Origin of the sequence: Streptomyces sp. NPDC059010, assembly GCF_042740355.1 — a bacterium.
Classification (GTDB): domain Bacteria; phylum Actinomycetota; class Actinomycetes; order Streptomycetales; family Streptomycetaceae; genus Streptomyces.
The window spans coordinates 128,494-182,866 of the sequence record NZ_JBHYJA010000020.1; the positions used below are offsets into that span (position 1 = coordinate 128,494).

Annotated in this window: 44 protein-coding genes (1 of these 44 cut by a window edge); 11 read left to right on the top strand and 33 right to left on the bottom strand. The window is 71.0% G+C overall.

Features of this window, described 5'->3' with window-relative positions:
* From ACFWYS_RS23015 to ACFWYS_RS23105, 19 genes are all read right to left on the bottom strand, one after another.
* Positions 1–1,022, bottom strand: partial view of a hypothetical protein gene (locus tag ACFWYS_RS23015; RefSeq protein WP_384771953.1) — the 5' portion only. Its footprint begins 628 nt before the window's first position; the window shows 1,022 of its 1,650 coding nt (coding positions 1–1,022); its start codon is at positions 1,020–1,022; the stop codon falls past the left edge of the window.
* Between the two features lie 55 nt (positions 1,023–1,077).
* Positions 1,078–3,999 (bottom strand): GTPase-associated protein 1-related protein, encoded by a 2,922-nt coding sequence (locus ACFWYS_RS23020; RefSeq protein WP_384771955.1) that lies wholly within the window; start codon positions 3,997–3,999, stop codon positions 1,078–1,080.
* Positions 3,996–5,258 (bottom strand): hypothetical protein, encoded by a 1,263-nt coding sequence (locus ACFWYS_RS23025; RefSeq protein WP_384771959.1) that lies wholly within the window; start codon positions 5,256–5,258, stop codon positions 3,996–3,998. Before ACFWYS_RS23025 ends, ACFWYS_RS23020 begins: the two co-directional genes overlap by 4 nt.
* Positions 5,259–5,260: 2 nt before the next feature.
* Positions 5,261–7,519, bottom strand: coding sequence for a hypothetical protein (locus ACFWYS_RS23030; RefSeq protein ID WP_384771962.1), 2,259 nt, complete (start codon positions 7,517–7,519; stop codon positions 5,261–5,263).
* Positions 7,520–7,673: 154 nt separating this feature from the next.
* On the bottom strand, positions 7,674–8,414 hold the full coding sequence (locus ACFWYS_RS23035) for a sirohydrochlorin chelatase (protein ID WP_384771964.1): 741 nt from the start codon (positions 8,412–8,414) through the stop codon (positions 7,674–7,676).
* A 6-nt stretch (positions 8,415–8,420) separates the two neighbouring features.
* Positions 8,421–9,314: an ABC transporter permease gene (locus ACFWYS_RS23040; RefSeq protein ID WP_384771967.1), complete on the bottom strand. Its 894-nt coding sequence runs from the start codon at positions 9,312–9,314 to the stop codon at positions 8,421–8,423.
* Positions 9,301–10,089 carry an ABC transporter ATP-binding protein gene (locus tag ACFWYS_RS23045; RefSeq protein WP_384771970.1) on the bottom strand — a complete coding sequence of 263 codons (789 nt, stop codon included), beginning with the start codon at positions 10,087–10,089 and terminating at the stop codon, positions 9,301–9,303. Before ACFWYS_RS23045 ends, ACFWYS_RS23040 begins: the two co-directional genes overlap by 14 nt.
* Before the next feature lie 60 nt (positions 10,090–10,149).
* Positions 10,150–11,250, bottom strand: a complete 1,101-nt coding sequence (locus ACFWYS_RS23050; RefSeq protein ID WP_384771973.1) for an aliphatic sulfonate ABC transporter substrate-binding protein — start codon at positions 11,248–11,250, stop codon at positions 10,150–10,152.
* A 215-nt stretch (positions 11,251–11,465) separates the two neighbouring features.
* Positions 11,466–12,794 carry a sulfate adenylyltransferase subunit 1 gene (locus ACFWYS_RS23055; protein ID WP_384771975.1) on the bottom strand — a complete coding sequence of 443 codons (1,329 nt, stop codon included), beginning with the start codon at positions 12,792–12,794 and terminating at the stop codon, positions 11,466–11,468.
* 2 nt (positions 12,795–12,796) lie between these two features.
* Complete coding sequence (cysD, locus tag ACFWYS_RS23060; protein ID WP_384771978.1) at positions 12,797–13,735, bottom strand: sulfate adenylyltransferase subunit CysD; 939 nt, start codon at positions 13,733–13,735, stop codon at positions 12,797–12,799.
* Positions 13,732–14,268 carry an adenylyl-sulfate kinase gene (gene cysC, locus ACFWYS_RS23065; RefSeq protein ID WP_384771981.1) on the bottom strand — a complete coding sequence of 179 codons (537 nt, stop codon included), beginning with the start codon at positions 14,266–14,268 and terminating at the stop codon, positions 13,732–13,734. Before cysC ends, cysD begins: the two co-directional genes overlap by 4 nt.
* Positions 14,269–14,322: 54 nt before the next feature.
* A complete protein-coding gene (locus ACFWYS_RS23070) occupies positions 14,323–15,033 on the bottom strand; it encodes a phosphoadenylyl-sulfate reductase (RefSeq protein WP_384771983.1) in 711 nt (236 codons plus the stop codon).
* A complete protein-coding gene (locus ACFWYS_RS23075; RefSeq protein WP_384771986.1) occupies positions 15,030–15,209 on the bottom strand; it encodes a hypothetical protein in 180 nt (59 codons plus the stop codon). The genes ACFWYS_RS23070 and ACFWYS_RS23075 overlap by 4 nt, the downstream gene beginning before the upstream one ends.
* Complete coding sequence (locus tag ACFWYS_RS23080; protein ID WP_384771988.1) at positions 15,206–16,903, bottom strand: nitrite/sulfite reductase; 1,698 nt, start codon at positions 16,901–16,903, stop codon at positions 15,206–15,208. The genes ACFWYS_RS23075 and ACFWYS_RS23080 overlap by 4 nt, the downstream gene beginning before the upstream one ends.
* A gap of 127 nt (positions 16,904–17,030) precedes the next feature.
* Complete coding sequence (locus tag ACFWYS_RS23085) at positions 17,031–17,114, bottom strand: putative leader peptide (protein WP_349817346.1); 84 nt, start codon at positions 17,112–17,114, stop codon at positions 17,031–17,033.
* 126 nt (positions 17,115–17,240) lie between these two features.
* Entirely contained in the window at positions 17,241–17,813 is a 573-nt protein-coding gene (locus tag ACFWYS_RS23090; RefSeq protein WP_384771991.1) for a GNAT family N-acetyltransferase, read from the bottom strand.
* Between the two features lie 100 nt (positions 17,814–17,913).
* Positions 17,914–19,203: a hypothetical protein gene (locus ACFWYS_RS23095; protein ID WP_384771993.1), complete on the bottom strand. Its 1,290-nt coding sequence runs from the start codon at positions 19,201–19,203 to the stop codon at positions 17,914–17,916.
* Positions 19,204–19,383: 180 nt separating this feature from the next.
* Complete coding sequence (locus tag ACFWYS_RS23100; RefSeq protein WP_384771996.1) at positions 19,384–20,673, bottom strand: GAF domain-containing protein; 1,290 nt, start codon at positions 20,671–20,673, stop codon at positions 19,384–19,386.
* A gap of 361 nt (positions 20,674–21,034) precedes the next feature.
* A complete protein-coding gene (locus tag ACFWYS_RS23105; protein ID WP_384771999.1) occupies positions 21,035–22,669 on the bottom strand; it encodes an acyl-CoA dehydrogenase family protein in 1,635 nt (544 codons plus the stop codon).
* A 138-nt stretch (positions 22,670–22,807) separates the two neighbouring features.
* On the opposite strand from ACFWYS_RS23105, the gene ACFWYS_RS23110 reads away from it, so the two are divergent.
* Positions 22,808–23,971: a YihY/virulence factor BrkB family protein gene (locus ACFWYS_RS23110; protein ID WP_384772002.1), complete on the top strand. Its 1,164-nt coding sequence runs from the start codon at positions 22,808–22,810 to the stop codon at positions 23,969–23,971.
* Between the two features lie 19 nt (positions 23,972–23,990).
* On the opposite strand, the gene ACFWYS_RS23115 is transcribed toward ACFWYS_RS23110, so the two are convergent.
* Positions 23,991–24,842 carry an NAD(P)H-binding protein gene (locus ACFWYS_RS23115; protein WP_384772005.1) on the bottom strand — a complete coding sequence of 284 codons (852 nt, stop codon included), beginning with the start codon at positions 24,840–24,842 and terminating at the stop codon, positions 23,991–23,993.
* A gap of 80 nt (positions 24,843–24,922) precedes the next feature.
* Between ACFWYS_RS23115 and ACFWYS_RS23120 the strand changes: the two genes are divergently transcribed.
* On the top strand, positions 24,923–25,864 hold the full coding sequence (locus tag ACFWYS_RS23120; protein ID WP_384772008.1) for an AraC family transcriptional regulator: 942 nt from the start codon (positions 24,923–24,925) through the stop codon (positions 25,862–25,864).
* A 31-nt stretch (positions 25,865–25,895) separates the two neighbouring features.
* Positions 25,896–26,573, top strand: a complete 678-nt coding sequence (locus ACFWYS_RS23125) for a helix-turn-helix domain-containing protein (protein WP_384772011.1) — start codon at positions 25,896–25,898, stop codon at positions 26,571–26,573.
* On the opposite strand, the gene ACFWYS_RS23130 is transcribed toward ACFWYS_RS23125, so the two are convergent.
* The 3 genes from ACFWYS_RS23130 to ACFWYS_RS23140 form a co-directional block, all read right to left on the bottom strand.
* Entirely contained in the window at positions 26,550–26,957 is a 408-nt protein-coding gene (locus ACFWYS_RS23130) for a VOC family protein (protein ID WP_384772014.1), read from the bottom strand. The two genes, ACFWYS_RS23125 and ACFWYS_RS23130, sit on opposite strands and share 24 nt — an antisense overlap.
* Before the next feature lie 118 nt (positions 26,958–27,075).
* Complete coding sequence (locus ACFWYS_RS23135) at positions 27,076–27,708, bottom strand: VOC family protein (protein ID WP_384772016.1); 633 nt, start codon at positions 27,706–27,708, stop codon at positions 27,076–27,078.
* 86 nt (positions 27,709–27,794) lie between these two features.
* Entirely contained in the window at positions 27,795–28,820 is a 1,026-nt protein-coding gene (locus tag ACFWYS_RS23140; protein ID WP_384772019.1) for a DUF5954 family protein, read from the bottom strand.
* 165 nt (positions 28,821–28,985) lie between these two features.
* Between ACFWYS_RS23140 and ACFWYS_RS23145 the strand changes: the two genes are divergently transcribed.
* The gene (locus ACFWYS_RS23145; protein ID WP_384772022.1) at positions 28,986–29,633 is read left to right on the top strand and encodes a ThuA domain-containing protein; all 648 of its coding nucleotides are present in this window, start codon (positions 28,986–28,988) and stop codon (positions 29,631–29,633) included.
* Positions 29,634–29,700: 67 nt separating this feature from the next.
* Here ACFWYS_RS23145 and ACFWYS_RS23150 read toward each other — a convergent pair whose 3' ends face one another.
* From ACFWYS_RS23150 to ACFWYS_RS23185, 8 genes are all read right to left on the bottom strand, one after another.
* On the bottom strand, positions 29,701–30,912 hold the full coding sequence (locus ACFWYS_RS23150; protein ID WP_384772025.1) for a ferritin-like protein: 1,212 nt from the start codon (positions 30,910–30,912) through the stop codon (positions 29,701–29,703).
* Between the two features lie 227 nt (positions 30,913–31,139).
* Positions 31,140–32,195, bottom strand: coding sequence for a LacI family DNA-binding transcriptional regulator (locus ACFWYS_RS23155; protein WP_384772027.1), 1,056 nt, complete (start codon positions 32,193–32,195; stop codon positions 31,140–31,142).
* A 159-nt stretch (positions 32,196–32,354) separates the two neighbouring features.
* Positions 32,355–33,950 (bottom strand): family 43 glycosylhydrolase, encoded by a 1,596-nt coding sequence (locus ACFWYS_RS23160; RefSeq protein WP_384772030.1) that lies wholly within the window; start codon positions 33,948–33,950, stop codon positions 32,355–32,357.
* A gap of 22 nt (positions 33,951–33,972) precedes the next feature.
* Positions 33,973–34,911: a carbohydrate ABC transporter permease gene (locus ACFWYS_RS23165; protein WP_384772033.1), complete on the bottom strand. Its 939-nt coding sequence runs from the start codon at positions 34,909–34,911 to the stop codon at positions 33,973–33,975.
* Positions 34,911–35,795, bottom strand: a complete 885-nt coding sequence (locus tag ACFWYS_RS23170; protein ID WP_384772036.1) for a carbohydrate ABC transporter permease — start codon at positions 35,793–35,795, stop codon at positions 34,911–34,913. The genes ACFWYS_RS23165 and ACFWYS_RS23170 overlap by 1 nt, the downstream gene beginning before the upstream one ends.
* 10 nt (positions 35,796–35,805) lie before the next feature.
* Complete coding sequence (locus ACFWYS_RS23175; protein WP_384772039.1) at positions 35,806–37,149, bottom strand: ABC transporter substrate-binding protein; 1,344 nt, start codon at positions 37,147–37,149, stop codon at positions 35,806–35,808.
* Positions 37,150–37,516: 367 nt separating this feature from the next.
* Positions 37,517–38,605, bottom strand: coding sequence for a LacI family DNA-binding transcriptional regulator (locus ACFWYS_RS23180; protein WP_384772042.1), 1,089 nt, complete (start codon positions 38,603–38,605; stop codon positions 37,517–37,519).
* 143 nt (positions 38,606–38,748) lie between these two features.
* On the bottom strand, positions 38,749–39,762 hold the full coding sequence (locus ACFWYS_RS23185; protein ID WP_384772045.1) for a hydroxyacid dehydrogenase: 1,014 nt from the start codon (positions 39,760–39,762) through the stop codon (positions 38,749–38,751).
* A 402-nt stretch (positions 39,763–40,164) separates the two neighbouring features.
* Between ACFWYS_RS23185 and ACFWYS_RS23190 the strand changes: the two genes are divergently transcribed.
* The 7 genes from ACFWYS_RS23190 (at position 40,165) to ACFWYS_RS23220 (ending at position 51,342) form a co-directional block, all read left to right on the top strand.
* Entirely contained in the window at positions 40,165–41,517 is a 1,353-nt protein-coding gene (locus ACFWYS_RS23190) for an extracellular solute-binding protein (protein WP_384772048.1), read from the top strand.
* Positions 41,514–42,506, top strand: a complete 993-nt coding sequence (locus tag ACFWYS_RS23195) for a carbohydrate ABC transporter permease (RefSeq protein WP_384772051.1) — start codon at positions 41,514–41,516, stop codon at positions 42,504–42,506. The genes ACFWYS_RS23190 and ACFWYS_RS23195 overlap by 4 nt, the downstream gene beginning before the upstream one ends.
* Positions 42,503–43,360, top strand: coding sequence for a carbohydrate ABC transporter permease (locus ACFWYS_RS23200; RefSeq protein WP_384772054.1), 858 nt, complete (start codon positions 42,503–42,505; stop codon positions 43,358–43,360). Before ACFWYS_RS23195 ends, ACFWYS_RS23200 begins: the two co-directional genes overlap by 4 nt.
* A gap of 34 nt (positions 43,361–43,394) precedes the next feature.
* The gene (locus ACFWYS_RS23205; protein ID WP_384772057.1) at positions 43,395–44,921 is read left to right on the top strand and encodes a glycosyl hydrolase family 28 protein; all 1,527 of its coding nucleotides are present in this window, start codon (positions 43,395–43,397) and stop codon (positions 44,919–44,921) included.
* A complete protein-coding gene (locus ACFWYS_RS23210; protein WP_384772059.1) occupies positions 44,918–48,298 on the top strand; it encodes an alginate lyase family protein in 3,381 nt (1,126 codons plus the stop codon). The genes ACFWYS_RS23205 and ACFWYS_RS23210 overlap by 4 nt, the downstream gene beginning before the upstream one ends.
* 26 nt (positions 48,299–48,324) lie before the next feature.
* The gene (locus tag ACFWYS_RS23215; protein ID WP_384772062.1) at positions 48,325–49,581 is read left to right on the top strand and encodes an alginate lyase family protein; all 1,257 of its coding nucleotides are present in this window, start codon (positions 48,325–48,327) and stop codon (positions 49,579–49,581) included.
* 180 nt (positions 49,582–49,761) lie between these two features.
* Positions 49,762–51,342, top strand: coding sequence for a carboxylesterase/lipase family protein (locus tag ACFWYS_RS23220; protein ID WP_384772065.1), 1,581 nt, complete (start codon positions 49,762–49,764; stop codon positions 51,340–51,342).
* A 45-nt stretch (positions 51,343–51,387) separates the two neighbouring features.
* On the opposite strand, the gene ACFWYS_RS23225 is transcribed toward ACFWYS_RS23220, so the two are convergent.
* Entirely contained in the window at positions 51,388–52,446 is a 1,059-nt protein-coding gene (locus ACFWYS_RS23225) for a LacI family DNA-binding transcriptional regulator (protein ID WP_384772067.1), read from the bottom strand.
* Between the two features lie 226 nt (positions 52,447–52,672).
* Positions 52,673–54,373: penicillin-binding protein 2 (mrdA, locus tag ACFWYS_RS23230; RefSeq protein WP_384772070.1), on the bottom strand; the 1,701-nt coding region annotated here is incomplete at its 5' end.

The following is a 54,373-nucleotide window of genomic DNA, read 5'->3' on the forward strand; positions in this document are numbered from 1 at the left end:
GTCACGGTCAGCATCAGCGCACGCGGCTGGCCGCCGGTGGTGGCGTGGGCCCAACCGGTCTGCTTCAGCTCCTGGTTGAGGTCGGCGGCCGTACGCCGGTCGTCGTCGGAGGCGTACTCGACGCTCAGATCGCCGCGCCGGGCCCATGCGTGCAGGCCCTCCACCATGGCCGCCATCAGCATGGTCTTGCCGGACGACGTGCCGCCGACCAGCGGTGCGTGCACCACCCTGGTGGTACCGGCCGTCTCCGGCAGGGACCGGGCGCAGTGCGGGCACAGCGCGGCCAGTTTGCCGCGCCCCGCGAGCCGGGTCGTCGGCAGCCGGCGCCCGCACGCGCACGCGTGCCACAGCACGCCGTACCGTCCCGGCCGCAGCGCACGATGCTCGGCCGGACAGTCCGGGCACCGGTGCACGGCCAGCGGCACCGGGCGATAGCAGCCCGGGTACGGGCACTTGACGCGCACGCCCCGCACCAGCAGCCACCCGCGCTCCACGCCCCGCAGCACCGGTACGGCCGCCGCGCAGCCGAGCCAGACCAGGCCGAGCAGCAGGGCGAACACGGCATGGACGACGCCGAGGACGACGGTGGCGAGCGAGGCGCCGAGCAGGGCGCCCAGGGCGACGCCGGGCCCGACGAAGACGACCAGCAGGAAGCGGGAGCCGGGCGAGCTGCCACGGATGCCCGAGGGACGCATGCCGTGGAACAGGTTCCGTACGAACCGCCCCATCCACGGGTCGGAGAACCTCGTCCAGACGACCCGCATCCCGTATCCGGCGGCCGAGACGGCGTCGACGCGCATCTGCCGCCACCAGTACCCGAGATGAGCGGGCTCGCCCGCCCCCACGACCGGCACCCGCTGATCGGACTGTCCCGCCTGCCGGGGCCCGAGCCCCTGCCACACGGCACTCACCCCGACCCCGAGGAACTGCCACAGCAACCGGAACAGACACAGACCGACACCGAAGACGATGATCGAGCCGAGCAGGAGGAAGAGCGGGAAGGCCGCAGTGAGCGAGTTCATCGGCGATCCCCTTCACGAGCCCGCCCGGCGGCGGCCACGACGGCTATGACGTTGTTCATCGGCGCCGCCCCTCGGCAGGCGGCTCCACGTCCCCGGGCCACACCGGCGGCTGGTCCGCGCCGCGCCGGCCACGCCCGGACAGCCGGCCGGCGAGCCGGCCCAGGGCGCCCGGACGGTTCCAGGCGCGGAACGCGTCGAGCCTGCCGCGTCCCGCCCGCCCGAGGACCTCCTCGACGGCGGCGACGTCCTCGGCGGGCAGCGCCCGCACGATCGGCCGCAGTACCTTCGTCAGCAGGGCCGTCCGTGTCTCGTCCCACCCCGGCCGGGTACCGGCGAAGGCGTTCCAGGCACCGAAGCAGACGGCGACATACGACGGCACCGTCCGCAGCCGGTCACCCACCCGGTCCGAACGCCCCACCCGCTCGTACGCCGCCAGCAGCCGCGGTTCGGCCGCCCTGGCCAGGGCGTACAACTCGCTCTCGGGCTCCGGCCGCAGGACGAGCCGCCACGCGAGGGCGTCGGCGATCCGCTCCAGCACCGTCCCCGGAACGGGCTCGGCCGCACCGTCCCGCAGTGCCAACGCCCGCTCGACCCAGTCCTCGCCCTCGCCCTCGGTACCGAGCAGTCCGGCGAACTCCAGCAGCAGCAGCGCGGCACGCTGCCCGGGCCGCACTTCCGTGGGGAAGCAGCGCAGCAGATCGGCGGCGAACACCGGGACGTCGGGGTCGTCCGGGGGCGCCGCGAGCGCCGCGTCGATCAGTATGTCCCGGGTACCTGCCGCGCGGTGGATGTCCGACCCCAGCTGGTTGAGCAGCAAGCTCGCCTCCTGGCCGGTCGGCAGCACGCCGGACCACACCAGGTCGAGCGCGGTGCGCAGGACCGCCGTGTCGGCGTGCGGCGAGACACCCGCGCTGCGCAGCACTCCGTGGAACCGCCCGAGCCGGTCACCGCCGCTCCCTCCGACCGGCTCGCCCGGCATGACGCACATCTGCAGATGCGGAAACCCGGTCTGCAGATCCACGGGCAGCCCGGTCCCGGCCAGCCTCCGCGCCACACCGGGCGGGTCGGCCTGCGCCAATGCGTTCAGGGCTCCGAACAGCGCGATACGCAGGGCCGGATGCTCGCGCACGGCGTCGAGGAGGGCGGGAGGACAGGGGGACGGGGGCTCGGCGGGCGGGTCGCCGGCGAGGGAGGCGGGGCGGCCGGCCGGGGCGGGCCCCGAACCGTCGGCCGGTGTGCTGCCGAGGCCGTCGTCCGGAGTCTGACTCCACCAGGCGTCGCCCGCCCGGCGACCGCTTCCGGCGGGCCCGGGCCCCGACGCACGATCCGCGCGGCCGACGGAGTCCCGGCCCGAACCGTCGCCGGACGCCGCCCTGCCGGGACCGTCGCCCGGGGCTTGGCTCCACCACGCGTCGGCCGGGGGACGGCCCCTCCCGTCGGCCGGGGAGCGCCCCTCCCCGTACCCGGCCACATCGTTCGCCCCGTAACCCGCCGAGTCCCCGCCCGCGCGGCCGGCAGCACCCGCCGAGCGTGCCGAACCCACCGAGCCTGCCGAACCCACCGAGCCTGCCGAGCCCACAGCGCCCGCCGCTCCCGCCGGGCCCGCCGAAGGCTCCGCGACCAGCCCCCGGGCCAGCCGTCCCGCCAGTTCCGGAAGCAGGTCCTGGCAGTCGATGTCCAGCAGATCCGCGGTCCGCAGCAGCGCGAGGGGGCGGCCGGTGGCCGGCTCCAGTTCGTCGGCGATGCCCGCGCGAAGGGAAGGTGCCAGATCCCGGGCCAGCGTGGCCTGAGCCTCGGCGGTCAGCGACCCGGCCCGCAGAACGGGCATGGGCCCCCGGCCCCGTACGGCGGAGACCAGCACCCGAGCCGCGAGGGGCGCGGTCACGACGGTCGGCAACTGCCCCTCCAGCCGGGCCAGCAGAGCGGCCAGCGCGGCATGTTCACCGTCGGCGCTCCCGCCCGCACTCCTGCCTCCGCCGCTGCCTCCGCCCTCGCACAAGGCCCCCACCAGCGCGGTCAACGTGTCGTCGGCGAGCGTGCCCGCGTGCTCGACGGCCCACCCGGCAGCCGCCGTACGCCCCACCGTGCCCAGCTCGACACCCGCCACCAGCGCGGCCACCGCCAACGGCCCGGTCTCCGTGGAGGTGTCGCGGAACAGGTCGGGGCGCCCGGCGCACCAGATGTGCGCGCAGATCTGGGCCCAGGCATCGGTCACCGCGTCCGGCGCCGGCCGGGCCGTACAGTCGTGGACCCGGTAGCGGTGGTCGTGGCTGACGGACTCCGAGGACGGCAGGACGCCGACGATCTGCTGGCGGGCCTGCTGCGGGCGGCGCGTGTAGGTGGTGAACGTCAGCCGGTGGGCCTGCTCGCGGGGCAGCACCGTGCAGGCGAGCGCGATCCACTGGGCGACGTCCGCGCTGTCGTGCTCGACGAGGACGATCTGGCCGGCGGCGTCGGGATCCTCCGCCAACGCCCGCAGGTCGGCGAAGAACGCGGCGAGCCGTTCGGAACGGGACACGGCGAAGGCGACGAGGCCGTCCTTGCGGAGCAGCCCGGACGGTTCGAACCGGTCGACCGGCTGGGGCCGGCCGTCCGCAGGCGTGGTGTCGGCCCAGCGCGGCGACTCCCACGCGGTGATCGGCAGCGCGCCGTCCGGCAGCCGGATGCCCGAGGGAAGATGCAGCGCGTGCGCGTGGAAGTTGCCCCACCGGCCGCTGTAGTCCGCCCCGGTGTACACGGAACGGCTCAACAGCCGCCCACCATCGGCGAGTTCGGAGAAACTGAAGGCCTTCGGGAAGCCCTTCAGCTGCTCGGCGTCGGGCCGGGCGGGGAAGTCACGCGGGGGTTCGTAGCCGATGAGCTGCTCGGCCTCCCGCAGCAGCCCCTGCGGCACCCCGGCGCTGACCGCGGTGAACCGGAACCCCGAGCCGTCCGGCCCGGGCGGCGCCGAGGTGTAGTGCAGTTGGGCGAGGGTCACTTGACACGTCCCTTTCCTGCGCGTCCCTTCGCGGCGGACCGCACGGGCAGCAGCCCCCGCCGGGCCAGCAGCCACAGCAGCGGGTCCTCCACCCGCACCGGCTGCGGGCCCGACTTCGGTACATCCGCGGGTGCCTCGGCGGGCGGCGGCGCACCGAGGGCCGACAGTCCGAACAGCGACAACTCGGCGAAGTCCAGTTCCAGTTGACGTACGAGAGCCCCCGAGTCCCAGTCGGCCATCAGGGACCGGATCTCCTCGTGCACGGCGAGCCGGTCGTCCTGGTCGAACCGGCCCTCGGTGTGCGGCGCGTTGCGCAGCACGGGCGAATGCGGGTCGAGCAGCGACTTGAGCATGTCGGTCTTGGTGACGGCCACCGCGATCGGCGTGGACACCCGGCCGCGGGAGCCGCCCTTGCCGTGGGCGCGCAGCTGCGCCGCGAGGTCGGCGGCGATCTGCTGCGGCGGCGTCTCGACGACGGGCAGCGGAGGGCCGTCGTGCACGGGCAACCGGTCCCGCACGGAACCGAGTTGCAGCGGATCGACGAGCAGCACGATGCCGTCGGCGGCACTGAGATAGCGCGTGTAGCGGTCCATGGCCTCGGCGCCCGCGAGATCCTCGCCCGCCGCGTCGAAGAACACCAGCGTGGTGTGCCGGGTACCGGAGCCCGGCCGTCCGCGTCTGGGCACGCTGAGCCGGTACAGGAGCGGATCGTTGAAGCCGAGAGCGGCGGGCCGCGTCGCGTCCGGCAACCGCAGCCGCTCGTACAGGTCCTCGGCCATCTCCTTGTCCCGCTGCTGGGTGGTCTGCCCCATCGCGGCCAGCGAGGCGTGATAGGCCTGCCCCACACGCTGGTTCAACTCGTTGACCAGCACGGACACATAGGTGCTCTTGCCGGAGGCCTTCGCGCCGACCAGGGCGATGATCCGGCTGTCCTGGTCGCAGTAGTCGCTCGGCAGATCGTTGTGACAGGCCCGGCACACCCGCACCGGCGTGGGCACCCCGCAGTCGGGACAGGGCACGCTGCTGCCCCCGCGCAGCCCGCCGCCCACCGCGGGCAGCCTGCGGCCCGCGGCGAACACGGGACCGCGCATCCGGGCCGCCGGAGGCGCGCTCGGCCCCATGAACCCGGCCCATATGTCGTCACGTTGGGGACCGCAGGGGGTGCCGCCCCGAACACCGCTCGGGGTCATCAGACAGCGGTAGGGCAGCTTGGCCGCGGACGAGCGGTCGAAGCAGTAGGGACAGATCACGGTCGTCATGGTCAGCGCACCACCAGGGTCGCGGGGGACGGTTCTTCGAGACGTACGGCGGCCGCGTGCTCACCCAGCAGGAAGCCGCGCAGGGTGTAGGGGGCCGGACAGGGCACGGCCGGCAACTCCTGCTCGACCGTGCCGTGCCGGGTCAGGTCGGTGCCGGGGATGCGCAGCACGGTGGTGCCGTCGGTCGCGGTACGCGGCCGGAGGGTGCCACTGCGCGCGACGCACACGAACTCCGGGACGCCCGTGTGCCCGAGGGGAGCGGACAGGGTGACGCGCAACAGGGTACGGCCCCGGCCGAGCAACCGCCTTGGCCCGCGCACGAGTTGATAACCGATCGCGGTGTCCGGCGGCAGCACGGCCTCGGCGGCGACGGCGGGCACGACGACGGCCCCGGGCGCCTGAGCAACGGCAGCGGCCCGAACCACCACCCCACCCGCCCCGACGGACAACCGCAGTCCGTTACGGCGGTAGGCATGGGCGGTGACGGTACGCCGACCACGGCCACCGGACCCTCCTTCGGAGACGGAGCCGACGTCACCCACATCCGAACCGCTCAGAGCCTCGGTCAGCGGCTCCCAGTCCACGACCAGATGACCGACCCCGTCGGGCCAGTCGAGCTTGACCGCCGCCTGTCCCTCCGGAAGCCGCTGGACGACGAGCCCGGTGACCGCCCGCAGCACCTCCACATCGACCACGGGACCGGCGAGCGCGCGCTCACCGAGCACGGCGACGGCGGCGACCCGCGTGACCCCGCCCGGCGGCGGATCCAGCACCCCGGCCCGCTCGGGCCGGTCCAGCCGCGCCGGAAGCTGCTCGGTACGCAGCTCACTGCCCGGCGCCGGGGCAGCACCGGGCCACCGAACGAGCCGGACCTCGCCGTCCCGCACACCGGTCCACTCGAACCGCACGGCAGTGCCGTCGGGGCGAGCGGTGAGGGTGCGAACGGGGTCGGGCCAGGCATGGACGGTGCGGTCGGCGCGGACGCCAGGGGAGGGGACGAGAGCTCCATCGGGAGCCCGGTAATGGCAGACGACCCGGAAGGCATGCGTACCGATGGCGAGACCGGAAGCGGCGAACCCATCGTCACGGCACGGCAGTTGCCCCCCGCCCCCACCCACCCCGCTCCACTCGACCGTAACCTCCGCCGCTCCGGCCGGCCGCCGCCAGGAGCCCTCGACCCGCTCGGGCCCGTCCACCAGGGCGAGCCCCTCCACCTCGGGCGCGACAAGCACCCGGCGCGAAACCAACGGCGCCCCGGCGACGACCCCGTCGCGCAACGGAAGGGCGGCATACCGAACGCTGGAACCAAGGGCAACGACAGTGTCCCGAGCCGCACCGCCCCCCTGCACCGCCACTTCCCGCACCTTGGCCGCACCCACCGGGTCCCGATACAGGCACAGCAGCAGCCAGCCCCGCTCGTCCGTACCTGTTTCCGTTCCCGCCCAGCTCAACTCGACATGATCCGAACGGAGTTCGGCACTCAGCGGAGAGGGCTCCCCGGACCCGGGCCGATGATGACGAACCAGCGCACGCAGCGCCCGCCGATCATCGACGGCCTCACGCAGCGCCCCCAGCAACTCCTCGGTCGCCCGCTCGACGTCCCCGCGCCCCTCGGCCTCCCGGGCCGCACGCAGGGCAGCATCAACGGCACCCAACCGTAAGACCAGCGCACCCCGCAGCGCCTCCAGCGCCGGATCGGTACGGTCCTGCGGCAGCCGCTCCAACAGCGCACGCACCCGATGCAGCCGGTGCCGTTCCCAGGCATCGGCGAGAGACTCGGCGGCATCCAGCTGCTGCCGACTGAGAACGGCCCGCAGCCCCGCCGCCGCCACCACCCCGGCGACCTCGTCCGGATGCACCCCCAACTCGACGGCAAAACGCGGGCGTTCACCCCGCTCCCGCTCCTGCAGCAACCCGATCAGCTGATACAGCACGACCCTGCGCAGCGCCTGCGGATCACGCCGGTGCAGTTCGGCGAGCAGCCCCACAAGGGACGCCGTAGGAGTCGCGGTCCGCGCGAGGCCGCCCAGCAGAGCACCGTCCACCCGCTGTCGCCCACGGGGCCCGGACGCGACGTACAACCCGTCGAGCACACGTAACCCGCCACCCCCGGGCGGCAGCAGCGCCTCGCCCAGGTGCCGTAACCCCGCGGCGTGCTGCGCGGCGACAAGCTGGGCATACCCGGGCACCAGCGGACTCAACGGCAGCCCGGTCAACGCCCGTGGCAGCCCCAAGTGATGCCCGAACTCGCGTCCAGCCAAGTGCGCCGCTCTCCCCCGATAGCTCTTCGGGGAACATCCCAGCAGATCCCCGCCCCCGGGGAGACGGTTTTTTCCGAATCGAAGCGTCCCTGACCAGCTGCGACCTGAGCCGCGTGGGGGCTGGGTCGCGTAGCCCCGCCCAACCGCCGGAGGCCTACGCTCCGACGGCGGTCAAGACCCGCACCCCAGCCGCCTCATACCGCTCCACGACCACCCGAGCCACCTCGGCCGCGGCCCCCAGCACATCCCCCAGCACATCCGCCCCGGCCGCACCCCGGGCAATCCGGTCCGGCAGAAACCCCGGCGCCAGTACATACGGCGCCACGGCCACCCGCTCACAGCCGAGCTCCCGCAGCTCCCGCACAGCGTCCTCGGTGCGGGGAAGAGATGCGGAGGCGAACGCAGGCCGCACGGCGCACCAACCGGTGTGCCGCCACTCCCGCGCGATTTCTGCGATCACTGCGATCGCCTCCGGGTCGGTGGACCCCGCCGAGGCCAGCACGACCCCGGTCGAGGACTTGTCGGCGGGCGTCAGGCCCGCCTCGTACAGGCGCCGCTCCAGGGCCGCCGTCAGCAGCGGCGACGGGCCGAGGACCTCCGCCTGCCGGATCCGCAGCTGCGGCGGCGCGTCGCGCAGGACCGCCGGGATGTCCGCCTTCGCGTGAAACGCCCGCGTCAGCAACAGCGGCAGCGCCACCACGTCGCGTACACCCTCCGCCGCCAACGACTCCAGCACCCCCTGCACCGACGGGATGTTGAAGTCGAGGAAGCCGGTCTCCACCCGCACGTCCGGACGCAGCGACCGAACTCGTCGTACCAGGGCATGCACGGTCGCGGCATGCCGAGGGTCACGGCTGCCGTGGGCGATGACGAGAAGAACCGGCTTCTTGAACACAGGACCTCAGCTCCTTGCCAGCAGACCGCGACTGCGCAGCACCCGCCGCTCCAGCGGGCTGAAGATCAGCAGGTCGATGGCGATGCCGACGACGAGGATGAGCAGGATGGCGAAGAAGACCATGGACATGGAACTGGTGTTGCGGCCGTTCTCCAGCAGCTGCCCCAGCCCCACACCCAGGTCGGGGGAGGACGCGATGATCTCCGCGGCCATCAGCGACCGCCAGGAGAACGCCCAGCCCTGCTTCAGACCCGCGAGATAGCCGGGCAGTGCGGCCGGCATCACGATGTGCCAGGTCCCCTTCAGCCCCGTCGCCCCCAAGGTGCGGCCGGCCCGCAGGAACAGCGGCGGCACCTGGTCGACGCCGGACACCAGCCCGTTGGCGATGGACGGAACCGCCCCGAGCAGGATCACGGCGAACATCATCCGGTCGTTGAGGCCCAGCCAGATCACGGCAGGCGGCACCCAGGCGACCGACGGCAGCGACTGCAGCCCGGACAGGATCGGCCCGATGGCCGCACGCACGAACCGGACACGCGACACCAGCAGCCCCAGCGGCGTCCCGATGGCCAGCGCCAGCAGGAAGCCGAGCAGACCGCGCGAGACGGACGTCCAGATGTACTGGTGGAGCGTGCCCTGCAGCCAGGACTCGCGCAGCTCATCCCACACGTCCGAGGGCGCGGGCAGCTTCGTCGGGTCGCCGGCGATCCCGGACGACACCAGGAACTGCCACAGCGCCAGCACCAGCGCGACGGCGACGACGGGCGGCAGAACCTTCTGGGTCAGGGTTCGCCGGAACGGCGTACGACTCGTCTGGACCGTCTCCAGGGCGTCCAGACCCGCTTCGAGTCCGGCGAGATCGCTGCCGTCCTTGGCGGCGGTCGTCTCAGTGCTGGCCATGGCGGCGGATCTCCCCACGCAGTTCTTCGGTGATCTCCCGGGACAGTTCGGCCACCTCGGCGTCCTCGATACGACGCGGCTGCGGAATGCCGACCGTCCACTCGCGGGCGACGCGGCCCGGCCGGGAGGACAGCAGGACGACCCGCTGGGCGAGCCGCACCGCCTCACGCACGTTGTGCGTGACGAACAGGACGGACAGCTGTGTCTCGCGCCAGATCCGGGTGAGCTCGTCGTGCAGCACGTCCCGGGTGATCGCGTCCAGCGCCGCGAACGGCTCGTCCATCAGCAGCAGCTTGCTGTCCTGGGCGAGCGCCCGCGCCATGGCGACGCGCTGGCGCATACCGCCGGACAGCTCGTGCACCCGCTTGCCGTGCGCGCCCTTCAGCCGGACCAGTTCGAGGAGCTCCTCGGCGCGCTCGCGCCGCTCGGCCTTGGCGACACCCCTGAGCTTGAGGGCGAGTTCGATGTTCTTGCCCGCGGTCAGCCACGGGAAGAGGGCGTGCTCCTGGAACATGAGCGCCGGTCGCCCGTCGGTCGTGATGCTGCCCGCGCTGGGCCGGTCAAGGCCGGCCACCAGGTTCAGCAGCGTCGACTTGCCGCAGCCGGACGCCCCGAGGAGGGTGACGAACTCGCCCGGCGCGACATCGAGCGTGATGTCGTCGAGGACGAGCTGCTGACCGGCGGGGCCGGCGAAGGACTTCGAGACATGCTCGATGCGCGCGGCGTGCTCCACGGACGTATCCGTGTCGGCGGCCTTGGCGAGTGCCGTTGCCATGGTCGTCACCTCCTGGGAAATCATCGGGAACTCATCGGGGTCAGTGCCTTGCTCACGACGTCACTTCACACCGAGCCCGGCGTCGTCGACCGTGCGCTCGCCCTCGGCCTTGAGGACCTTGTTCAGCGGGGTGAGGTCGTAGATGCCGCGCAGATCCGGCTTCTCCAGCAGCCCCGCCCGCACCGCGTGCTCGGCCTCGGTGCCGAGGGTGGAGGCCAGCGGGTCGTCCGTGACCTGGATGGACTGCCACGCCGGGTCGAGCACACCGGCCGGCAGCGGCTTCCCGGTGTCGGCCTTGAGCTGCGCGTTCGCCGCGGCCTTCGCCTTCTCCGGGTTGGCGTCGATCCACTTGTTGGTGCGCACCGAGCCCCGCAACACGGCCTCCACGGCCTGCGGGTGCTCCTTGAGGAAGTCCTGCCGCACGATGACGTTCGTGATCACGAACTTCTTGCCGGGCCACAGGTCCGCCTCGTCCAGGAGCACCTTCCCGCCCTCGGCGACCAGCTTCGACGCGGTCGGCTCCGGTACCCAGGCGCCGTCGATCGAGCCCGACTTGTAGGCGTCCGGCGTGATCTTGTTGTCCGTACGGACTACGGAGACGTCACCCTTGCCGCTCGCCGCGTCGACCTTCCAGCCCCGCTCCGAGATCCAGTTGAGGAACGCCACGTCCTGTGTGTTGCCGAGCTGCGGCGTGGCGATCTTCCTGCCCTTGATGTCGTCCAGGGACTTGATCTTCTCCGGGTCGACCACGAGCTTGACACCGCCCGAGGCCGACCCGGAGATGATGCGCAGGTTCTCGCCGTTCGACTTGAGGTAGCCGTTGACGGCGGGGGAGGGGCCGATCCAGCCGATGTCGATGGACCCCGAGTTCAGCGCCTCGATCTCCGAGGGACCGGCGTTGAACGGGATGTACTCCGCCGTCGTCCCGCCCAGCTCCTTCTGGAACAGCCGCTCGTGCCGGCCGACCAGCGCGGTCGCGTGGGTGAGGTTCCCGAAGTAGCCGATCCGCACCGAGTCCAGCCCGTCGACCTTGGCCGCCCCGGCGATGGCCTGCTCGGTGTTCTCCTTGGCCTGCGAGCCGTAGCCGCAGGCCGCGAGGGCCAGCAGCGGCAGCGCGGCCAGGACGGCGAGCGTCCGTCGCAGAGCGGGGGTGGCAGGCACGGGGAGGGGTTCCTCTCGGTGGCCCGGCACTCACGCCCTGGTCAGGCGCGGCCGGGAGATCGGCGGTTGGGCAGAGGGCGGGTCAGCGCACACATCGCGACACTCCGCCCTGTCCTCCCCCAAACTCCGTTCGGGGGGACCCCCAGCCGAGCACGCCGCTGCCGACGCGGCCGCCCTCCTTCGCGAACGTGGAGTAGACGTCGTAGGCCTTCATGTCAGAAGTCCCACCCGTCGTCCTCGGCCTCGTCCTTGACCGGCTCCGGCGAGGCGAAGGACTCGCCGACCATGCCCGCGGTGAGCGTGGTGCCGTCGCTGGGGTCGATGAGGATGAACGAGCCGGTGCGGCGCGAGTCGGCGTAGGAGTCGACCGGCAGCGGCTCGGCGGTCCGGATCTTCACCCGGCCGATGTCGTTGGCGACCAGGTGCCCCGGATGCGGGTGCAGCGACAGATCGTCCAGCGTGAGGCGGGACGGGATGTCCTTCACGATCGCCTTGACCGTGCGCGTGCCGTGCTTGAGCAGCACCCGGTGCCCCACGGTCAGCGGCGCGTCGGCGACATGACACACCGTCGCCTCGATGTCCTGCGTGGTCGCGGGCGCGTCCTTGGCCGGCACGATCAGGTCGCCGCGCGAGATGTCGATGTCGTCCTCCAGCAGGACGGTCACCGACTGCGTGGTCCACGCGACGCTGACCGGCTCGCCCAGCAGGTCGATCCCGGAGATCTTCGAGGTGCGGCCCGACGGCAGCACCGTCACCGACTCGCCGACGCGGAACGAACCCGCGGCGATCTGCCCGGCGTAGCCGCGGTAGTCGGGGTGCTCGGCGGTCTGCGGCCGGATCACGTACTGCACGGGGAGGCGGGCGTGGCAGTGGCTCAGGTCGTGGGTGACCGGGACCGTCTCCAGGTGCTCCAGGAAGGTCGGGCCGCCGTACCAGTCCATGTTCGCGGACGGGTCCACCACGTTGTCCCCGGCCAGCGCCGAGATCGGGATCGCGGTGATCTCCGGGACGCCGAGCTCCAGCGCGTACGCCGTGAACTCCTCGGCGATCGCCGCGAACACCGACTCCTGGTAGTCGACCAGGTCCATCTTGTTCACGGCGAGCACGACGTGCGGCACCCGCAGCAGCGCGGCGATCGCGGCGTGGCGGCGGGTCTGCTCGACGACGCCGTTGCGGGCGTCGACCAGGATCACCGTCAGCTCGGCCGTGGAGGCGCCGGTGACCATGTTGCGGGTGTACTGCACATGGCCCGGGGTGTCGGCCAGGATGAACCGGCGCCGGGGCGTGGCGAAGTAACGGTACGCCACGTCGATCGTGATGCCCTGTTCCCGCTCGGCCCGCAGACCGTCGGTGAGCAGCGCGAGGTCCGGGGCGTCCTGCCCGCGCGAGGCGGACGCGCGCTCCACGGCCTCCAGCTGGTCGACGAGGACCGACTTGGAGTCGTGCAGCAGCCGGCCCACCAGCGTGGACTTGCCGTCGTCGACGGAGCCCGCGGTGGCGAACCGCAGCAGGGTCGTCTCGGAGAGTTCCGTGGTCGTGCTCATGCTTAGAAGTACCCCTCGCGCTTACGGTCTTCCATCGCGGCCTCGGACATCTTGTCGTCGGCGCGGGTGGCGCCGCGCTCGGTCAGCCGGGAGGCGGCGATCTCGGTGATCACCTGCTCCAGGGTCACCGCGTCGGAGTCGACGGCACCGGTGCAGGACATGTCACCGACGGTCCGGTAGCGCACGAGACGCTTCTCGACGCTCTCGCCGTCCTTCGGGCCGCCCCACTCACCGGCGGTCAGCCACATGCCGCTGCGCGCGAACACCTCGCGCTCGTGGGCGAAGTAGATCTGCGGCAGTTCGATGCCCTCCCGGGCGATGTACTGCCAGACGTCCAGCTCGGTCCAGTTGGACAGCGGGAACACGCGGACGTGCTCGCCGGGTGCGTGCCGGCCGTTGTACAGGTTCCACAGCTCGGGCCGCTGACGGCGCGGGTCCCACTGGGAGAACTCGTCGCGCAGCGAGAAGACCCGCTCCTTGGCCCGCGCCTTCTCCTCGTCACGGCGTCCGCCGCCGAAGACCGCGTCGAACTTCTCGCTCTGGATCTTCTCGGTCAGCGGCAGCGTCTGCAGCGGGTTACGGGTGCCGTCCGGACGCTCCTTGAGCACCCCGCGGTCGATGTAGTCCTGCACGGAGGCGACGTGCAGTCGCAGGCCGTGCTGGGCGACGGTGCGGTCGCGGTAGTCGAGGACCTCGGGGAAGTTGTGCCCGGTGTCGACGTGCAGCAGCGAGAAGGGGATCGCGGCGGGGGCGAACGCCTTGAGCGCCAGGTGCAGCATGACGATGGAGTCCTTGCCGCCGGAGAACAGGATCACCGGCCGCTCGAACTCGCCCGCCACCTCGCGGAAGATGTGCACCGCCTCGGACTCCAGCGCGGCCAGGTGCGAGAGGGCGTACGGGGAGTCCGTACCCTCCTCCACCGTGGCGACGGTCGTCGTCATGCCAAACCCCTTTCGCTGAGCAGGGCGTACACCGACGCCGCGGACTCCTGCACGGTCTGGTTCTGGGACTCGATCCGCAGATCGGGCGACTCGGGCTCCTCGTAGGGGTCGTCGACCCCGGTGAGCCCGGTGAGCTCGCCCGCGGCCTGCTTGGCGTACAGCCCCTTCACATCGCGTACGGAGCACACGTCGACCGGAGTGGCCACGTGCACCTCGATGTACGGCGCCCCGCTCTGCTGGTGGCGCTTGCGCACCGCGTCACGGCTGTCGGCGTACGGTGCGATCACCGGGACGAGCGCCTTGACGCCGTTGCGGGCGAGCAGTTCGGCCAGGAAGCCGATGCGCTGCACATTGGTGTGCCGGTCCTCGCGGCTGAAGCCGAGGCCCGCCGAGATGAACTCGCGGATCTCGTCGCCGTCGAGCACCTCGACGCGGTGGCCCTCCTCGCGGAGCCGGCCGGCCAGCTCGTAGGCGATGGTGGTCTTGCCGGCGCTCGGCAGACCCGTGAGCCAGACGGTGGCTCCGCTCGTCACGTGGTTCTCCAAATTCGCTGAGTACGTGGGAAACGTAGAAGACGCGGTCATGGGTCAGCCGTGCAGCCCGCACTCGGTCTTGCCGCGGCCCGCCCAGCGGCCGGCCCGTGCGTCCTCGCCCTCCAGCACCCGGCGGGTGCAGGGGGCGCAGCCGACGGAGGCGTAGCCGTCCATCAGGAGCGGGTTGGTCAGGACGCCGTGCTCGGCGACGTACGCGTCCACGTCGTCCTGGGTCCAGCGGGCGATCGGGGAGATCTTCACCTTCTGGCGCTTCTCGTCCCAGCCGACGACCGGGGTGTTCGCCCGGGTCGGGGACTCGTCGCGGCGCAGCCCGGTCGCCCAGGCCACATAGCCCTTGAGCCCGCGCTCCAGCGGCTCGACCTTGCGCAGCTTGCAGCACAGGTCGGGGTCGCGGTCGTGCAGCTTGGGGCCGTACTGCGCGTCCTGCTCGGCGACCGTCTGCAGCGGGGTGAGCGTGATGACGTTGACGTCCATCACGGCCTCGACCGCGTCGCGGGTGCCGATGGTCTCCTCGAAGTGGTAGCCGGTGTCGAGGAACACGACGTCCACGCCGGGCATCGCCCGGGAGGCGAGGTGGGCGACCACCGCGTCCTCCATGGAGGAGGTCACACAGAAGCGCTTGCCGAAGGTGTCGACCGCCCACTGGAGGATCTCCAGCGCGGAGGCGTCCTCCAGATCACGGCCCGCCTGCTCGGCGAGCGCCCTGAGATCCTCGGTCGCGCGTTCTTCCTGAACCGCGGTCATATCTCTTCTCCCCCTGCGTCGTTGTGCTGGAGGCCCCGGGTGAGCAGCCCGAGGAACTTCAACTGGAAAGCGCGGTTGCACGCCGCGCATTCCCACGCGCCGTGGCCCTGCTCGCTGGGACGGAGGTCCTCGTCGCCGCAGTAGGGGCAGTAGAAGGGGGCGGCCCGCTCGCTCATGAGAGGGCCTCCTCGGAGGCACGCGCCGCCCAGGTGGCGAACCGCTCGCCGTTCTCGCGCTCCTCCTGGAACCGCTTCAGGACACGCTCGACGTAGTCCGGCAGCTCCTCGGAGGTGACCTTCAGGCCACGCACCTTGCGCCCGAACCCGGCCTCCAGACCGAGCGCGCCGCCCAGGTGCACCTGGTAACCCTCGACCTGCTCGCCCCGGTCGTTGACGACCAACTGCCCCTTGAGACCGATGTCCGCCACCTGGATACGGGCGCAGGCGTTCGGGCAGCCGTTGATGTTGATGGTGAGCGGCTCGTCGAAGTCCGGGATACGGCGCTCCAGCTCGTCGATCAGCTGGGAGCCGCGCTGCTTGGTCTCGACGATGGCGAGCTTGCAGAACTCGATGCCGGTGCACGCCATGGTGCCGCGCCGGAACGGGGAGGGCTTGGCGGTCAGGTCCAGCGCGTCCAGGGCCTCGACCAGCGGCTCGACCTGCGCCTCCTCGACATCGAGGATGATCATCTTCTGCTCGACGGTGGTCCGGACCCGGCCCGAGCCGTGGGCCTCGGCGACCTCGGCGATCTTCGTGAGCGTGGCGCCGTCGACGCGGCCGACGCGCGGGGCGAAACCGACGTAGTAGCGGCCGTCCTGCTGCCGGTGCACACCGACGTGGTCGCGCCAGCGGCCCGAGGGCTCGGCGGGCGCGGGACCGTCGACCAGCTTGCGCTTGAGGTAGTCGTCCTCCAGGACCTGGCGGAACTTCTCCGGGCCCCAGTCGGCGACGAGGAACTTCAGCCGGGCGCGGGTGCGCAGCCGGCGATAGCCCCAGTCGCGGAAGATGCCGACCACGCCGGCCCACACCTCGGGCACCTCGGCCAGCGGCACCCAGGCGCCGAGCCGGACGCCGAGCTTAGGGTTGGTGGACAGACCGCCGCCGACCCACAGGTCGAAGCCGGGGCCGTGCTCGGGGTGCTCGACGCCGACGAACGCGATGTCGTTGATCTCATGGACCACGTCGAGGAGCGGGGAGCCGGAGATCGCCGTCTTGAACTTGCGCGGCAGGTTGGAGAACTCCTTGCTGCCGATGTACCGCTCGTGGATCTCGTCGATCGCCCAGGTGCCGTCGATGATCTCGTCCTCGGCGATACCGGCGACCGGCGACCCGATGACGACACGCGGGCAGTCACCGCAGGCCTCGGTGGTGGACAGCCCGACGGCCTCCAGCCGGTTCCAGATCTCCGGGACGTCCTCGATACGGATCCAGTGCAGCTGGATGTTCTGCCGGTCGGTGATGTCGGCGGTGCCCCGCGCGAACTCCTGTGAGATCTCGCCGATGACCCGCAGCTGCTCGGTGGTCAGCCGGCCGCCGTCGATCCGCACCCGCAGCATGAAGTACTTGTCGTCCAGCTCCTCCGGCTCCAGGATCGCGGTCTTGCCGCCGTCGATCCCGGGCTTGCGCTGGGTGTACAGCCCCCACCAGCGCATACGTCCGCGCAGATCGTTGGGGTCGATGGAGTCGAAGCCCCGCTTGGAGTAGATCGTCTCAATGCGTGTCCGCACATTGAGACCGTCGTCGTCCTTCTTGAACTGCTCGTTGCCGTTGAGCGGGGTGTGGTGCCCCGCGGCCCACTGGCCCTCGCCACGGTGACGGCTCACCTTGCGGCGGGGAGTCGCGGCGGCAGGCTTCTGCGGGGTGGCGGCCATGGTTGATACGTCCTTCGGGACAGGCGGGAAAGCGGCTCTCACCTGCGCATACGAGCGCGCAGGCAGACCCGCGCGTCATTGCGCGGGAATGAAGCGAAAGAGGGAGATGTCGGGCGCTGCGAAGCTGTCAGCGCACCGGACAGATGGCGCTGGACATGCGGCCGAGGTCGACGTGCCGCCGACTCACCAAGGCAATTCCAGTTCCAGACATGACGGAAGCGTGTCACGGCAATCTGGACACAGTCCAGCTTCGTCCATTATGCGGACACCCCTGTCCCGTAGCGTGAGACAGGGGTGTCGTCGGTCACATGGCCCGATTCGGCCGTTTCCGTCCTGGTCAGCCAGGGTACGCCCCCGGCCACGGACCGGGCGTGGCCGTCTCGCTCTCCTCCTCGACCTTGGTGTCGAAGAGCTTGAAGCCACGCCGCTGGTAGTTGTCCATGGCGTGCTCCCCGTCCTTGCTGCAGGTGTGCAGCCATACCCGCTTCGTCTGCGGCAGCCCGGGCCAGCGCTCGGCGAGGTCCCAGGCGCGGGCGGCGCCGTACGCCAGCAGGTGTCCGCCGATGCGGCGGCCGCGGAAGGCCGGGATCAGGCCGAAGTAGACGATCTCCACGACCCCGTCGTCCTGCGGCTCCAGCTCCACGTATCCGGCCGGTGTGCCCCGGTCGTGGGCGACCCATGTCTCCACCCCGGGCCGCTCCAGATGCTCCCGCCAGCGGGCGTACGTCCAGGTGAGCCGGTCGATCCACTGGATGTCCCCGCCGACGGACGCGTACAGGAACCGGCTGAACTCGGGCGAGGGCACCTCGGCCCGGACGATCCGCACGTCCCCCTCCGGGGCGGCGGCCGGGAGAAGGTCGCCGGGGGAGGTCTGCTCCAGGGACCAGGTGGTCACGGGGATGTTGGTCATGGCGGCCAGGGAATCATCCGTACGGCCGATCTGTCGATCGCCGCAGGATGCTGCCGACTACGGACCAGGGCCCTGCCGACTACGGACCAGGACCGGTCGTCTACCCCAGGGCCTGGGCGATCGACGTCAATGGCACGGTGAACAGCGCCCGGCCCGACTGGGACCAGACCTCGCCGGTCGCCTCCCAGTACGACAGGGGGCCCGCCTGGACGCCCCAGCAGCGCGGGGCGTTCTCCGAGCCGCAGCGGGTCGCCTCGGCGCCCTCGGTGTCCTGGCGCCACAGGCTGCCCTGCCGGTCGGTGGTGCCGGGGTCGTGGCCCAGGTACCAGTCGGAGCGGTCGGCCCCGGCGGCCCGGTGCGACAGCAGGCCCCGGATGCCGGACGCCTCCGTCTCGTACGCCTCGACCGCGGACGCGACCCCGGTGGCGTCGACGGACAGCAGGCCGGTGCGGGCCAGGTCCGTGTCGAAGTCGTAGCGCCACAGCCGGGAGTGCTCCTCGCTGTCCGCCGGCGTCCACTCGCCCGCGACCAGGCTGTCCGGCGCCGTGCTGCGGTCCAGGGAGAGGGCGCCGAGCCGGGGAGCGTCGTCCGAGCCGGTCAGCCGGTACGAGCCGATCGCCGGGAGGACGAAGCGCTGGCCGTGCGCCGACCAGCCGTCCCCGACGCGGCCCACCGCGGGGCTGTCGACGGTGGTGCGCTGGACGCGGTTCATGTCGTACACGTACAGCCCGTCGGCGGCGGTCACCAGCAGCTTGTCCTGGTACCAGACCATGCCGGACAGCCGGGAGGACAGCGCGCGGTAGTCGCGTCCGCCGTCCACCGGGACGACGAGCAGGGCCGACGAGTAGCGGAGGTGGTCCAGACCGTTCGCGTCGACGAACGCGACCCTGGCGAGACCGCGGTCGGCGGTGCCCCGGCTCCAGCCGGACAGCAGCACCCGGTTGTCGTTCCACCAGCCGTCGTCGTCGGCGTCTCCCGAGGTGGTGACCGCGCCCGCCCGCCAGCCCCGGGTGCCGGCGGCGTCCCAGCAGTACGCGCGCTTCGCGGCCGGCGCGACCGGCAGCGCGGTGCGCTCGTCGGCCGTACAGCCGGAGGCGGCGCGCAGATCGCGGTCGGCGCTCTCCAGGACGGCACGAACACCGACCGGCCGGCCCATCCCGGAGGCGAGTTCATCGAGGGTGGACTGTGGGACCAGTTGCTCCCGCAGGGCGAGGGCGCGGGTGTCGGAGGCCCTGGTGAGAGGTTCGAGGGCGCCGGGGTTGTCGCCGACCGTCGCCTGGGAGGCGCTGATCATCGTGGCGGCGGCGGTGAGCGCCAGGGCGGTTCCGGCCAGGAACGCGCGTACCGCACGGCCCTGCTTGCGTCTACGGTGTCTGCCGCGCTGCTTCATCAAACCTCCCGAGGCGAGCCAACTGCCCCTATTGGTCTGAGCGTTGACCAAAAGAGCAGGTGGGGTGGCTCGTAGAGGGATGCTACGGCAGTTGGGCACGCTTGCGGACTAAGACCCCGCAAATATGCGGAAGACACCACTCGTGGTCCCCCGCAACACGACTGCCGGCCGCCCGGCTCCTCAGGGCGCCTCGGCCGACGCCCGCCCCCGCGCCACCGCCGGCGCCGTCGAGTGCGGCAACAGGTCACGCGGGTCCTCCGGCAGCAGTACGGCGACCTCCGCGTCCTCCCGGAAGCGGTACGGCCGGTGCTCCAGGAACGCCCCGAGATAGCGCCGTACGCGGGACATCTCCGCCCGCACCGTCACCGTACGGCCCGCGCCGCCGAACATGTCCTCGGCCAGCCCCGCCGCGCTGCGGCCGCTGCGGTGCAGAGCCAGGAGATACAGCAACTCGGCGTGCCGGGGGCTCAGTTCATGGCTCCAGGAGCCCGCGCTGCCGGACACCGTCACCGACCAGCGGCGCGGCTGCGTCAGGTCCAGCGTGATCCGCGCCGCCCCGGCCGGCACCGCCTCGTCGGCGGGCGTCAGCAGCCAGCCGCCCGCCAGCGGCTCCACCGAGCACGGACCGAGCTGCGGCAGCCACCGGCGGCCCGGCGCCAGGGACTTGGGCAGCGCGATCCGGCCCGTGTACGGCATCCCGGTCACCGCGGCGGTCCAGCCGTCCCGGTCCACCACCAGCGCCCGCCCGGTGATCCGGGCCAGCACCGGCGCCGCCACCGCGCGCAGCCGCTCCAGCGAGGTCAGATGCAGCTCGCGCAGCCGGGCCTCGGCGAGCTTGGCCACCGAGTCGACCCAGGCGAGCGTGGCCGGGTGCATGGTCTCCAGCGGTCCGCTGACGTCCACCACGCCGATCAGCCTGCCGTCCCGGGGATCCGTGATGGGGGCGCCGGTGCAGGTCCAGGTGGTCTGTGAGCGCTGGAAGTGCTCGGAGGCGAAGACCTGCACGGGCCGGCGCACCACCGCCGGAGTGCCCACGCCGTTGGTGCCGACGACGCTCTCCCGCCAGTCCGCGCCGAGTTCGAACCCGAGGCCGTCCGCCTTGCGCAGCACGGAGGAGTTGCCCTCCCGCCACAGCACCCGGCCCTCGTCGTCGGCGACGACCATGATGTGGTGGGCGACGTCCGCGACCGACAGCAGCCCCTCGCGCAGCACCGGCAGCACATGCTTGAGCACGGTGGCCTCCCGGCGCCGCTGCACCTCCTCCCGCGACAGCAGGCCGGACCGGACGTCGTGGTCCGGGTCGACTCCGCCGCGCAGCATGCGCTCCCAGGACTGCTCGATCACCGGGCGCGGCGCGACGGGCGCGCGCTGTCCGGCCAGTGTGGCGGCGCGGACCTCGCTGAGAACCCGGGCAGCCCGCGCCGAGTCCACGGTGGCCAACTGCGTCACGTCCGTCGGCGAGAGCGCCAAGGGTCCTCCCGGGGGAAGGGTCTCCATCTGAGTGTGTGTCTCATAGTGCCGTCCACGGCTCGCGGAGGGGCACACTCCGCACTCGGAGGCCGGCAAGTTGCAACCCCTTGCAACCCTGGTGAACCGCGCTGAACTGATTGAAACTTGAGCGGCGCCGTCCCGAGCGGCGTTCGAGGCCTCGAACGGGCCCTGAGCGGGGGTGGTGCCGTGTCGGCGCAGCACCACCCCCTACCTCCGGCGGTTTGGCCGAATCGCTACGGGGGATGCCACTTGGTGATTCGTCGGCGTCTGCGGGTGCGTGGTGGCTTGTCGCGCCCACGCGGCGGAGCCGCATATCGATTCAGCCCCGCGTCCCCAGGTCTCAGGCCTGCGGCCTGGACCTGTCGACCACCGCCGTCAGGTTCAGCGTTGACGGGAGTGTGCCGAAGGCCATGCCTCCGTCGTTTCCGAGGCGGGACGCGCAGAACGCGTCTGCCACCTCCGATGGGGCGAAACGGATCAGTAGCGAGCCTTGAAGGACCAGCGCGAGGCGTTCGGTCAGGCGCCGAGCCCTTGTCTCGATGCCCTCCAGGTCGGCGAGTTCTGTCAACAGGCCCTTGATCGCGCCGTCCAGGCGGTGGTCGGCGCCGCGGGCCTTGCCGACCTCCTGCAGGTAGGCGTTGAGCGCGGCGGGTTCCCGTTGCAACGCTCGCAGCACGTCCAGGGCCTGGACATTGCCCGCGCCCTCCCAGATCGAGTTCAGCGGTGACTCGCGTACCAGGCGGGGCATGCCGGACTCCTCGACGTAGCCGTTGCCGCCCAGGCATTCGGACGCCTCGACCGTCAGGGGTGTGCAGCGCTTGGTCACCCAGTACTTGGCGGCCGGTACCGCGATCCGCAGCAGGGCCCGCTCCTGTTCGCCGTCGTCGTCGTAGGCCGCCGCGAGCCGCAGTGCGAGGGTGGTCGCCGCCTCCGATTCGAGGGCCAGGTCGGCCAGGACGTTGCGCATGAGCGGCTTGTCGACGAGCTTGCCGCCGAACGCCTCGCGGTGCGTGCAGTGGTGGACGGCCTGTGCGACGGCCTGCCGCATCAGACCGGCGGAGCCGAGCACACAGTCGAGCCGGGTCGCCGCCACCATGTCGATGATGGTGCGCAACCCGCGCCCCTCGTCACCGACCCGGCGCGCCCACGTCCCGTCGAACTCGACCTCGGCGGAGGCGTTGGAGCGGTTGCCCAGCTTGTCCTTCAGGCGCTGGATCAGGAACGGGTTGCGGGTGCCGTCCTCCAGCACCCGAGGCACCAGGAGACAGGTGAGCCCTCCCGGAGCCTGCGCCAGCACCAGGAAGGCGTCGGACATGGGGGCCGAGCAGAACCACTTGTGCCCGGTCAGCTCGTATGTCTCGCCGTCGGGGAGGGGACGCGCGGCCGTCGTGTTGGCGCGGACGTCGCTGCCGCCCTGCTTCTCTGTCATGCCCATCCCGAACAGCGCCCCGGCCTTCTGTCCGGCGGGCCGCAGATCACGGTCGTAGATCATGGACGTCAGCCGCGGCTCCCACTCGGCGGCCAGGTCGGGGTCGGTGCGCAGGGCGGGTACCGCCGCGTGGGTCATGGACAGCGGGCAGCCGTTGCCGGCCTCGACCTGCGTCCACAGCAGGAAGGCCGCCGCCCGTCGCACATGTCCGCCCGGCCGCGCCCAGGCCGCGGTCAGCCCCGCGGACACGCCCTTGCCGAGCAGGCGGTGCCAGGACGGATGGAACTCGACCTCGTCGATACGACGGCCGTAGCGGTCGTGTGTGCGCAACCGCGGCGGGTTCTCATTGGCCAGCGCTCCCCACTCCTGCACCTGCGCCGAACCGCAGGTCCGCCCGAGTGCCGCCAGCTCGCCGCGCACCTCGTCCAGCAGCTCGGGGGCGAGGTGACGCTCGACGGCCTCGGTGAGGGCCCGGTCGGCGCTGTAGAGGTCGTAGCCGACCAGGGGCGGGGGCTGGTTGGTCACCGTGTGCGTACTGCCTGCCATGGCTGTGAACCTATCCCTCCGTGGGCCGGTGGTTCCCACCCTGACACGGCGGCGGCGCGGGGGACCGGGCAGGTGGCGACGGTGCGTGCACCCGGCGCCGCTATGAGTGCGCCCCCGCTTGGCGGATACCTTTAGGTCGTGCAGCCAGCAAGTGAACCCCCCCAGCGGACCTCCGGCCGACTCCATCGGGCGCGTGTCCTCTACCGGAACGTCTCCAAACGCCGGACCGCCTGGCTGTTGATCAAGGACACCGTCAACTCCTGCATCGAGTACCGCATCCTGGGGCTCGCCGCCGAGGCCGCGTTCTTCACCCTGCTGTCCGTGCCCCCGCTGCTGCTCAGCCTCATCGGCCTGCTCGGCTACGTCGACGACTGGACCGGCACCGACACCATCAGCAGCCTGGAGACCAACCTCCTGGAGGCCTCCCGCACCGTCCTGTCCGACAAGGGCGTACGCCAGATCGCCCAGCCGATCCTGGACGACGTGATGCACGGCGGCCGCCCCGACGTCATCTCCGTCGGCTTCCTGTTCGCCCTGTGGTCGGGGTCCCGCGCGGTGAACGTCTTCATAGACACGATCACCGTGATGTACGGCCTCGACGGCGTCCGGGGCATCGTCAAGACCCGGCTGGTGGCGTTCCTGCTGTTCATCGCCGCCCTGCTGATCGGCTCGGTGGCGCTGCCGCTGATGGTGGCCGGACCGGACGCGGTCGTACGGATCGTGCCCTGGTCGGAGACCCTGGTGCAGGTTCTGTACTGGCCCGTGGTGATCGTTCTGTCGATCGCGTTCCTGACCACGCTCTACCACGTGTCGGTGCCGGTCCGCTCGCCCTGGATCGAGGACGTGCCCGGCGCGCTGGTCGCCCTCGGCATGTGGGTGCTGGGCAGCTTCCTGCTGCGCATCTACCTGACGAACACGATCGAGGGCGCGTCGATCTACGGCTCCCTCGCCGCCGCCGTCGCCGTGATGCTGTGGATCGGTGTGTCCGCGTTCGCCGTGCTCGTCGGGGCCGCGGTCAACGCCGCGATCGACCGGGTCTGGCCGGCCGCCGCGACGGCCGCGGCCCGCGCCGCCAACGAGCGGCTGCGCGAGGCCCAGGTCGCCGAGTACGTCGCCCGGCACGCCGCCGGACGCGAGCCCGGGCTCGACGACCCCGACGACCCCGACATGCCGTCGGAGTTCCCCGAGCGGTGGTCCCGCTTCCTGCCGCCGGAGGACGTGTCCTCCCGGCTGCGCACCCATGTGAAGAGCACCCACCACCCGCACCCGCCGCACAAGGGGGAGGACTCGGAGCGGACCTGAACCGGTCCGTTCCCGCAGCTCAGGCCTTCCAGGCCCCCGCCGCCGCGGCCTCCCGCGCGAAGTCGGCGAAGTCCCGCGGCGCACGCCCCAGCACCTCGCGGACATCGTCCGTGACATGGGCGTTGCGGCCGTCCATGAGCGTTTCGAAGACCTCCGTCAGCAGCTCGACCTCCTCGGGCGGCACCCCGAACCCGGCCAGCGCCTCCCCGTACGAGCGGGTCGGGACCGGCGTGTACGTGATCGTGCTCCCCGTCGCCCCGGAGATCTCCGCGACCGCCTCCCGCCAGGACAGCAGCCGCGGCCCCGTCAGCACCAGCGTCCGCCCCACATACCGGTCCCCGGACGTCAGCGCGGTCACCACGACGTCCGCGATGTCCCGGACATCGACGAACGGCTCCTTCACCTCACCCGCCGGGAACACCAGCTCCCCGTGGACCATGCCCTCCACCAGCGGCCCCTCGCTGAAGTTCTGCGAGAACCAGGTGCCCCGTACGATCGTCCAGTCCGCGCCGGACGCCCTCAGCGCCTCCTCGGCCGGCAGCGCCTGGTCCTCACCGCGCGCCGACAGCAGCACCAGCCGCCGCACCCCGAGTCCGACCGCCTCCCGGGCCAGCGCCCCGACGCCCTCGGCCGCCGCCGGGGAGCCGACGTCGGACGGGTACACCAGGTACGCCGCGTCCGCGCCCCGCAGGGTCTCCGCCCAGGTCGTCGGGTCCTCCCAGTCGAAGCCCCGCGCCCGGGACGCGGCCCGCACCGTGAGCCCCGCCGCGCGCGCCGCCTCCGCCACCCGGCTGCCCGTACGACCCGAGGCACCGGTCACCACCACCGTCATCCGCTGCGTGTTCGCCATGTCGGCTGCGTTCTGCGTCATGCCTCCAGTCAACGGTCGCGCGCCCCAACAGCCCATCGCTGAACGGCTCATTCCCATGCGCGGACGTCTACGCTGACGACATGGACGCCCTTGCCGGTCTGCTGGAGGGTCCACGTGCGCGTGGCGCCTTCATGATCCGCGCGTGTTTCGAGCCGCCGTGGTCCGTCCGCGTCGAGGACCGCGCCCCGCTCACCGTCATGGTCATGGTCCGCGGCGAGGCCTGGGTGGTTCCGGATCAGGGCGAGCGGATAGCGCTGCGCGCCGGCGATCTCGCCATCGCCCGCGGCCCGGACCCCTACACCTGCGCCGACGACCCCGACACCGCACCCCAGGCCCTCATCCTGCCGGGCGCCGAGTGCCGCTACCCCGACGGGCGCTCCCTCAACGGCTCGATGGACCTCGGCGTGCGCACCTGGGGCGACCGGCCGGACGGCTCGGCCGTGATGCTGATCGGCACCTATCTGTGGGAGGGCGAGATCAGCGGGCGGCTGCTCAACGCGCTGCCGCCGCTGCTGTGCCTCCCGGCCGACGTGTGGAACTGCCCCCTCACCCCGTACCTCATGGACGAGATCGTCCGTGACGAACCCGGTCAGGAGGTCGTCCTGGACCGGCTGCTCGACCTGCTGGTCATCGCCGCGCTCCGGGCCTGGTTCTCCCGTCCGGAGGCGGCGGCTCCCGCCTGGTACCGGGCGCTTGCGGACCCGGTCGTCGGGCGGGTCCTGCGCCTGGTCCAGGACGATCCCGCCCATCCCTGGACGGTCGCCTCCCTCGCCGCCAAGGCGGGGGTGTCGCGGGCCGCGCTGGGGCGCCGCTTCACGGAGCTGGTGGGGGAGCCGCCGATGACGTACCTCACGGGGTGGCGGCTGGCGCTGGCGGCGGATGCGCTGCGGGACACCGGGGACACGCTGGACGCGATTGCCCGGCGGGTCGGTTATGGGAGCGCGTTCGCGCTGTCCAGTGCGTTCAAGAGGGTGTACGGGGTGAGTCCGCAGGAGCATCGGGTGCGGGTGGTTGTGGGGTAGGGGTTTCGTCGAGCGGCGTAGCCTCATGCATATGTACACGGAACGGGCGTCCCGGCTGGCCGGGGCCGTGGCGTGGACGAATGCGACCAGTGGGCCCGGGCGTGTGCTGCCCGACGGGTGTATGGATCTGCTCTGGCACGACGGGCGGCTGCTCGTCGCCGGGCCCGACACGCGTGCGTACGTCACCGAGGGGGCGCCGAGCACCTGGGCGGGGCTGCGTTTCCGGCCGGGCGGCGCGCCCGCCTTCTTCGGGGTGCCGGCGCATGAACTGCGGGACCGGCGGGTGGAGTTGGCCGAGCTGTGGCCCGCTGCGGAGGTACGGCGGCTGCAAGGGCGCGTCGCCGCGGCCGCCGACCCCGTTGCCGCGCTCGAAGAGGTGGCGCTGGAGCGGGCGAGCCCGCCGGAACCGCTGCTGAACGGCCTCGTCGAGGCCCTCCACGCCGGGCGTCCGGTCGCCGAGACCGCCGACCGACTCGGGCTGGGTACACGGCAGTTGCACCGTAGATCGCTCGCAGCCTTCGGGTACGGGCCCAAGACGCTGGCCCGGATCCTGCGGATGCAGCGGGCGCTCGCGCTGGCCCGGGACGGGGTCTCCTTCGCGGAGACCGCCGCCCGTGCCGGATTCGCCGATCAGGCTCATCTGGCGCGGGACGTCAAGGAGCTGGCGGGGCTGCCGCTGGGCGAGCTACTCGGCGGGCGGGGCGGCTAGCGGTGCGAACAGGTCGACGCCGTTTCCGTCCGGGTCGTGCACGGAGGCGTACCGCTGCCCCCAGAAGGCGTCCCACGGCTTGAGCTCGCCGTGGTAGCCGGCGTTCACCAGCTCCTCGTACACCGTGTCGACCTCCGCCGGGCCCTCGCACCGCAGGGCGAGCGAGTGACGGCCCCCTCCTGTGGGCGGCCGCCACTCCGGCAGGAAGGACCGCACCGTGCGCTCCGTGTCGAGCAACAGACGCAACCCGCCCGGCAGTTGGGCCTCTGCGTGGGGTTCGTTCTCGGAGCCCTCCGGGAAGGCGAAGCCGAGGCGGCGGTAGAAGGTGACCGAGGCGGCCATGTCGGAGACGACGAGGCCGATGGCGTCGAATCGTGGAGTCATGCGGCCACCGTAGGCAGGCGCAGAGCGGCCGGTCTTGAAGGAAACGGACGCCGGGGAGGACCCCGGATGCCCGGGAGGATCCCGGATGTTCGGGAGGACCCCGGATCTCCGGCCCCGACTAGTCGAAGGTCACCGGGCCCCTCGGTGTGTCCACCGTGAAGGACATCCCCACCGGGCCCGTCGTGAGGTCGAGACTCGTGCCCAGGGATGCCAGCAGGGGGCGGATCCCGGCCGGGTCGGGGGCGGTCGCCGAGAGGGCGAGCAGTGGGGTGGTGGGCAGGCCCGAGGCGGTGGGGTGCAGGGAGGTGCCCCAGTCGATGAGGAAGGGGACGAGACCGGAGGGGTGGGCGTCGTCGCCGTCGGTGAGCCGCCACTTCAGCAGGGTGCCGTCGGGCCGGCGGCGGCTCATCTCCTGCGCGGACCCGGGGTCGTAGCCCTGGGACCGGGCGTTCTCGATCGCCGCGTCCAGGTCGGGCGGGCTGATCGCCCAGGTGACCGTGCGCGGGGCGGTCACCCCGTCCACGTCGAACGGGCGGGGCTGCCCCGGCGCGGACTGCTCCGGGTCCGGGCCGAGGATCTCCAGGTACCTGGTGCCTCCCAGCGACACCAGATGGTTCCGGGTGCCGAGCCCGACATGTGTGCCGCCCGGGGCGGGGGTCACACCCGTGCGCCGGGCGAAGTCGGCGACCGTGGCGGCCAGATCCGGCGTCGCGAGGACGAGGTGGTCGAGAAGCGCGGGGATGGCGTTCATCGCAGTTGAGGCTACGCACAGCGGCACGCGTTATGGAACACCTGTGCGCCGGGCAGGGGCGGCCACCCGTAGGACGAGCGCGGTGATCACTCCTCGAAGACGACCGTGCCGTCCTCCAGCAGCGTCGGATGGATCTTCATCGGGCCGTACTCGTCGACGTCCGAGGGGCGCGGGGTCTCCGGGCCGTCGGGGCCCATCCGGATCATGCGCTCGACGCGGCAGACCTGGAACCGGCGCCCCGCGACCCGGGCCTCGTCGGCCCGTTCGAGCGCCCGGAACTCCTCGGCCGCCTTCTTGTACGCGGCCTTCGTCTCGTCGTCGAACTTGTACAGCATCGGCCACATCTCGATCATGGCGTCGTAGAGCACCCGTCGGGCGTCGTGCGGAGTGGCCTGCAGCGCGAGGGCCGGCTCCCATCCGGTCCGCTCCCGCTCGACCACGGCGAAGCAGGTGGGCAGCAGCACGATCTGCGGATGCGAGCCCACGGCCTGTTCCGACTCACGGCGCACCTCGGTGGGGAACCGCATGCCCCGGTAGGCGAAGCCGCGCAGCCCCGCCCGCAGGGCGCCCGCCATCGGGCCGTCGTCCATGGGTTCCGGGTCGAGGGGGAGGTCCAGGTCGGGGGAGGGGGTGTGCTCGGCGCGCCACTCCCAGGTACGGTCGGCCGGCTCCGGGTCGGTGGGCCGGGGCGGCTCCAGCCGGTTCTCGTCGTCGCAGCGCGTGAACTCGTCCCCGCGCACGACCCGGTAGCGCACCCCGCACACCTCGACCTCGTTCACCGACTCCCGCTCCAGCACGTCCACGGCGGCGAGCAGCTCACGCCGTACGGCAGGGTCGTCGGTGTCGTCCTTGGCGCGGAACCACAGATGGGTGTTGAGCGAGTCCCGGCACATCTGCGGCATCCCGTTCACGACCGGCTTCAGCACCCGCCACTCGGGCCCCACCGCCGGATCCTGCACGGCGACCCCGAACACCGGCCCACGCAGGGCGAACCCGGGATACAGCACGGAGGCGTCCACCGCGTCGGCCTCCCGCACCCAGGCGGCGGGGTCGTCACGGCGGATCATCTCGGCATGGAGCGCGTGGATCTGTTGCTGCCAGTCATGGGTCATGCACGCATTGTCGTGGGGGTGAAGTGGGTGCGGGGGCGAATCGACCCAACCGCCCGCCCTGTTGGCCGGTTTCCGGAGGGTGGTCCGAGCGGCGGACGGTGACCGAAAATTTCCGATCACCGGCAGCGGTGGGACCCCGGCGCCGGCACCTCTAGGCTCCACCGCATGGCCGTACGACTCCTCGTCTGCACCCGCACCACCGCCTACCGGCACGCGTCCATCCCGGCCGGCGTCGAAGCCCTGCGCACGCTCGGCGACTTCGAGGTGGAGCACACCGAGGACCCCGCGGCCTTCGAGCAGCCCCTCGACGGCTACGCGGCGGTCGTGTTCCTCTCCACCAGCGGCGAGATGCTCACCGCCGCCGGGCGCGAGCGGCTCGCCGCGTACGTCGAGTCGGGTGGCGGATTCGTGGGCGTGCACGCGGCGGCCTGCACCGAGTACGACTGGCCGTACTACGGCGAGCTGCTGGGCGCGTGGTTCGACCGGCACCCCGAGTACCAGCCAGGCAAGGCGGTCGTCGAGGACCGGGACCATCCCGCCACCCGGCACCTGCCCGCCGTATGGGACTTCGTCGACGAGTGGTACGACTTCCGCCGCAACCCCCGGGACGCGGTACGGGTGTTGGTGCGTGCGGACGAGTCGTCGTACGACGGGGGCGGGATGGGGGAGGACCATCCGCTGGTGTGGTGCCGTGCGCAGGGAGCGGGGCGGGTCTTCTACACGGCTCTCGGTCACGCCGCCGAGGCGTACGGGGACCCGGACTTCCGGGCGCATCTGCTGGGCGGGATCAACTGGGCGGCGCGGCGCGCCTGATGCGATGTGACGGAGGGCCGCTCCGAGGAGCGGCCCTCCGTCTTTCCCTCGCCCTGAGGGTCCTGGGTCAGATCCGTCGGCGGAGCGCGCGGAACTGGGGGCCGTAGGTGCTGCCGGGGGCGTAGGGGATCCTGGTCTCCATCAGTTCCACGGCGGGCCGTTCCAGCCCGTGCATGGAGTGGACGGCCGCTTTCAGGGTGCGCTCGCCGCCACCGGCCCAGGCCGCGTCGAGGGTGTCCAGCACGCTGCTGTAGGTGGCGTCGAAACGGTGCAGGAGCACCTGGACCTCGGCCGACGGGCTGGGCCAGCCGCCGACCGGGACCGGCGCCATGGGGCGCGCGTCGGGGAACGGCACGGGGCCGCCGACGTACCTCCAGCCGTCGTCGGTCTCGCGCAGCTCCCGGCCGTGGTAGATCTCGCCGAAGGCGTAGTAGTGCGCCCGTTCGTCGTCCACGAAGGGGTCGGCCGGGGTGCCGTCGGTGCCCTCGCCCTGTTCCTTGATGATCCCGATGGCGGCCTCGACGTCGTCCAGGCTCTCGATGGGCCGCAGGTCGTCGCCGCCGACGTGCTCGGACAGCTGTCCCCGCGCCGTCAGGTCCGGCCGCACGGCCCGGAACGCGTTCAGTACGCCGGAGTAGAACTGGCCGACGGTGGGCGAGGGCAGCCCGTCGCGGGTGAGCGGCTCCTCGGGGGACTCGATCGCCATCGCCACGTCGCGCACGAAGGGCTTGGTGAGGCCCGACAGGTAGACGGTCACCCCGGCGCGCACACCGCCGGGCAGCGGGCCGGGGAGGACGGGCGCTGCGGCCTTGATCCGGGGCCTTCCGCCCAGGGCCACGATCAGGTTGCAGGCGATGCTCAGATGGAACATCTCGTCGCCGACGATGCGCCGGAGCATCCGCCCGACCTCGCTGCTGCGGTCCTTGACGGACCACCAGGCGCACAAGTACGGCGGGATGGTGGACAGTTCGAGCGCCACGGCGACCTGAAGCGCCGACTTGAGCCACTCGACTCCGCGATCCGTCTCGGGAACGGCCAACAGCCGCGCCACGGTCCCGAGTCCGGGTGTGGCGAGCTGTGTGCCGGCCGCCGCTGCCTCGGCCGCCGGCACGCCCGCCGACGGCACGGCGGCCGGTGCGGGACCGGCGACCGCGGTCGGTGTGGCGGCCTGCACCGGACCGGCGGTCACGGCCGGGGCTCCGGCCGCCAGGGCCGCCGACGCCAGGAAACTCCTGCGCTTGAACGGAGCCACCGCCGGCTGCTCCGGCTCTTCGCTCATACCCGTCACCCTCGCCTCAGTTCATAGCGATGGCCCCGCCTCGGCTCGCCGCCTTCGGGACTCTTTCGACAGCTCGCGAAGCTAGCATTCAAGATCGTCTTCGCCGGGTCACCCGGCCCGAGCGGCGCACCGACCACCCTCTCGGTCCAACGAAAGCGCGTGCATGCGCCCGTTCTGGAGTGCGCGTGGCCGGGGCGGGCGGACGACGGGGGTCTCTTCGCAAGCTCTCAGCAAGCCGACCGATCACCCGGCGCCGCCGTGCTCGACCGCTCCACCAACCGGGTCGACAGCTCCGTACGGGTGCTCTCCGGCCGTTCCCCGTCCATCATCCGCACCAGCAGACGCAGTGCCGTCGCCGCCATCTCCGACAGCGGCTGGCGGACCGTGGTGAGGGACGGGGCGATCCAGCGGGCCTCCGGGAGGTCGTCGAAGCCTACGACGCTCATGTCGCCGGGCACGCTCAACCCCCGCTCCGCCAGAGCCTGGTAGACGCCGAGGGCCATCCGGTCCGAGCAGACGAACACGGCCGTCGGCGGCTCGGGCAGGTCGAGGAGGTCCAGCATGCGGCGGTGGGCCACGCTCTCGTCGAAACCGGCGTGGCGGATGTACTCGGGGCGGTGCCGCAGGCCGGCCGAGGCGAGCGCGGAGCGGTAGCCGGCCACTCGGGCGTTGCTGCACATCTTGCGCTGGTGACCGGCGATGACGGCGATGCGTTCGTGGCCGAGCGCCAGGAGGTGCTCGGTCGCCGTCACTCCGCCGTGCCAGTTCGCCGCGCCCACCGACACCACGCCCGACGGGGGCTCCAGCACCGGGTCGATCATCACGAACGGGATGCGGTGCTGCTCCAGCCAGGCGTACTGCGACGCTGTCAGCTCGGCCAGATTGAACAGCACGCCGGAGGAGCCGCGCGCGATCAGCTTGTCCAGCCAGCCCCGCTCCGGACGGCCGCCCCGGGTACGGGTCAGACCGGCGGAGACCACGACCTCCAGTCCCGCGTCGTGCGCCGCCGCCTCCACCCCGTGCAGCACCGCGCCCGACCACGAGGTGTCCAGCGAGTGCACGACGAGGTCGACCAGACCCGGTGTCTTCGCCGCGTCGAAGCGGGGTCTGCGGACATAGCCGAGCCGGTCCAGCGCCTCGGTGACCCGGCGGCGGGTCTCGGGGGCCACGTCCTCACGGCCGTTGACCACCTTGGACGCGGTCGGCACGGACACCCCGGCCTCGCGGGCCACGACCGCCAGGGTCGGCCCGGCCGCCGTGCTCGCACTGCCCGTACGGACCATCGGGAACCACCTCTCCGGCCCGCCCGAGGGCCATGAAAAGTTTTCGACCAGCGCGGAAACAGTAAGCGCTTCCTACCCTAGGTTCACCGCAATGAGTCCGGAAGAGGCCGGAGTTCGCAAGGTCTGTACGGGCTATGGCTTTCGAAACCTCGAACAGGCTCAGGGCCGCGAGCAGGTGAGCCGGAATCCCGTGAAGTCGGCCGTGAACGCGGCGTCGACCAGATCCACGGCATGCACACCCGCCATCGCTCCGGTGAAGCGCAGCTTGGTGCCGTGGTCGTCGGAGAGCTTGGTGAAGTCCAGCGGCGGCCCGACCGGAGTGCGCACATCGTCACGGACGTACCAGAACCGCGCCCACCCCTCGGCGACCCGCACGCCCAGGGTCAACGGCACCCTCGCGTCCACGTCCAGGACCGCCACCTCCCGGGTGCCGGACTCCTCACGCTCCACGAGGCGCAGTACCGTACGGCCCTCCCCACGCCACTGCTGCCCGTGCTGCCCCTCGCCCTCGGGCTCCGCCCAGGTGAGGTCCAGGCTCAGATAGGCCTCCGTGTTGTACCAGAGGACCAGCCCGGCGGCCTGGGTGAAGGTGTCCGGCCGCGCCTCCACGGTGACCTCGGCCTCCGCCCGGTGCTCGGTGATGCGCTGGGCCAGCAGACTGTGCGCCCACCGCGACTCGGGACCGTGCCGGCCGGTCAGCCGGATCCAGCCGGGGCGGATGGTGGTGTCGGCCCAGCTCGGATCGGCGTAGCCGCGCAGGGCGCTCCAGGGCCAGCCCAACGGCTCGTCGGGAGCGGTGGGTCGGGGCCCCGGCTCGGCGGGCTCCGTCGGTATGTCGACCTCGACCGCAGGGTGCGGACCCCCGTGCCGCAACCTGGGCCAACCCTCCCCGTCCCACGTCACCGCCTGGATCGCCGTCTCCCGCCCCAGCGGGCAGCGCGGGCCGTCCGGTGTGTGCAGCGGGCGGGCCGCAAGATGGCTCAACACCCACTGTCCGTCCGGCGTTCGGACCAGCTCGCCATGACCGGCCTTCTGCAACGGGAGCGACGGATCGTCCCGGGACGTCAGCAGCGGGCGGTCGTCGAGTTCGTACGGGCCGGTGATCGAGCGGCTGCGCGCCATCCGCACCCCGTGCTCGAAACCCGTGCCCCCTTCGGCCAGGACCAGGTGGTACCAGCCGCCCCGGCGCACCAACTTCGGTCCCTCGACGAGCCGTTCGTGCTGGAGCAGCAGACAGGTCTCCCCGGCCGGGCCCAGCGTCTCCCGGTCCAGCTCGGTCAGCACGATCCCGGCGAAACGCCGGCCGCCGGGGCGGTGGTCGTTCTGGAGGTTGAGCAACCACAGCCGCCCGTCCTCGTGGAACAGGGCGGGGTCGAAGCCGTGGCTGGGGAGGCGGCGCGGCGCCGTCCACTCGCCGCCGGCCTCCGTGGCCGTACTCACGTACGTGTCCACGTCGAAGTACGGCGTGCCCACCGAGCGCACGACCGAGTACACGACCCAGAACCGCTCCCCGTCCCAGCTCAGCGAAGGCGCCCAGACGCCACCCGAGTCGGGGACACCGGCCAGCGAGTCGCCGGGGACCGCGCCGCGGACATGGCCCGCGTACTCCCAGTGCGCCAGGTCGCGGGAGCGATGGAGCGGGATCGTCGGGAACCACTCGAACGAACTCGTCGCCACGTAGTACCAGTCGCCGACCCGGACCAGGGAGGGGTCCGGGGCGAATCCCCGGATGACGGGATTGTGCAGCAGGGTCACTCGAACTCTCCCAGGGCGACGGTCACTTGAGGGCCCCCAGGGTCACGCCGCTGCGCCAGTAGCGCCGCATCGCGACCATCATGATCGCCATCGGGATGATGGAGAGCAACGCGCCCGTCAGGACCAGACTGGTCACGTCGATGCCCGACTCCTGCCGTTTGCCGGACCAGTTGTAGAGCCCCAGGTTGAGGGTCCAGTTCTCCTCGCCGCGCAGCACGGTCAGCGGCAGGAAGAAGGCGTTCCAGGTGTTGACGAAGGCGAGCAGAAAGACCGTCGCGCCGCCCGTCGTCATCATCCGCAGCACGATGCTGAAGAAGATCCGCAGCTCACCGGCGCCGTCGATACGGGCCGCCTCCAGCAGCTCGAACGGGATCGTGGCCTCGGTGTACACCTTGGCCAGATAGACGCTGAACGGGTTGATCAGACACGGAATCAGCATCGCCCAGGGGGTGTCCACCATGCCGATCGCAGAGAAGAGCAGGTAGAGCGGCAGGGTGAGCAGTGCGATGGGGATCAGGAAGGAACCCACCACGGCCGCGAACACCGCGCTGCGCCCGGGGAAGTCGAAGCGGGCGAGCCCGTACCCCGTCGCGAGCGCGATCAGTGTGCCGCCGAGGGAGCCGACACCGGCGTACAGGAACGAGTTGGCGGTCCAGCGCACGAAGATGCCGTCGTCGTAGGTGAAGACCTGCTGCAGGTTGTCCCACAGATGCCAGCCCGAGAACCACAACCCGTTGCTCTGATACAGGCCCACGCGGTCCTTGGTCGCGGCGATGATCAGCCAGTACACCGGGAAGAGGCTGTAGACACTGGCCAGCACCAGCCCGAGCAGCAGAAACCGCTGCCCACCGCGCGACCGGGCGGCCGGATCGGGACGGGTACGCCGGCGAACGCCGCCCCCGCCGGGCGGTGCGGCCCCGGCCGCCGCCCCGTTCTCCTTGCGATGGGCGGTCAGTGCCATCAGTCCGCCTCCCTTGAGGTCAGCCGGTAGAAGAGGAAGGACGCGACACCCAGGATCAGGGCGAGCAGCACCGAAAGGGCCGCGGCATAGTGGTAGTTGCCGGCGTTGAACGCCTGGTTGTAGATGATCATGATCGGGGTGAAGCTGTCGCTGACGGTCTGCGGGGTGACGTTCCGGAACAGCGCGGGCTCGTTGAAGATCTGCAGCATCTGGATGATCGACAGCAGCGCCGTCAGCACCAGCGCCCCGCGCACGAACGGGATCTTGATGCTCAGCGCGATCCGCAGCTCCGAGGCACCGTCAAGGCGTGCGGCCTCGAACAGCTCGCGCGGCACGCCCTGGAGCGCCGCGTAGATGATCACCATGTTGTAGCCGATGCCGTGCCAGGTCAGCAAATTGCCGATGGCCGGCCACACCATGGACGGCGCGAAGAAGTTCCAGTCGAACCCGAAGAGTTCCCCGAGCGGAGTGAGCGGCCCCACCTCGGGGCTGTAGAGATTGACCCACACGACGGCCGCGACCACGCCCGGAATCATGTACGGCACCAGGAGCAGAATCCGGAACCGTCCGGCCGTCTTCGAGCCGATCGCGTCCAGGAACAGCGCCAACACCAGGCTGACGAGCAGCATGAACGGAATCTGCACACAGGCGAACAGCACCACCCGGAGGATGGAGGTCATGAACGCCGAATCGGTCAGACCGTTCTGGTAGTTCTCCAGCCCGACGAACTCCGTGGTCGCACCGCCGAGCCCGAGCCCGGACTGCTTCTGCAGAAACAGCGACTGATAGACGGCGTACCCGATCGGGAGCAGATACAGGAAAACGAAGCCGAGCTGGAAGGGCACCGTGAACGCGGCGCCCTTCCAACGCTGGGAGCGAATCATCGGGTCTGCCTCAGCCCTTGACGCTGATGCCGCGCTGCTTCAGGTCGTCGACCGTCCACTTCTGCATGTGCGCCAGCAGATCGGTGACCTTCTGCTCCTTGCTGACGACCTTGGCCCACTCGTCCTGCATCTTTGTGAACATCGCGGTCCAGTTCGGCCCGAAGGTCCAGTCGGTGGTGATGGTGCCCAGGCTGTCGGTAACGACCTTCTTCGCGGGCTCGTAGTTCTTCCCGAGCAATTTCTCGGAAATCGCCTCGGAGACATACGAGTCGCTGTCGGCCAGCGCCGGCATCACACCGCTCCCGGTCTCCGGGCTGGCCATGGTCTTCACGGCACCGGAATCGGTGGACATCCACAGCGCGGCCGCCGCGGCCTGCTCCTTGTTGTCGCAGTCCTGCGTCACCAGCGTCAGATTGCCGCTCTGATTGGTCCCGGCCGGCGTCTTGGCCGCCTCGCCCTTGAAAGTCGGCCAGGGCGAAAGCGCCCACTTGCCGAAGGACTTGGTGAAGTTCTGCACCATGCCGGACATCTGCCAGGTGGAGATCTGCCTTGTCGCGGTGCCGCCGTTGTCGTAATTGCGCTGCACGGCGGCGTAATCCGCGAACGACAACTTGGAATTCAGATCGTTGTCGACGATCTCCTGGATCACCTTCGCGGCCTTCAGTGTGCCCGCGTCCTGGAAGTTCACGACCCATGAATCGCCGTCGATGCCGTACCAGTGCGCCCCGGCCTGCATGGCCAGCACCTCCAGGGTGCTCGGGTCCTCACCGGCGTAGTTGGTGATCTTGACGTTGTGCTTCTTCAGCTCCTTGCCCGCGGCGATGAAGTCGTCCCAGGTCGCCGGCGCCTTGAGCCCGTACTTCTCGAAGAGGTCGGTCCGGTAGATGGTGAAGGCCGGCGCCGATGCGGTCGGCACCCCGTACACCTTCCCCTGCACCTGCCCGGTCGCCCACGATCCGGCGTTGAACTTGTCCTTGCTCGACTCGACGTACGGCGTGATGTCGGCGAGCGCACCCTGCGAGACCCAACTGGTCACATACTCGCCGGTGTTCTGCAGCAGACACGGCGCGTTGCCCGCCTTGACGGCGTTGGTCAGCTGCTTCTGCATCGTCAGCTGGTCGGTGACCTTCGTGTACTTGAGCTGGACGTCCTTGTGCGAGGCGTTGAACGCCTTGACGACGGCCTCCTGCCCGTTGGCCCAGCCCCAGAAGTCCAGGGTGACCGGGCCGGACCCCTTGGACCCCGACCCGGAGTCCTGGGAGTCGTTACCGCCACAGGCGGCGAGCAGACCTGTCAGAGCGATTCCCGCGACGGCGGCGGAGGCGAACCTTCTCCGGGGGCTGGTGAAGTTCATCTGACCGTGATCCTTCGGAATTGGGCGTTCTCAGAACGAGAGGACGGCGGCTCGTCGGTGCCGGCCAGGAACGGCGGCCGAAGACGTCGGCTCGCGGTTGCGGGGGGTCGGCCAAGCAGAAGCTGTAGTAAGCGGTTGCAGGGACGGTAGGACGACGGCTCTGGTCATCGCAAGAGGTGCGCGGCAACTTGTTACGGCGAGGTGTCGTGGATGCCGGGTGCGGCGGTGCGCCGACAGATGCTGGCAGCGGAGCAATAGCCGCAGGCCAGACGCGCTCGACCGCTAGTGGGGGAGGGTTGGCGGCAAGCCGCCCGGTGACCCGGTACAGACGTGAAAATCTTGGGGAAACCGATTACGTAACGCTTGCTCAGTCGCGCCGAGCGGGCGGCCGTACGGAGTTGCGTACGACGACATGGGTGCCCAGCACCAGATGGTCGCCGTCGCTGCCCTTGCGGCGCCCTCCGGTGCCCTCCCGCCGGTCGGCGACGGCACGCAGCGCCACCCGTCCCATCTCCTCGTACGGCACATGCACGGTGGTGAGTTGGGGGGTGAGCTGGGAGGCGAGCGGGATGTCGTCGTACCCGACGATCGACACGTCCTCCGGCACCCGCAGCCCGGCCGCGCGCAGGGCCTGCATCGCACCGGCCGCGACCACATCGGTCCCGGCGAGCACGGCGGTGAAGTCCGGCGTCTCCTCCAGGGCGGCCTCGACGGCCTCGTACCCGTGCTCGTAGTCGTACGGGCCGTGCCGCACCAGCCCCGGCTCGAAGGGAACGCCGTACGCCTCGAAGGCGCGCTGGGCGCCTCTCAAACGGCCTTGGGCGGTGGTGAGTTCGGCATGCCCGGGCAGCACGAGCACTCTGCGGTGCCCGGCGGACAACAGATGGCTGGCCATGGCGTAGGCGCCGCCCTCGTTGTCGTAGTCGACGGTCGTGGCCGGTACGTCGCCCTCCAGCGGCGGTCGGCCCACGAGCACCAGATGGGACCCGGCCGCATCCAGTGAGCGGGCGAACCGGGCCATGCGCAGCTGGTACTCGTCGTAGTCGTAGGCGCCGCCCAGCAGCACCACGGCGGCGACGCCCTGCTGCCGCATGAGGTTGACCAGAGCGAGCTCCCGCTCGGGGTCGTCGCCGGTGGTGCCCACCAGGGAGAGCCAGCCGCGCAGGGTGGCGGCGCCCTCCACGCCCTTGGCGACATGGGCGAAGGCGGCGCCGGTGATGTTGTTGATGAGGATGGCCACGGTGGGGGTGCCGCCGCCGGCCAGGGAGCGGGCGTGGGCGTTGGTGACGTAGTCCAGGTCCCGGACGACCTTCATCACACGCCGGCGCAGATCCTCCGACACCGGGTAGTTGCCGGACAGCACGCGCGACACGCTGGCGACGGAGACACCCGCGCGCTCCGCCACGTCCCGGATGGTGGCCCGACCGGCGTCGCCGGACGCCTTGCGCTGACTCACCCTTGCGGCTCCTTCACCGTCTCGCCTGCCTCACGGAAACCGTATCCCATGGGTTCTCCGGGGCAGTGTGCGTGCAGGGGGGCGGCCGGGGCGGGGTGCCTGCAAGGGGCGGGCGAACCCCTCCCCGGCACACCCCGCCCCGCTCAGGCCACCCGAGCCAGATCCGCCAACCGCACCTCGTGCCCCAGCGGCGCCCCCGCCACCACCCGCTCCAACTCCTCCACCACGATCCGCCCCAGCCGCTCCAGCTCGTTGCCGAGCGACCCGGCGATATGAGGAGTCAGAAAGACATTGGGCAGGTGATACAGCGGCGACCCCGCGGGCAACGGCTCCGGCTCGGTCACGTCGAGCACCGCGTGCAGCCGCCCCGAGACGAGCTCGTCCGTGAGCGCCTCGGGATCGACCAACGCCCCGCGCGAGGTGTTGATCAGCACCCCGCCGTCCCGGATCAGACCGAGCCGCTCCCCGTCGAGCATCCGGTACGTCTCGGGGATGTCCGGTGCGTGCAGGCTGACGATGTCGCTGTGCCGCAGCAGGTCCTCCAGCGACACCGACTCCGCGCCCAGCTCGGCAGCCTCACCGGCGCTGACGTACGGATCGTGCAGCAGCACGGTGAAGTCGAACGGCCGCAACAGCTCCAGCAACCGTCGCCCGACCCGTGAGGCGCCGATGACGCCGACGCGGCGCCCGACGTTGCCGATCGCGGCGGTCTCGGTTTGGGTCGGATAGGCGTGCGTGCTCCTGAACCGCTCGCGGAAGGTGAACGCGTCCTTCCCGGCGAGCAGGATCATGGCCAGCGTGTACTCGGCGACGGGCAGCGCGTTGCCGGTCACGGCACTGGACACGACGACACCGGCTTTCCACAGCGCGTCCCCGACCAGGGAGCGGACCGACCCCGCCGCGTGCAGTACGGCGCGCAGCTTCGGCGCGACGGTGAGGACGTCGGCGTCGAGGCGGGGGCAGCCCCAGCCGGTGATCAGTACCTCGGTCCGGGCGAGGATCTCGGCCGCCGCGGGGTCGGTGAAGTCCCGTATCACGAGCGCCGGGTCGAGCTCGGACGTCTGCCTCAGCCGGGTCATCAGCGGCGGCGGGAAGAGCAGGGGGAGGTGCACCGGATCCATCGCGAACACGGCCCTCGGCGGGAGCGGGCTGGGCATGGCTCTCCTGAGACACTGAGTTGAGACGGTGGGAAACGTTTTCTGAAAGCGTCTTCTACCGTAGAACCGGCGGAGGTGCCGGTCAATCGCCCGGGTGAAGAGCGAGGTTCTGCCGCTCGCACGGGGCGCGTGGTCGGTGGAGTGGCCTCAGGGGATCGGCTGGAGCGAAATCGGTTACTCGGCGTTCCAGGCCGCCTCGATGTGACAACCGGTTCCTGCCATCCGCAGCCTCACAGTCTTTTCGAAAACCCGTCGAGGCTCTTGACGTCATTACCAGTCCGGAAGAAGCTCTGCCCCAACGCCACGACAACCGGTTGCCAAATGGCCGGATCTCGCCAGTGAACCGATCCGTGGTCGTCATCCCGAACGGACAGAACGGACAGAGCAGGAGGTGGTGCGCCCGTGCGACGCCCACATGCCGGTGCCCCGCTGAGTCGCCGCCGCTTTCTCAGCCTCTCCGCGGGCGGGGCCGCGGCCGGTGCGGCGGCGCTGAGCGGCTGTGCGATGCAGGTGTCGGACTCCGTCAGCGGATCCGGCGAGACCGTCACGGTGATGGCCAGGCCCGACGACATCTCGCCGGAGCTGATCAAGCAGGCCCGGAGCGACATCGGCATCAAGATCAGCACGGTGCTGTACAGCACCAGCAAGCTGATCGCGATGATGACCAACGGCAACCCGCCCGACCTGGTGCGCGGCCTCGGCGCCGTGGACGCCCCGTACTACGCGGCCCGGGGTGTGATGGAGGACCTGGACCCGTACTTCGCCAAGAGCAGCGTCCTCAAGCCCGACGACCTCGATCCGGTCAACGACCTGTGGCGCTACGACGGCCGCACCCAGGGCAAGGGCCCGCGCTACGGCATGGCCAAGGACTTCTCCCAGGACTCCATGTTCTGGTACAACACCGGGCTCTTCGACGACGCGGGCGTGGACTACCCGTCGGAGCTGGAGCCGGTCACCTACGAGGAGTGGCTGGACAAGGCCGAGCGGCTGACCCGGCGCAAGAACGGCCAGACGACCGTGTTCGGCGGCAGCTACAACGGCGTGTCCACCCCCAACCTCCTGGCGAGCCTCACGGTGGCCGCCGGCGGGAACCTCTTCACCGACGACTTCTCCCGGGTCGACTTCACCGCCCCCGAGGCCCGCAAGGCGCTCGGCTGGTACATCGACTACTGCCGGACCAAGGTCGGGCCCAGCATCATCCAGCCCGACCCCAACACCTGGGACGGTCCCACCTTCCAGGCGAACCGGATGGCCATGTCGAACTCGGGCTACTGGCTCGGCGGCCTGATCAACGCCGACAAGAAGCTGGCGCCGCTGTCCCGGCTCGCTCCCGCCCCCGTCTTCGAGGGCGGCACCCGGGTCAGTCCCTGCCAGGCCGGCACCGGCTTCTGGATGCCGAGCAGGTCCCACAACAAGGACGCCGCCTGGCGGGTCTTCGAGTGGTTCTTCGGCGAGGCACCGGCCAAGGCGCGCGCCTCCGGTGGCTGGGGCATCCCGACCCTGAAGTCCCTGCGCCCGCTGATGCCCGCCCAGGAGGACTACCAGCAGCGGGTGTTGAAGGTGCAGGAGGCCGAGCTGAGGCACTACTCGGTGATCGCCTTCACGCCGTACGCCTCCGCGGACTCGCTGCTCGGTCTCTTCAACCAGATCGCCCCGGCCGCCATGAACGGCGACATGTCGCTCGACACCCTCGCCCGGCGCCTGAACTCGGCCATGAACGAGCAGCTCAAGCGCGGTAAGGAGCAGGTGGGATGACGGTCGATCAGATCCCCCCGGTCGCGGACCGGCGCGGCCCGGCCCCGGTGGCGGGCCCGGTCCGGACCCGGCCGCACACCTCCATCGCCACCCGCAGACACCGGGCGTTCTACCTGTTCGTCTCGCCCTGGGTCACCGGGTTCGTGCTGCTGACCGTCGCGCCGATGGCGTACGCGCTGTGGCTGAGCTTCACCACCTTCGACGGTATCTCGCCCAACTGGCACTACGTCGGGCTCGGCAACTACCGCGAACTGTTCGCCGACTCCCAGACCTGGAACTCCCTGGGCCGCACAGGTCTGTTCGCGATCACCTCGGTGCCGCTGTCGATCATCGCGGGGCTCGGGCTCGCCGTACTGGTCAACCGGCCGCTCAAGGCGCGCGGTCTGTTCCGCACCCTGCTGTACCTGCCCGCGGTGGTGCCGCCGGTGGGTGCGGGCCTCGCGTTCAAGCAGCTCTTCGACCAGAACTCGGGCGCCGCCAACGGCGCGTTGAACCTCTTCGGCATCGACGCCCTCGGCTGGCTCGCCGACCCCTACGCCCGCTACGTACTGATCATGACGGTGCTCTGGACGGCCGGAAACATCATGATCATCTCGCTGGCCGGGCTCCAGGACATCCCCCGCGAGCTCCTCGAAGCGGCCCGCATCGACGGCGCGAGCGCCTGGCGGAGCTTTCGCAGCATCACCGTGCCGCTGCTGTCACCGGTGCTGCTCTTCCAGACCGTGACCGGCGTCATCGCCTCGGTGCAGACCATCATGCCGCTGCTGCTGGCCCCCGACCCCACTCCGGCCGGCATCACCGCGCTCCCGCAGTCCAACTACCTCTACATGATGCACGTGTTCGCCGAGTACTTCGCGTTCGGCCGCTACGGCTACGCCTCCGCGCTGCTGTGGGTGCTCTTCGTCCTGATCCTCGTCGTGACCGCACTGATCTTCAGGTTCACGTCCGGCGTGGTGTTCTACAACGTCGACCCGGAGGCGAAGAAGTGACCGCCACGAGCCCGACCCCCACGTCCGCGCCCCGGATACGCGTGAACCGTCTCGTCCTCTACACGGTCCTCGTCGCGATCACCGGGCTCTTCCTGGGCCCCTTCGGCTGGCTGGTCGTATCCGGCCTGAAGACCCCTGCCGAACTGGCGGCCTCTCCCGTGCACTGGCTGCCCGACCAGGTCCAGTGGCAGAACTTCGCCGACGCCTTCCACCTCATCGACTTCCTCGGCTACGCCCGCAACTCCCTGGTCATCGCGCTCATCTACGCCACCCTCGTCACCCTCAGCTCCGCCTGGGTCGGCTTCGGCTTCGCCCGCCTCGACGCGCCCGGCAAGAAGACCCTGTTCGGCATCCTGCTCGGCTCGATGATGCTGCCCCAGATGATCACCCTGCTGCCGACCTACCTGATCTTCGCCAAGCTCGGCATGGTCGACACCTACTGGCCGTGGGTGCTGTGGGGCCTGTCCGCCGCCCCCTATCTGGTCTTCCTCTTCCGTCAGTTCTTCGCCGGCCTGCCCCGCGAGCTGGAGGAGGCCGCGATCGTCGACGGCTGCGGCTATACGGCCATCTTCTGGCGGATCTTCCTCCCGCAGTCCTGGCCGGTGCTCTCCGCGAGCTTCGTGATCGCCTTCACCTGGACCTGGGGCGACTACATCGCCCCCCAGCTGCTGCTGTCCACCGACCGCACGACCCTCGCGGTCGCGGTGATGTCGACCTACGTCACCTCGGCGGGCACCCCGGTCACCAACCTCCAGGCCGCCGCCTCCGTGATGTACGTCGTCCCGATCCTGCTGATCTTCCTCGTCGCCCAGCGCGGCTTCGTCGCCGGGATGTCCACGTCCGGGCTCAAGTAGCCCCACTTACCGACCTGTTGTTTAGGAGCCCCGCATGCACACGCCCCTGTCGCGCCGTACCGCCCTCCAGGCGGCGGGCGCCACCGTCCTCGCCGCCGGTCTGACCAACCTGACGGCCACGACGGCCCGGGCCGACGAGTCCGCGACCGAGCCGCGCCTGGTGACGTACGCCGTGCCCTCCGGCGCCCCGGTCAACACCGGCAGCTTCACCGTCAAGGCTCGCGTACCCGGCGGCAGTTGGCAGACGCTCGGCGTCTACCGGCCGACCCTCGCCGAGATCAACCCCAGCACCGGCGGCAAGAAGCAGTTCAACTCCTCCCTCGCCCACTTCGACTTCTGCGGCGAGGCCGAGATCGAGGTGACGTACATCAAGGGCGGAGTGCAGAAGGTCCGGGTGCGGCCGGACTCGTACGGCATCGAGCCCGAAGTCCTCGCCGACACCATCCGGTTCACCCTGGACAGGCCCCGCAACATCGTCGTCCAGATCAACGACGACCTCTTCGACTGTCTGCACCTCTTCGCCCGGGCCACGGAGAGAAGGAAGCCCGCGGCGGACGACCCCGACGTCCTCTACTTCGGCCCCGGCGTGCACACCACCGCCGACGGATACCTCAACGTCCCCTCCGGCAAGACCGTGTACCTCGACGGCGGCGCCCTGCTCAAGGCGACGGTCGTCTTCAAGGACGTGCACAACGCCCGGCTCGTCGGTCACGGACTGCTCGCCGGCACCAAAGCAGGCGGGGCGCTCGTCGAGGGCTCGAACAACATCCACATCGGCGGCGTCACCATGCTCAACCCGAACGGCTACGCCGTCCAGATCGGCGAGTCCACCAACGTCACCATCGAGGGCATGGCGTCCTTCAGCTCCAAGGGCTGGGGCGACGGCATCGACGTCTTCTCCAGCACCAACGTCACCGTCGACGGCGTCTTCATGCGCAACTCCGACGACTGCATCGCGATCTACACGCACCGCTGGGAGTACTACGGCGACACCAAGAACATCACCGTCCGCAACTCCACGCTCTGGGCGGACGTCGCGCACCCCATCAACGTCGGCACGCACGGCAACACCGACGACCCCGAGGTCCTGGAGAACCTCGTCTTCGAGAACATCGACGTCTGCGACCACCGCGAGCCCCAGCTGGGCTACCAGGGCTGCCTCGCGCTCAACGCGGGCGACAGCAACCTGATCCGCGACGTGCGGGTGGACGGGATGCGCGTCGAGGACTTCCGCTGGGGCCAGCTCATCCATATGCGGATCATGTTCAACACGAAGTACAACACCTCGGTCGGCCGCGGCATCGAGAACGTCTACGTCAAGGACCTCTCCTACACCGGCAAACCGCTCGCGACCTGCATGATGCTCGGCTACGACGCCGACCACCCGGTCAAGGACGTCACCTTCGAGAACCTCGTCGTCAACGGCACGGTCATCGCCGACTCGATGAAGAAGCCGACCTGGTACCTCACCACCGACTTCGTCCCCATGCACGCCAACGAGCATGTGCTGGGCCTGAAGTTCCTCACCACCGCCGAGGCACAGGCGGCCACCACGTCATGAGCACCGTGACAGACACCCCCGCCACCAGCCGCCGGGGCTTCCTCGGCGGCGCCGCGGCCCTGCTGCTGGCGTCGGGCGCGAGCGGACTGCTCCTGCCCGGCACGGCCCGGGCGGCGGCCGGGAACCGCACCGGCTCCAGACGCTTCACCCACCCCGGGCTGCTGCACACGGCCGACGACCTCGCCCGTATGAAGGCCGCCGTCGCCGCGAAGGAATCCCCGATCCACGACGGCTACCTCGCGTTCGCGGCCCACGCCCGCTCCAGGTCGACGTACGCCATCCAGAACACCGGCCAGATCACCTCCTGGGGCCGCGGCCCCACCAACTTCCAGAACCAGGCCGTCGCCGACTCGGCCGCCGCCTACCAGAACGCCCTCATGTGGTGCGTGACCGGCGAGCGCGCCCACGCCGACAAGGCACGGGACATCCTCAACGCCTGGTCGGCGTCCCTGACCATGGTCACCGGCGCCGACGGGCCGCTCGGCGCGGGCCTGCAGGTCTTCAAATTCGTCAACGCGGCCGAACTGCTCCGGCACGGCGACTACGACGGATGGGCGCGGGAGGACATCGCCCGCTGTGAGCGGTCCTTCCTCGACGTCTGGTATCCGGCGATCTCCGGCTACATGCTCTACGCCAACGGCAACTGGGACCTGACGGCCATTCAGTCAATCCTGGCCATCGGCGTGTTCTGCGAGGAACCCGTCCTCTTCGAGGACGCGCTGCGCTTCGCCGCGGCCGGTGCCGGCAACGGCAGCGTCCGCAACCGGGTCGTCACCGACTCGGGCCAGGGCCAGGAGAGCGGCCGCGACCAGGGCCACGAGCAGCTCGCCGTCGGACTGATGGGCGACGCCGCCCAGGTCGCCTGGAACCAGGGCGTCGACCTGTGGGGCTTCGACGGCAACCGCATCCTCGCGAACGCCGAGTACGCCGCCCGCTACAACCTCGGCGGCGACGTCCCCTTCGCCCCCGACCTGGACCGCACCGGCAAGTACCTCAAGACGACCGTCTCCGACAAGGTCCGCGGCACGCTGCCGCCGGTCTACGAGATGTACTACGCCCACTACGCGGGGGTCCGCGGTCTCGACACCCCCTGCACCGAGGCGGCCGTCTTCCGCGGCACCGGCGGCGCCCGGATCGTCGAGGGCAGCAACGACGACCTGCCGAGCTTCGGCACCTTCACCTACGCCGGGACGAAGGCGCCGAAGCCGACCGTGCCGACGGCCCCGTCGGGCGTCACCGCCATCGGCGACCCCGACCCCGACTCCGGCTCCCACTCCGCCTCCGCCTCCGTGACCGTGTCCTGGCTGCCGTCCGCGTGGGCGACGGCCTACACCGTCCGCCGGGCGAGCCGTCCCGAGGGCCCGTACGAGGAGCTGGCCGCCGGGCTCGACAAGCCGGAGTACCGGGACACCGGCGTCCGCGCGGGACGGACGTACTACTACACCGCCTGCGCCACCAACTCCCAGGGCGACAGCGGCGATTCGAGCCCGGTCGCCGCCACCGCCGGCCTCCCCGAACCCTGGTCCACCCAGGACATCGGCCAGGTGCGGACCCCCGGCTCCGCAGCCTTCGACGGCGAGCGCTTCGTCCTGGAGGCCTCCGGCACCGCCGACACCTACCGCGGCGTCCACCTCCGACTCCCCGGCGACGGCACCGTCACCGCCCGGATCGTGTTCCCGCTCAGCTCGCAGTACGCCAAGATCGGCGTCACCCTGCGCGACTCCCTCGCCCCGGACGCGGCACACGCCTCGATGCTGATCCAGGGGCTGCCGCTGCACACCTGGAGCGGCGTGTGGACCGTACGGCCACGGACCGGGGCCGCGGTCTCCGCCACGGGCAGCACACCCGTACCGCCCACCCAGCAGCAGGCCATCACCGCGTCCGCCGCCTTCCCGATCTCCGACCTGGGCGAGCTGCCCGAGTCGGCGACCCCGCTTGAGGCCCCCTGCGTCGAGGGCGCGGGCGACGGCTACCGGCTGCGGGCGCCCTACTGGGTTCGGGTGACCCGTAGGGGCCGCCGCTGCACCGGAGCGATCTCCCCGGACGGCATCCGCTGGACCCAAGTAGGTGTCAGCGAGGTCGAGTTGGGCCGCACCGTGTACGCGGGCCTGGTTCTCACTTCCTGCCTCGGTGCCGACGCGGAGTACGCCGAGACCGGCACCGGAGCCTTCGACAACGTCACCGTCACCTCCACCGCGCACGGCGAGGTCTGGTCGGTGCCGCGCCCCACCCGCGCCGCCACCGGCCTCAAGGCGGCCACCGGCGCCGACGCGGTGGAGCTGGCCTGGACCGACCCGGACCTCTCCGCCCGCTACAAGGTGCTGCGCGCCACGGCCGCCGACGGCCCCTTCGAGACCATCGCGACCGGCATCGGCCCCGTCGGCTTCGGCACCCGCCTGCGGTACACGGACGCGACCGGCGCGCCCGGGACGACGTACCACTACGTCGTGGCGAAGACGAACTCCGGCGGCCGTGGCCCGCACTGCGATCCGGTCCCGGCCCGGATGCCGACCCCGGACGTGCCCCAACTCACCTCCACAACAACGGCGTTCGCCAACCGCGGCGCCCCCTTCCGGCACCTCCTGCGCGGCTCGCACGAGCCCGTGCGGTTCACCGCGGACGGACTCCCCGACGGCCTCCGCCTCGACCGGCGCACCGGCCTGATCCACGGAACGCCCACGGAGACCGGCGAGTTCACCGTCACCACCACCGCGGGCAACGCGACGGGCGACGGCACCGGCACACTCACCCTCACCGTCGGCACACCCCCGCCGGCCCCCTGGACCTCCGGAGACCTCGGTGACCCGGTCCTCGACGAGCGCGCCTTCGGGACGCTCGGCGTGGTCGCGATCCGCACGCCGGGCAGCACGTCGTACGACGACGGGACCTTCACCGTGCGTGGCGCGGGCGTCGATCTGACCGTCAACAACCAGGCCATGACCGGTCAGTTCGTACGACGGCCGGTGACCGGCGACTGCGAGATCACCGCCCGGCTCGTCTCCCGCACGGGCGCGAGCGGCGACCGGGTGGGACTGCTGATGGCCAAGTCGCTGTCGCCGTTCGACCAGGCCGCCGGGGCGATCGTCAGCGGCGGAAGCAGCGCACAGCTCATGCTGCGCACGACCGTCGCCGGAAAGTCCGCCTTCACCGGGAACGGCACCGCCGCCCTCCCCGGCCTGCTGCGGCTGAAGCGCGCCGGGACCGCCTTCACCGCGGCCCTGTCCACCGATGACGGCGCCACCTGGACCACCCTCGCCACCGGCGAGATCCCCGGGTTCGGTGACGCCCCCTACCACGTGGGCCTCGTGGTCTGCTCCTGCGACCAACTGGCCCGCTGCACCACCGAGTTCGACGAGGTGAGTATCACCACCGACTGATCCCCCCACGGATTGGAGTCGCACCAATGAGCCGCACATCCCCCCACCAGCCATCCGAGCAGGGCGAGTTGAGCCGCCGCGGTCTGCTGAAGACCGCGGGCGGCCTCACGGCCGCACTCGTCCTCGGCGGCTCGGCGGCCGCGCTGGCAGGCAACACCGCCGGCGCGGCACCGTCGACCTTCACCCACCCCGGAATGCTGCACAACGCCGGCGACATCAACCGGGCCAAGGTCAGGGTCGCCGCGGGCACCGACCCATGGCGGTCCGGCTGGAACCGGCTGACCGCCAACTCCCGCTCCCAGTCCACCTGGACCAACCGGGCCACCGCCACGATCATCCGCGGCGGCACCGGACAGAACTACGGCCTGCTCTACAACGACATCGCCGCCGCCTACCAGAACGCCCTGCGCTGGCGGGTCGGCGGCACCGAGGCCAACGCCCAGTGCGCGGCCACCATCCTCAACGCCTGGTCGAGGACGCTGAAGACGGTCACCGGAAACGCCGACCGGTTCCTCGCCGCCGGCATCTACGGCTGGCAGTTCGCCAACGCCTGCGAACTCATGCGCGGCTACAGCGGGTTCGACCTCGCAGCTGCCCAGGAGATGATGGTCAGGGTCTTCTACCCGCTCAACAACCAGTTCCTCACCGGTCACAACGACGCCTGCATCACCAACTACTGGGCCAACTGGGACCTGTGCAACATGGCCTCGGTCATGGCCATCGGGATCCTCACCGACAACGCCGCCAAGTACGACCAGGCCCTGAACTACTTCAAGAACGGCGCCGGAAACGGCTCCATCCGGCACGCGGTGCCGTTCCTGTACCCGGGCGTCGAGGGCTATGACCTCGGCCAGTGGCAGGAGTCCGGCCGGGACCAGGGCCACACCATGATGGGCATGGGCCAGATGGGCGCGATCTGCGAAATGGCCTGGAACCAGGGCGACGACCTGTACTCGTACGACGGCCGCCGCTTCATGAAGGCCGCCCAGTACGTCGCCAAGTACAACCTGAACAACAACGTCCCCTACACCACCTACACATGGGGGACCGGCCAGAACTGCGCCCAGCAGTCACAGACCGTGATCTCCGCGGCCTCCCGCGGCCAGGTCCGCCCGGTCTGGGCCATGCTCCACTACCACTACGGCCGACGCCTGCTCCTCGACGACAAGTACATCTCCCAGATGTGCTTCTCGGTCGCCCCTGAGGGCGGCGGCGGTGACTACGGCTCCGATAGCGGAGGCTTCGACCAACTCGGCTTCGGCACGCTGATGTACGCGAAGTAGTAGCCAGGCACGCCAAGTAGTCGTGTACGCCGCGTAACCGGGTACGCCAAGTAGTCGTGTACGCCGAGTAGCCGGGTACGCCGAACAGCCGTCCCACCGCTCGTGCACCGGAATATCGGGCCACAATGAGTTGCTCTGATCTTCACGGTGCACGAGCGCGGTGAGGAGGCTGGTGGACGTATGACGGCAGTCCCGACAGACCCCGTGGTGAGCACGCCCTACGGTGCGGTACGGGGCCGGTACGAAAACGGCGTCGCGGTGTTCCGGGGCATCCCCTACGCGGCGCCCCCCTTCGGTCCGCTCCGGTTCCGGCCGCCCGTGCCACCGGCACCCTGGGACGGCGTGCGCGACGCCGGGTCCTTCGGGCCGACGCCGCCGAAACCCCCGTACTCCGAGGCCTTCGCGCAGTATCTGTCCGACCCCGTCGTGCCCGGCGACGACTGTCTCAACCTCAACGTCTGGACCCCCGAGCCGGGCCCCGGCGCCCGGCTCCCGGTCATGGTGTGGCTGCACGGCGGCGCCCTGACCAGGGGATCCTCCGGTGTGCCCGTCTACGACGGCCTGTCCTTCGCGCGCGACGGGGTCGTCCTCGTCTCGGTCAACTACCGGCTCGGCGTCGAGGGCTACGGCCTCTTCCCGGACGCCCCCGCCAACCCCGGCCTGCGCGACCAGCTCGCCGCCCTGCACTGGGTCCACACCGCCATCGAGGCCTTCGGCGGCGACCCCGGCCGCATCACCCTGTTCGGCCAGTCCGCCGGCGCCATCAGCATCGGCGCCCTGCTCGCCGCCCCGCAGGCCCAGGGCCTGGTGCGGCGGGCCGTCCTGCAGAGCGGGCCGCCCGAGGCCGCCGAGCGGGACAAGGTACGGCGGATGGTGCGCCGGATGGCGAACCGGCTGAGGATCCCCGCCACGGCCGCCGCCTTCGCCGACGTCGACCGCGAGCTGCTGCTGCGCACCCAGGCCGAGGTGGGCCGGCTCAGCAGCCCGGTGCTGGGCGGGCCCGCCTTCGGCATCGTCGTCGACGGCGACATCGTCCCCCGCGATCCCATGGAGGCGATCACGGAGGGTGACGCCGCGGTTGGCGTCGACCTGATGACGGGCTGGACCAGCGACGAGTACCGGCTGTGGCTGGTGCCCGGCGGCCTGTTCGAGCGTGTCGACCGGCTCGGCGCGGTCGCCCTCGCCGGGGCCATGGCCCGCTGCCGCGTCGGCGCCGAGGTGCCCCGCGGCTACCGCGCCCTGCGCCCCGCGGACGGCACCGCCGAGATCGTCGGCCAGATGGTCACCGACCACCTGCTGCGCCTGCCCCTGCACCGGCTGGCCGACGCCCGCCCCGGCTCGACGTACGTCTACGAGTTCGCCTGGCCCTCCGCCCTCCCCGGCCTCGGCGCCTGCCACGCCCTGGAGCTCGGGTTCGTCTTCGACACCGAGGAGACCCCCGAGTCCCGCAAGCTGGCCGGCGAGGGCGCCCCGCGGGAGCTGGCGGACGAGATGCACGGGGCGTGGGTGCGGTTCGCGGTGGACGGCGACCCGGGCTGGCAGCCGTGGGACGACTCGCACCCCGTGCGGATCTTCGGCGACGGCGCGGCGCACACGGCCTACGGCCCGCGCGACGCCGAGCTCGCCCTGTGGGCCGCCGCCGCCCCGCCCGAGGAAGCCACCCCCGCATCGGCCCTGGCCGACGGTGCGCCCGCGCGCAGTACGGAACTGCGCTCCGTGGTACGACGCCTTCGCCTCCCCGGCGCGGTCCGTCGGCACTGACGACAGGGCGGTTCGCCATGTGTCGAGCGGTGCGAGGGAGTTTTGCTACGTGTCGAGCGGTGCGAGGGAGTCCCGTACCACCACATGGGTGCCCAGCAGCAGATGCTCGTCCGGGGTCTCCGGGGTGCGGCCGAGTGCGGTGCGTACGGCGAGGCGGCCCAGCTCCTCGTAGGGGACGTGGACCGTCGTCAGGGCCGGGTGCAGGTCACGGGCGAAGGGGATGTCGTCGTACCCGGCCAGTGAGACGTCGCCGGGCACGTCCAGGCCGGCCTCGTGCAGGGCGGTGAGCGCACCGGCGGCGACCATGTCGGTGGCGGCGACCACCGCCGTGAACTCCAGCCCCCGCTTGAGTGCCTCCCGCATCAGCCGGTGCCCGGCGTCGCGGGTGAAGTCGCCGTGCAGGAGCAGCGCCGGGTCGGGGTCCAGGCCACGGGCACGATGGGCGGCGAGATAGCCGCGCTCACGGCCCTGGGCGGTGGTGTGGTCGGGCTTGCCGCCGAGGAACAGCACGCGCTGGTGCCCTTGGGCGAGGACATGGGCGACCAGCGCGTAGGCCCCGCCCTCGTTGTCGTACTCGATGACGGTCACCGGCGCCCCAGGGCCGAGCGGCGGCCGGCCGCACAGCACCAGCCGGGAGCCCGCCGACGCCAGCGAGTCGGCCATACGGCGGGTGCGCTCGCGGTACTCCGGGGTGTCGGCGGAGCCGCCGACCAGGATCACGGCGGCGGCACGCTGGGCGCGCATCATCTCGACGAACTCCACCTCGTGCTGGACGTCGCCCTCCGTCGTGCACACCAGGCACAGATGCCCGAGCCGTCTGGCCTCCCGCTCCACCCCGTGTGCCATGTGCGCGAACGACGGCCCGGTGATGTCCTCCAGGACGAACGCCAGCGTGGGCGTGCCGACCCCGGCGACCGCCTTGGCGCGTGCGTCGGCGACGTAGTCCAGGTCCCGCACCGCCCGCATCACCCGGGACCGAGTCGCCGAGCTCACCGGATACACCCCGCCCAGCACCCGCGAGACGGTCGACGCGGACACCCCCGCACGGGCCGCCACATCCCGGATGGTGCTGCGCCCCGCGTCGTCCTCGCTCTTCCTGGTCATCCCTGCCTCGCCCCTCTCCCGGGCACCCTCGCCTCCCCCTGGGGAACCTGCGGCAACACGATGGCAACCGGTTCCCGATGCGGAGGCTAGCAGCGGGTGAAGGGCGGGGACGAGCCCCGTGCGCTGGGTGTCGTGGGGGAGAGCGGGGAGGGCGGGGAGGTGGGATGGGGTGGTGGGCGCTGGGGAGCTTGAGAGGTGGGAGCTTGAGGGCTGGAGGCGCCGTGCGTCAGTTGCGCCGGCCCGTCCTTGTCGCGGGCAGCGCTCCGTCGGACGACCGCTGCTCCTTCGCCGGGTCCCCAGAGACCTTCGGCGAGGTGATGGTGCCGTCCGTGCGGACCTCCGGCAGGCTCGCCTGCGGCTTGGGCAGCAACGCCTTGCTCCTGTCGATCGAGCCGTCCTCCTGCACGCCGTAGAGCGCGTCGTAGATGTTGCGGACGGCCGGTCCTGAGGCGCCGGAGCCCGTACCACCCTGGGAGATGGTCATGACGACCGAGTAGTCCTTGGTGTAGGTGGCGAACCATGAGGTCGTCTGCTTGCCGTAGACCTCTGCCGTGCCGGTCTTGGCATGCATCGGGATCTTGTCCTGCGGCCACCCGACATCCGCGAACCGCCAGGCGGCCGAACCCCGGGTGACCACGCCCGCGAGGGCGTCGTCCATCTCGGCCAGGGCCTTCTTCGTGATCGGCAGTTTGCCGTGGGACTTGGGCTTGATCTCCTGGACGTTCTTGCCGTCGGCACTGATCACGGCCTTGCCGACGGTCGGGTCGTACAGCGTGCCGCCGTTGGAGATCGCCGCGTAGATGGTGGCCATCTGGATCGGCGTGACCAGGGTGTCACCCTGCCCGATGGAGTAGTTCACCGAGTCACCCGCACGCATCCGGTTGCCTTCGAGACAGTTCTCGTAGGCGATCTTCTCCGTATAACTGCCGTCCTTCTTGCCGTACTTGCACCAGGCGTCCTTGTTCGCCCGCCAGTACTGCTGCTTCCACTGCCGGTCCGGCACCCGCCCGGTCACCTCGTTCGGCAGATCGATCCCCGTCTCCGCCCCCAGCCCGAACTGATGCGCCGTCTTGTAGAACCAGTCATGCGCCTTCTTCTTCGGCGCCGTCCCCCCGTCACGCTTCCACTCCTCGTGCGACAGCCGGTAGAAGACGGTGTCGCAGGACACCTCCAGCGCCCGCCCCAGGCTGATCGGCCCGTACCCCTTGGACTCGAAGTTCTTGAACACCTGCCCGCCGATCGAGTACGAACTGGAGCACTCATACGGCCCGTCGAACCCATACCCCGCATTGAGTGCCGCCGCGGTCGGCACCACCTTGAAGATCGACCCGGGCGCCGACTGGCCCTGAATCGCCCGGTTCAACAGCGGATAGTTGGAAGCCTTCCCCGTCAACCGCCGATAGTCCTTGGCGGAGATGCCGCCCACCCAGGCGTTGGGGTCGTAGGCCGGGTTGGACGCCATCGCCACGACCCGTCCGGTCTTGGCCTCCATCACGACCACCGCACCCGAGTCCGCCTTGTAGCGCTCGTTGGTGTTGCGGTCCCACTCCTTGCGGGCCTGCTTCATCGCCTCGTTCAGCTCGAACTCCGCCACCCGCTGCACCCGCGCGTCGATGCTGGTCACCAGATTCGAACCGGCCTGCGCCGGATCGGCCTGCGCCTGCCCGATCACCCGCCCCAGGTTGTCCACCTCATAACGGGTCACCCCCGCCTTGCCCCGCAACTCCCTGTCGTACTCCCGCTCCAGACCCGAGCGCCCCACCTGGTCCGAACGCAGATACGGCGAGTCGGAATCCTTCGCCTGCGTGATCTCCTCGTCCGTCACCGGCGACAGATAGCCCAGCACCTGCGCGGTGTTCGCCTTGCCCGGACCCGCATACCGGCGCACCGCCTGCGGCTCCGCGGTGATCCCGGGAAAGTCCTCGGC

What these genes read in the sequence shown, in the direction of transcription:
- ACFWYS_RS23025 (WP_384771959.1), bottom strand. Translation starts at nt 5,258, where the DNA reads ATGACGACCGTGATCTGTCCCTACTGCTTCGACCGCTCGTCCGCGGCC.
- ACFWYS_RS23040 (WP_384771967.1), bottom strand. Translation starts at nt 9,314, where the DNA reads ATGGCCAGCACTGAGACGACCGCCGCCAAGGACGGCAGCGATCTCGCC.
- ACFWYS_RS23045 (WP_384771970.1), bottom strand. Translation starts at nt 10,089, where the DNA reads ATGGCAACGGCACTCGCCAAGGCCGCCGACACGGATACGTCCGTGGAG.
- ACFWYS_RS23055 (WP_384771975.1), bottom strand. Translation starts at nt 12,794, where the DNA reads ATGAGCACGACCACGGAACTCTCCGAGACGACCCTGCTGCGGTTCGCC.
- cysD (WP_384771978.1), bottom strand. Translation starts at nt 13,735, where the DNA reads ATGACGACGACCGTCGCCACGGTGGAGGAGGGTACGGACTCCCCGTAC.
- ACFWYS_RS23070 (WP_384771983.1), bottom strand. Translation starts at nt 15,033, where the DNA reads ATGACCGCGGTTCAGGAAGAACGCGCGACCGAGGATCTCAGGGCGCTC.
- ACFWYS_RS23075 (WP_384771986.1), bottom strand. Translation starts at nt 15,209, where the DNA reads ATGAGCGAGCGGGCCGCCCCCTTCTACTGCCCCTACTGCGGCGACGAG.
- ACFWYS_RS23080 (WP_384771988.1), bottom strand. Translation starts at nt 16,903, where the DNA reads ATGGCCGCCACCCCGCAGAAGCCTGCCGCCGCGACTCCCCGCCGCAAG.
- ACFWYS_RS23085 (WP_349817346.1), bottom strand. Translation starts at nt 17,114, where the DNA reads ATGTCTGGAACTGGAATTGCCTTGGTGAGTCGGCGGCACGTCGACCTC.
- ACFWYS_RS23090 (WP_384771991.1), bottom strand. Translation starts at nt 17,813, where the DNA reads ATGACCAACATCCCCGTGACCACCTGGTCCCTGGAGCAGACCTCCCCC.
- ACFWYS_RS23095 (WP_384771993.1), bottom strand. Translation starts at nt 19,203, where the DNA reads ATGAAGCAGCGCGGCAGACACCGTAGACGCAAGCAGGGCCGTGCGGTA.
- ACFWYS_RS23105 (WP_384771999.1), bottom strand. Translation starts at nt 22,669, where the DNA reads ATGGCAGGCAGTACGCACACGGTGACCAACCAGCCCCCGCCCCTGGTC.
- ACFWYS_RS23115 (WP_384772005.1), bottom strand. Translation starts at nt 24,842, where the DNA reads ATGACGCAGAACGCAGCCGACATGGCGAACACGCAGCGGATGACGGTG.
- ACFWYS_RS23120 (WP_384772008.1), top strand. Translation starts at nt 24,923, where the DNA reads ATGGACGCCCTTGCCGGTCTGCTGGAGGGTCCACGTGCGCGTGGCGCC.
- ACFWYS_RS23125 (WP_384772011.1), top strand. Translation starts at nt 25,896, where the DNA reads ATGTACACGGAACGGGCGTCCCGGCTGGCCGGGGCCGTGGCGTGGACG.
- ACFWYS_RS23130 (WP_384772014.1), bottom strand. Translation starts at nt 26,957, where the DNA reads ATGACTCCACGATTCGACGCCATCGGCCTCGTCGTCTCCGACATGGCC.
- ACFWYS_RS23135 (WP_384772016.1), bottom strand. Translation starts at nt 27,708, where the DNA reads ATGAACGCCATCCCCGCGCTTCTCGACCACCTCGTCCTCGCGACGCCG.
- ACFWYS_RS23140 (WP_384772019.1), bottom strand. Translation starts at nt 28,820, where the DNA reads ATGACCCATGACTGGCAGCAACAGATCCACGCGCTCCATGCCGAGATG.
- ACFWYS_RS23145 (WP_384772022.1), top strand. Translation starts at nt 28,986, where the DNA reads ATGGCCGTACGACTCCTCGTCTGCACCCGCACCACCGCCTACCGGCAC.
- ACFWYS_RS23150 (WP_384772025.1), bottom strand. Translation starts at nt 30,912, where the DNA reads ATGAGCGAAGAGCCGGAGCAGCCGGCGGTGGCTCCGTTCAAGCGCAGG.
- ACFWYS_RS23155 (WP_384772027.1), bottom strand. Translation starts at nt 32,195, where the DNA reads ATGGTCCGTACGGGCAGTGCGAGCACGGCGGCCGGGCCGACCCTGGCG.
- ACFWYS_RS23165 (WP_384772033.1), bottom strand. Translation starts at nt 34,911, where the DNA reads ATGGCACTGACCGCCCATCGCAAGGAGAACGGGGCGGCGGCCGGGGCC.
- ACFWYS_RS23170 (WP_384772036.1), bottom strand. Translation starts at nt 35,795, where the DNA reads ATGATTCGCTCCCAGCGTTGGAAGGGCGCCGCGTTCACGGTGCCCTTC.
- ACFWYS_RS23175 (WP_384772039.1), bottom strand. Translation starts at nt 37,149, where the DNA reads ATGAACTTCACCAGCCCCCGGAGAAGGTTCGCCTCCGCCGCCGTCGCG.
- ACFWYS_RS23185 (WP_384772045.1), bottom strand. Translation starts at nt 39,762, where the DNA reads ATGCCCAGCCCGCTCCCGCCGAGGGCCGTGTTCGCGATGGATCCGGTG.
- ACFWYS_RS23195 (WP_384772051.1), top strand. Translation starts at nt 41,514, where the DNA reads ATGACGGTCGATCAGATCCCCCCGGTCGCGGACCGGCGCGGCCCGGCC.
- ACFWYS_RS23205 (WP_384772057.1), top strand. Translation starts at nt 43,395, where the DNA reads ATGCACACGCCCCTGTCGCGCCGTACCGCCCTCCAGGCGGCGGGCGCC.
- ACFWYS_RS23210 (WP_384772059.1), top strand. Translation starts at nt 44,918, where the DNA reads ATGAGCACCGTGACAGACACCCCCGCCACCAGCCGCCGGGGCTTCCTC.
- ACFWYS_RS23215 (WP_384772062.1), top strand. Translation starts at nt 48,325, where the DNA reads ATGAGCCGCACATCCCCCCACCAGCCATCCGAGCAGGGCGAGTTGAGC.
- ACFWYS_RS23220 (WP_384772065.1), top strand. Translation starts at nt 49,762, where the DNA reads ATGACGGCAGTCCCGACAGACCCCGTGGTGAGCACGCCCTACGGTGCG.
- ACFWYS_RS23225 (WP_384772067.1), bottom strand. Translation starts at nt 52,446, where the DNA reads ATGACCAGGAAGAGCGAGGACGACGCGGGGCGCAGCACCATCCGGGAT.